Origin of the sequence: Pseudomonas sp. RL_105y_Pfl2_101, from assembly GCF_963970585.1 — a bacterium.
GTDB lineage: Bacteria > Pseudomonadota > Gammaproteobacteria > Pseudomonadales > Pseudomonadaceae > Aquipseudomonas.
Genome location: NZ_CAXAPG010000004.1, coordinates 172,061 through 229,246, shown reverse-complemented (window position 1 = coordinate 229,246; position 57,186 = coordinate 172,061). Strand labels below are relative to the sequence as shown.

Below are 57,186 nucleotides of genomic sequence, written 5' to 3'. Positions count from 1 at the left end.
AGGGCCTTGTGGAACCGATCCGGCGCTTCCATCTGCGGGGCATGCCCCAGATTGGGGAACTCCACCAAAGTCGAATGGGGAATCAGCCCGGCGGCCCGCTTGCCCAGTACCTCGTAGTGGCCCAGCGTGGCCTTGACCGCCGGCGGCGCAATGTCCCTGCCGATGGCGGTGGTGTCGCTGGTGCCGATCAACAGCAGGGTGGGTACCGTCAGATTCTTGAACTCGTAATAGACCGGTTGGGTGAAGATCATGTCGTAGATCAGCGCCGAGTTCCACGCCACTTGCGTATGACCCGGGCCCTTGTTCAAGCCGGCGAGCATCTCCACCCAGCGCTCGAACTCAGGTTTCCAGCGACCACCGTAATAGGTCGTGCGCTCGTAGCGGCGAATGCCCTCGGCGTTGACTTTCAGCTCCCGTGCGTACCATTGGTCAACGGTGCGATAGGGCACGCCCAAGGCTTTCCAGTCTTCCAGGCCAATGGGGTTGACCATCGCCAGGCGTTCGACCTGGTCGGGAAACTGCAAGGCGTAGCGGGTGGCGAGCATGCCGCCGGTGGAATGGCCGAGGACGATGGCTTTCTGTACGCCGAGGGCTTTGAGCAAGGCCTGGGTGTTACTCGCCAATTGCTGGAAACTGTACTGGTAATGCTCGGGTTTGCTGGAGGTGCAGAAGCCAACCTGATCCACCGCGACGACCCGGTATCCGGCTTCGCTGAGCACCTTGATCGAATCGCCCCAAGTGGCGGCGCAGAAATTCTTGCCGTGCATCAGCACCACGGTGCGGCCATTGACCTTGCCTTGGGCCGGTACGTCCATATAGCCCATCTGCAGCGACTGGTCCTGGGACTGTAAAGCGAAGTGCTTGAGGGTGTAGGGGTATTCGAAGCCCTCCAACTGCGCTCCGTAGGCCGGGCCCTCAGGTGAATTGGCGGCCTGGGCGAACAGGGGTAGGGCGGCGGTGAGGAACAGGCTGGGCAACCAGCGCACGGTGGTACGGGGCATGGTCAATCTCCTTGTGGCCGCCGCCGATCCTGGCGCGACGCGATTATGGCGACATTAACCACTGGCAACCGAACAGCTCGAACGTTCAATCCATCCAACCCTGTGTCGCCAACGCGAGAACGCCGTAGCGCAGGCCCTTGGCAAGGGTCACGATCAGCAGGAAACGCCGCCACGGTTCGCCCATCACCCCGGCCACCAGGGTCAACGGGTCACCGATGATTGGCAGCCAGCTGAGCAGCAGCGACCAGCGGCCGAAACGCTGGTAGTGCACGCGAGCCTTGTCCAGGTGGGCCGGGCTGACCGGAAACCAGCGCCGATCCTTGAAGTGCTCCAGGCGCGTGCCCAGCCACCAGTTCACCAGCGAACCCAGGACATTGCCAGTCGTGGCGACCCCCAGCAGCAACCAGACCTCATGGCGTTCGCTGAGCAACAAGCCGACCAACAATGCCTCGGATTGCAGCGGCAACAAGGTTGCCGCGCCAAAAGCCGCCAGGAACAAGCCGATATAGGCTTCACCCATCAGTGGGCCGGGTAATCCGCCACTACGGTTTGGGTCCCGTCTTTCTTCAGGCCGATGACTTGGTAGGCATCGCTCATGCCGTCCATTTCCATGCCAGGCGAGCCCATGGGCATGCCCGGCGCGGCGACACCGAGCAAGTCATCGCGCTTGCTCAGCGCCAGCACTTGGTCGGCCGGGACATGGCCTTCGACGAATTTGCCGTTGATCTCGGCGGTGTGGCAAGAACGCAGGTTCGGCGCCACACCCAGGCGCTGCTTGACCGAACTCATGTCGGCCTCGACATGGTCGTTGACCTTGAAACCGTTTTCTTGCAGGTGCGAGATCCACTTTTTGCAGCAGCCGCAATTGGCGTCGCGGTGTACATCGATACTGATCGGTTCGGCGGCCTGGGCCAGGGTGGTCATGAACAGGGCGCTCAAGGCGAGCAGGTGCAGGGGATGGGCCATGGAGGTGCTCTCGTTTCAACGGTTGGGCGGGAGGATAACAGAGTAGCGAGCGCGAGCTGACGGGGGGCTGAGGCGGGGATTACAGAACTGTCAGGTTGGAAGGGCGATGAACATTCAAGGACGAGGCGGATGCCAGCAAGATGTTGGCGCGGTGTGGAAACTTGCTCTCTCACCAGGGGCCGTTAGCGGGGCATGTCGAAGCCCGGGCCGCCACGGTGATCAGGTCAAAAGACTGATACGACGAAACATACATAATTGCTCATGATTAACCGCCGCAGTTGCGCGCATACGCGCCTTCGGCTGTACCATGGAATCCCGTTGGCAGCCCGTCAGTCCCGCAGTACGGTATGGGCTTGGCAAGTCTCGGATACAGAACGGATACATTCAGGAAAAATTGGTAATGACTCACTCACAACGTTTGAAATACTCGATTCTGATCGTCCTCGTCGTCCTGGCAATCATGCTTGGGCTGTCGTGGATGCAGGGCAAGGGGATGATCAGCGAGCAGCTGTTTCAATACATCGCCATCGCCGTGGCGGTCATCGTGGTGGTGATCAACGGCGTGATGCGGCGCAAGGTCAAGTCCTGAGCGCCGGTTTCAATCCTTGGCCTGGAGCACGGCCATCGCACTGGGGTGCAGGCTGTAGCTTTTATCGGGGTTGAGGGTGACGACGCCCTCGCTGCACAGGCGCTTCAACACCTCGCGCACACTGAGAAAGGACAATGGAATGTCCAGTCCCAATAACTGGCTGTGCACCCCGCGCACGCCCAGTCTGCGGTTTTCATGGGCGGCCTTGAGCAGCGCGTCGATGACTTTTAGGCGAATCAGGCTGGTCCTGAGCCCGAAGCTCTTGAGCAAGCGCCTGATGTGGTCATTGCCGCCTCGCTCTGCCGGCCTGTCGAATACTCGGTGGGGGGCGCTCAGCGAGACACCGGTCGCCCTTGGTTTGCCCTCCATGGGCAGTTGCGCGTTACGCATGCAAAAACTCCTTACCAGCCTGATCAGAAAAGGTCACGGATACTCTCCTGTAATAGGACGAACGAGGACGCACAATCATGAGGGGCATCATGTGAAAAAAATGCCCTTGCCGCGTAAAACCGCCGTGCTCAAGCGGCTGTCAGCCATTAATTTTTTTTCATCCGGTTCGTTTCAAGGTAGGCACATTCCGGTTCAGCACGCGGCATGTGATTTCCCAGGCGGACCAAGTGTTTGTCTACTGTCGCACCGGTAGCCGTCCTGGTTTCTGAAGGGTTTCATCAGGAGTGAACGTGAGAATGTCCGGGCAGTTATCGAGGGTTGGCCTCGCAGGCGCTTTTCTGGGGATCGCCCTCGGGCTCAGCCCGGTGGTCAATGCGCAAGACGATGGGCAGCAAGCCAGTGCCGAGATCCGTCGCACCCGTTTTGGTGTGCCGCATATCCGGGCGCAGGATGAACGTGGGTTGGGTTATGGCATCGGCTATGCCTACGCCCAGGACAACCTGTGCCTGCTGGCCAATGAGATTGTCACGGTGAACGCCCAGCGCTCGCGCTATTTCGGGCCGGAGCAGGTCACGGTCGAGGAGCGGGAGAACCGCGTCAGCGATCTGTTCTTCAGCTGGCTCAACACGCCGCAAGCGGTTTCCGCTTTCTGGCAGGCCCAGACACCTCAAGTGCAGCAACTGGTCGAAGGCTACGTGGCGGGTTACAACCGTGCGCTGGTCGAACGCCAGGCCAAAGGCCTGCCCGAACAATGTGCCAGCGAGTGGGTGCGGCCGATCACGGCGCTGGACCTGGTCAAGTTGGCCCGTCGGCTGTTGGTGGAAGGCGGCGTTGGCCAATTCGCCGAGGCTCTGGCCGGCGCGCAACCGCCCCAGGCGACCACGCTGACGGGCACCCCGGTCACCGGTTTCGCGGCCGCCGCAACCCGGCAGCAGCGTTTTGCCCTGGAGCGTGGCAGCAATGCGCTGGCCATCGGCAGCGAGCGCTCGTTCAACGGCCGCGGGATGTTGCTGGCGAACCCACATTTTCCGTGGGTGGGCGGCATGCGTTTCTACCAGATGCACCTGACCATTCCCGGCAAGCTGGACGTCATGGGCGCGGCGCTGCCAGGCCTGCCGATGATCAATATCGGTTTCAGCCAGCACCTGGCCTGGACCCACACCGTCGACAGCTCGAAACATTTCACCCTGTACCGCCTGCAACTCGACCCGAAGGACCCGACCCGCTATCTGCTCGACGGCAAGTCTGTGCCGATGAGTCAGCAGACGGTTGCGGTGGACGTCAAGCAACCTGACGGCCAGGTGCAGACGATTTCCCGAGTGGTCTATGGCTCGCAGTTCGGCCCGATCGTGCAATGGCCTGGCCGGCTGGATTGGGATAACCGGTTCGCCTACAGCCTGCGGGACGCGAACCTGGACAACGATCGCGTGCTGGCCCAGTGGTACGCCATGAACAAGGCCGTCACGCTTAAGGATCTACAGCAGGCCGTCCATAAGATTCAGGGCATTCCCTGGGTCAATACCCTGGCGGTGGACGACCAGGGGCAAAGCCTCTACATGAACGTGTCGGTGGTGCCGAACGTCGACGCCGAGAAACTGGCTCGGTGCAGCGATCCCCGGGCCGGGTTGCGACTGATCGTGCTGGATGGCTCTCGCAGCGAGTGTGCCTGGGATATCGATTCCAACGCCGTGCAAAAAGGCATCTATGCCGCCGACAGGCTTCCGCAGTTGCTGCGCCGCGATTATGTGCAGAACTCCAACGATTCGGCCTGGATGGCCAACCCTTCGCAGCCGCTGTCCGGTTACTCCCCGTTGATCAGTCAGCAAGGCCAACCCCTGGGACTGCGGGCGCGTTTTGCGCTGCAGCGGATGGGCCAGTTAGCCAAGGACGGGCCGGTGAAGGTGGAGAATTTGCAGCGCATGGTCATGGACGATCAGGTTTACCTGGCTGACCAGGTGATGCCGGACCTGCTCGGCGTTTGCGCCGCTGACCTGGGGGGCGATGCTTCGACATTGGGCCAGGCTTGTGCCAGCCTCAAGGCCTGGGATCGCAAGGCCGGCCTGAATAGCGGCCTGGGGTTCGTGCATTTCCAGCACATCATGAACCGGCTGCAAGCTGTGCCTGATTCATGGCGCGTCGCGTTCGATCCCAAAGACCCGCAACACACCCCGCGCGGCCTGGCGATCGAGCGGCCAACAGTGCTCAAGGCCGTGCGCGATGCCATGCTGGCTTCGGTGGAGGCGGTAAAGGTCGCCGGGGTGTCGAAGGACAGCCAATGGCAAGACGTCCAGGTGGCTAGCAGCGGCAGCCGACAGACACCGATTCACGGCGGCCCCGGGGAACTGGGCATCTACAACGCGATCCAGAGTGTGCCGGGGGCGAACGGCAAGCGGGAAGTGGTCAGCGGGACCAGCTATCTGCAAGTGGTGACGTTTGACGGCAAAGGTCCGCAGGCCCAGGGGTTGCTGGCATTCTCTCTCTCCAGCGACCCGGCGTCGCCTTATTCGGCCGATCAGACCCAGGCGTTTTCGCAAAAGCAGTGGAGTGTGCTGCCATTCACCGAACAGCAAATCAAGGCCGATCCGCATTATCAGGCGTTGATTATCCGGGAGCGTGATGAGACGGGCAGGGTGGCGACGCAATAGCCGCTGGTGTGCGGTCACATTCAAACTGGATGTAGACCGATCCACCGCTCGCGAGCAAGCTCGCTTCCACAGGGGATTTGTGTTGGCCGGGAAATCGCAGGCTGGCACCGATCCAAGCTGTGGGAGCAAAGCTTTCAGTGAGTGGCCGGTCGTTGTCCGATGGAGTTGAGGACCGGGTTACCGTGCTTGTTCTGGGTCAGGTAGACCGGCAGCACCTTTGGCAGCGAAGGCACCAGGTTCTGCACTTCGCTGATGTTGTAGATACCACCGATCCGTAGGCTTCCGGTGCTGTTGTCGGCCAGCATGACGGGCCGGTCGAGGTAGCGGTTGATCAGCGGCAGTGCATCGCTCAGGGCGAGGTTATCCAGCACCAGCTTGCCGTTGCGCCATGCCAGCGAGCTGTCATTAGGGGCTGTCTCACGGACTTGCGGTTGGTGGTCGCCCGCCTTGTAGCTGGCTTGCATACCCGGGGAAAGCGGTAGGCCGTCACGGGTGATCGCCTGGTTGCTGGTCACCCTCACCGAACCCTCCAGCAGCGTGACCCGTACCTGGTCCTGGTACATCCATACGTTGAAGCGAGTGCCGGTTACGCGCACCTGGCCTTGGCCGGCCCGAACGACAAACGGGTGCTGTTTGTCGTGGCTGACGTCAAAAAACGCCTCGCCCTTTTCCAGCGTCACCCGGCGCTCGTTTTTATAGTTTGCAAATACCAGCTCACTGCCCAGGTTGAGTTCTACCTCGCTGCCGTCGCCCAGGGTGACATGACGCACGCTGGCGCCGGCTTCGAAGCGCTGGTAGGAATTGGCAATCCAGCCCAGGTTCCAGCCGGTGTACGCGGCCAGGGGCAGACCGACTACGAACACCGCAGCGGCGACCGCCAATCGGCTCCAGCGCGACCGGCGGCGGGGCGCTGGAGCGGCCGGCGCCGACTCGACGCGCGGCAGATGATCGGCAACAGCCCAGATCTCCAGCATGGCTTCGTATTCCAAAGCATGCAGAGGATCGGCATCGTGCCACTGCTTGAACGCCTGTCGTTCGGCATCGGTGCAATCGACGGCATGCAAACGCATGCACCAATGGGCAGCGGCATCGGTAATGGCGTCGTATTCGGTTTCCGAGAGGGTATGTTCGCTCATTGACTCTTCCTGGTTTGCCGCATTCTAACCTTGGGCATGAGCTGCCGAGAACCGCCACCATGGCGTTTACGCATCAATGAGCCTGTTTTTTTACTCAAACACTCGTTGTCGCCTACCGTCGCATACAGGGCGTGAAAAAAGATCAACCACCCAAACCCTTCACTGCGCGGCAATTTGCCGTGATGGAGTGGGGTCGAGTTGGCGTCCCAATTCACAAATCAAGAGTGTGAGCGAGTCGGCGTTGCGAAGTATGACGTCGATGCGTTTGTCCGGCAAAATCGGATCGAGAAAATCATCGCGAGCTTTATCCATGGTTCTGGCGCCGGTTATCTTCAGGATTTCCCGGGTGGTTTGCCTGTATTCAGGCAACAGCTCCAGCTTCTTGTAGGTGTTATCCATGCTGTCCCATTGCGTGAACAGTTTTGACTTTGGTGTGGTCAATGAAAGCCCGTTGAGTTGCAGCTCCCTTTGCTTGTCGTATTGCAACTTTGCGGCGTAAGTCGCTGTTGAAATCAAATCGAGAAATGGTAGTGCGGCGTCCAGGTAGATGATGTCGAACGTATTGAACAGCTGATGGGAAATTTCGTGGATGAAGGTCGCTCCCTGGGCATGCGCATCGACATTGAAGATGTCGGGTACGACGGCCTTGTACCAATCCAGGCCCAGGTCGAAAAAAAACTGCGTGATATAGATTCGTCCCACGGCTGCCGGCTCGAGTACGAAGGCGGTTGCTCGATCTTCCAGGTGCTTGAGGTTGCCGATCACGATGCGGTCGGCATTCTGTAGCGCCCAGGATGGATCGGCCAATGCCTGGCATATGGGAGAAATCGCCGCCTCAATTTTGCTGATAAGACGGGCGTCGACGCTGTTGACCCCAAAAAACAATCTCAGGAAATGATCCAGCCGAGAGCCCACAAGTGGTTGTCGCTTGAATTGCTCGAAGTTGTGAAGGGCGTTGAATGAGTAGAACCTCGCGGTCTCCAGTGCCTGCACGATTGCATTGGCCCGGTGCGGATATTTCCTGCGTATCTCGGCCATGCCCCGTGCTTCAATGTTCAATGAACCTTTGGCCTTTAAGTCGCTATAGGTGATGGCCAGCTTCGACCCGGCCTTGCCGAATCGAATGGTTTGGCGTTGCGGGTCGATTTCCCATGTCCGGCCGTCCGGGGACTTTTTCAATAAAGGCCCTTCACCGTGTTCGTGAATGACTCGCCAGGTCTGGCCGGCTTTTGCCACTTGATAGACCTTGCCGGCGAGTGGGATAAAAGACTTGCCATTCGCCGCAACCTTATAGATCCCGTCGCTCAGGCTAAGTTGAAGATTCGAGAGGCTGACGTCCGAGGCTTCGAAGACCTGGAGGTCGGTGCGCATCGGAGCCGTGCAAGAGATGTCCTTCCAGTTTGTCGCGGGTGTAGCGTTTCCAGAAACCGGTTCGATAGGGTCGAGAAGACCGAATGTATCCTCGCGGTTCAAGAAGCCAAGCGAGACCATCTCCGCGGCGCCTGCGATAAAATTGTGCAGGCCTGTTTTCCAGTCATGCTGTTGCAAGGCTTCGGCTGACCCCTTGAAGTCCTGATAACTCTCCCAGAGCGTTTCCAGGAAAGTCAGTTTGGCCGGTAACTGTCTTCCCAACATCCTGACCCCGGAGCTGAACAGATGCAGCACCGTTGCCCAATCAGACTGACGATGGTCCTGGTTTTGCGCGGTCAACATATCTGCCAGCAATGTCGCGTTGTCGTCATACAGCGTATGCAGAATATTTGTATTGATGGGGCTGAAGCCCAGAGTCATTTCCGATTGTTTTCCGCGCGTGGCTGCGAAGAGATTTTTGAACGTGGCTTGCTGGTCCTGGGGAAGCCGACGAATCAACAAATCCTGGAGCGCGCCGGGTGTATTGAATGCCGCGACGATGCTCGCTTCATCCTTGAACTCCTGTAACAGCTCGCCGTCATGGTAGGGCGAATACAGGACGTGAGGGCTGGTTGCATCGGTAGCCGAACTGAACAGGTAAAGCCCCAATGCCTTGATCGCGGCACCGCCTTCGGTTTTGATCAGCTCCAAAGGGCGGAAGAATGCGCTGACGCCCTCGACCGCTTGACGAGCGATGGCGTCCGGCATGTCCATGACTTGCCGGAACAGGTCGAATGCCGGAGGGGAAAGGTGTTGCTGTAGATACCGTGCGTGAGCGTACTGCAACAATTGCCACGGCAACTGTTGCCGAAAGCGCCGTTTTCTTGGCTGGTCATCCACAATACTGTTGGAAAGTGCTTGGGTTACATGGTTTTTATAGGCGGTCGGGATATCCAGCGACGACAACATTTGCCGTACGGCGCTCTCGTTCAAACCATCGGGCAACGGCTGCGTGGATGTCGACGAAACCTTGAAACCCTTTTTGGTCACCTCAACGTGATTCAACGCAAAATCGGTCAGCGAGCTGGCCGGTCCCACGATCGCGAGGTTGGGCGTGATCTGGATCGTTTCGGGGTTCAGGTTTTTCCGAGGAAAGCGCGCGTCCAATAGCGTTTGCAGTTTTTTATGCACATAGGTGCGCAGGGGCTCGATACCGTCCAGGTAATCCTTGCCATCGGACACGCTGTTTTTATATTGCTCAAGCACTTCTATGTGCAGGCGTTTTTCTTCAAGGGACGCAGTGCCAAGCCAGGCAGGTAGTTTCTGTTGCCGTTCATTTGCCTGAGCGATAGCGGTAGCGCGTTTCAGATTGGTGGGCGCGCCTTTGTTCAGGAGCGCCTGAAGACTGTGGACCAATGCCGATCCGGTCAGTTGCCAATCACCGGCTTCTAATGTGCTCAGATAGCCATACTCGGCCTCAAAGTATTTGATAAACGAACTCATCCGGTTGATCAGTACGTTGTCTTCGATCAATTCATAGGCCTGGAGTTGGTAGCGCCTATGGGGCAGGCGTTGAGTGACCGTTAAATTTTCAAGCAATGCAAAGCGTCTTTGGGAATCGAGCAGATCTTGATTCAATTGCCGGGTGGCCACCTCGACGGAAGGAAAAGCCCGCAAGCCATCGGCAGGTGTCCAAAGGATTGCCATGCCTGAGTGGGGAGTATCCAGCCCTCCACGCTCGGTTAATAAAAAACAATTGGCGAGCGGCAGCAGGACCGTTCGGCCTTCTTCGCCACAGGCGAGCGTCAACGAATAGACATCCGGCCGAAAGCCCCTGACCGTTTTGCGTTGCGAGCGGTCCGGGTAGTCTGGGTCGTAGACTAAAACTGCTCTGATCAGGTTATTTGCAATCGACGACAGACTCGAACCAAGCTCCCTGAGTTCGGCCTCGGCGCGGATACCCAAAGAAAAAACATTGGTCAGCTCAGCCAGTAGCGGCCTCAGCCCATTGAGCAGCGAAACGTTGGAGGATGTTGGCAACTGACTAAAGAGACCGTCGAAAGCCTCTTCCACATCGGTATAGCTCTTGCCCCTTCTTTCCAGTTGATCGGCCATGAAATTGGATGGGCGCAGGTCCCCATGAAACGCGGGACGAGTTCCCCAATGTCCGGCGGTTGGCTGCGCCAAGAGTCGTTTGTTGATGAAAGCGCGTATATCCAACGCCTTGTCAATGAGCGAGTGGATGTCGACATCGGCCTGGCGAGACATCTCCAATGCGTAATGGAAGTTATTCTTCTGCTTTTCAATTATTGCGCTTGCCAGGGTTTCGGCGACCGGTAAGTCCAGTGACTTGCCCGAAAGCTGCGGCTCATCGAAGCGCTGGAAGCGGTTACGCTCTTCCAGGCTCAAGAGGCTATAGATTTTCTCTTTTTCTACAGTGCTTGCGGATTGACCGTACAACCTGTCCTTGAAGCCCGTATAGTTGGTTATCTTTTGAACGCCGTCGAGGGGCGTATAAAGATAATGCCCCTTGGCGCTGATCATCATGGAGCCGGCAAGCTCCACGTAGTTCGGTTCATACTCCCAGAGTCGAATCGTTTCGATGAACAGCAGTGTTTCGTCTCGGCGAGAGGGACGCAATAACCGAAACAGCTCACGACTCTGCTCATCCGTCAGTTGTCCTTTCTCCCGTTCGATCAGGATGGACGCCGATAACCCATCGTGAATGACGCGAGATAGAAGTTTGCGTCGTGATATATAGAAAGAGGCGGCTCTTCCCTCCCAAAAGGCATCGATGCAGCTGATCAGCGTTGGAATCAGTGTTGTGGCAATGTCTTTTATGATGTTTTCCCATTGCTGCTGACTGTAGGACGATGCGGGCGTACCCGGATGAGTCAGATCGAAGTCATGCCCGGCACGCCACCCCTGATGATGGAAGTAGTCCAGGACTGCATTGCTCAGTGGGATGCTTTCAGTCACCGGGATTGCCTTCGGATCTTGCGGGTGAGTCTCCTTGGAGAACGCCACGCGGATCTGTCGATGATCCAGATCCGGCAGCGCCTCGTTCAATAGCTGGTCAAGCATCGATCTTAACGAGGGCAATTTGATCAGTTCATTCACCATGGCCAAGGCATTGAGGCTCTGGGCGTGCTCGATGGATTCGAGCTGGGTCTTGAAAACATCCTCTTCGATGAGTCGCCGGGTCTGCCTGATGTCGGTGGTGCTGTTCAGTTCGCTGCGTTGGGCAATCGACAAGAGACGAAACAGGTCATCGCGTTGCGCAGTGTCCCGGCGCATCTGGTCAATCTGTGCTTCGAGGGATACCAGGTTGTCGAATTTTTTGATTCCACCACTTGGCGTGTAGAGGAACACCGGGTGGGTGCTGGTTTCGCTGCTGTTCGACGAGGTGCTGAGGACAAAGCAGCCGGCCAGTGCAATGGGCGGTTTTTCATCGGCTTGCAACAGAATGGTTTCGGCGAACATCGGGGGTGTCTGCGCTGCGCGCTGGGTGTGGTCGGGCAGGGCAATGTGCTGCAACCAGTCGAGGTCTGCCTGCGTCAAGTCGTGGGTGGCGATCAATTCGTCCAGGCGATGGGCGTGCAATACCTCGGGAAATAAAAGCGGCGTGGTTTCAGTGAGCATCGTTGCTTCTCGATCAAGGCGCCTCAAAACGACGCGAACGTGGAGGAGCCGCCAGACTAGGCAACGATGGCTGAGCAAAGGTGGTACATAGTTACCGCACGCTGGTTTCTGACCTGTCAGGCAGGGCAGGCGCCGTGGTAAGCATTGACAGTGCGCGCCTGAAACGGTGTTTAATCACCCGGCGGGTCCTTTTACGCTGTTGCTACCTCCAACAATCATTCTGGAGCTTCAGATGTCTGCGCCATCCGATCATGCCGCTTCTTGCACTTTGTCTTTCGATGCTCTGGTGAGCTTGCTGGAGAAAATTTTCCTGCGTCATGGCTCGTCGGCCGAAGTCGCTCGGTGCCTGGCTGAAAACTGCGCCGGGGCCGAGCGCGACGGTGCCCACAGCCATGGGGTGTTTCGCATTCCCGGCTATGTCTCGACACTCGACAGCGGTTGGGTCAACGGCAAGGCCGTGCCGGTGGTCGAGGACGTCGCTTCAGGGTTTGTCGCGGTGGACGCCGGTAACGGGTTTGCCCAGCCGGCCCTGGCCGCCGCGCGTCCATTGCTGGTGGCGAAGGCCCGCAGTGCCGGTATCGCCATCCTGGCCATTCGCAACTCCCATCACTTTGCCGCCCTCTGGCCGGATGTCGAGCCGTTTGCCTATGAAGGCCTGGTGGCGTTGAGCGTGGTCAACAGCATGACGTGCGTGGTGCCCCATGGCGCAGACCGGCCATTGTTCGGTACCAACCCCATTGCCTTCGCCGCGCCACGGGCTGGCGGTGAGCCGATTGTCTTCGACCTCGCCACCAGCGCCATTGCCCACGGCGACGTACAGATTGCTGCACGCAAGGGCGAGTTGTTGCCGCCGGGGATGGGCGTGGACAGCGTCGGCCAGCCGACCTGCGACCCCAAGGCGATTCTCGAAGGTGGAGCGCTCTTACCCTTTGGCGGGCACAAGGGCTCGGCCTTGTCGATGATGGTCGAGTTGCTGGCGGCGGCCCTGACTGGCGGTAATTTTTCCTTCGAATTCGACTGGCACAACCATCCGGGCGCCAAGACCCCGTGGACCGGTCAGTTGTTGATCGTGATCGACCCCACCAAGACAGCTGGGCAAAACTTCGCCGAGCGCAGCCAGGAACTGGTCAGACAGATGCATGGCGTTGGGTTGCGGCGCTTGCCGGGAGACCGTCGCCATCGCGAACGCAGCAAATCCGATGAGCATGGGATTAACCTGGACGAGCAGACCCTGGCGCAGTTGCGCGAGTTGGCAGGGACTTGAACAGCCCGCTGTGGCGGCCAGCCTGGCTGCCACTGCCTTGCCGTGACACGCTGCGCCAAGCCTTCTACTATGATGGCTTCTTTTCTGTGGAATCGCCTGGATGAGTAAGCCCGGCCAAACGGTGCTGGTTGCGCTGCGCAAAATGATCGCCTCGGGCGAGTTGACCGCTGGCGAGCGCTTGATGGAAGTACCCACGGCCGAGCTGTTCGGCGTTTCGCGCATGCCGGTGCGCATGGCGTTTCGTACCCTGGAGCAGGAAGGGTTGCTGGTGCGCTTCGGCGGACGAGGTTTCCAGGTGCGCTCGGTCAGTGCCGAGCAGATCGCCGGGGCCGTGGAGGTGCGAGGCGTGCTGGAAGGTCTGGCAGCACGGCAGACGGCCGAGTATGGCTTGTCTGAAGAGGCCCGCGCGATACTCGAGCAATGCCTGCTGCAGGGCGATGAACTGTTCGCCAAGGGCTATGTGACCGAGGAGGACCTGGAGGTCTACCACGACCTCAACATGCGTTTTCACCAGGTGATCGTCGAAGGCAGCCACAACCCGGCGATTGCCGATGCCCTGGCCCGCAACGACCATCTGCCATTCGCCTCAGTCACCGCCCTGGCGGTGGATCGCCAGAACATGGCCGGCGAATTTCGTCGTTTCAACTATGCCCATATGCAACACCATTCGGTGTTCGACGCCCTGATCAACCGCCAGAGCGGCCGCGCCGAGGCAATCATGCGCGAGCATGCTAACGCGACCCTGCGTTACGCCGAAGTCTTCGGCTCGACGCTGGCTGACGAGCGGATGACGGTGATTCTTCGTTCGGAGTGAACAGCCCCAGTTGTGGATGGATTTGTGAACCCAGCACAAATCCCCTTGTGGGAGCGAGCTTGCTCGCGATAGCGCCGGGTCAGCTTGCATCAATGCTGGATGTTCCGGCCTCTTCGCGAGCAGGCTCGCTCCCACAATGTTTTTCGGTGAATGCAGAATTTGTATTCAGCACAAATCCCCTGTGGGAGCGAGCCTGCTCGCGATAGCGGTGGGTCAGTCACTATCAATGCTGCTGAGCTGACGCCATCGCGAGCAGGCTCACTCCCACAAAAGGCCTGTGTTAGAGGTCCAGTACCAGCATCGGTGTCTTGGACCTGGAGCAACATGGCGTGAACTGGTCGTTGCAGGCCTGTTCAGCCTCGGTCAGAAACATGTCCCGATGCTCTGGTACACCTTCGAGCACACGCGTCAGGCAGGTGCCGCAGACACCTTGTTCGCACGAGATCGGAATCTCGATGCCATGGCGCTCCAGCGCCTGCACCACACTGCAGTCCGCCGGCACGTCGAACACTTGGCCGCTGCGGGCCAGCTTGACTGAAAAGCTGCCATCGGCACGGGTGTCGGTGGGGGCTGCGGCAAAGTATTCGCGGTGCAGGCGGTCTTCCTGCCAGCCCTGGCCCTTGGCGGTGTCGAGGACGTGTTGCATGAACCCGCCGGGGCCGCAGACGTAGAGGTGTACGTCGTCACTGGGCGCGGCCAGCACCCTGGCGGCGTCCAGCAGGGTTTCAGGTTCTTCATCGAAATGCAGGAAGACCCGGTCGGCATAAGGAGACTGGCGCAGACGCTCGACAAAGGCCGCGCGGTCCCGGGCGCGGGCGCAGTAATGCAACTCGAACGCCGCACCGCTCTGAGCCAGGTGCTCGGCCATGCACAGGATCGGCGTAATGCCGATCCCTCCGGCAAACAACAGGCTGCGCCGGGCTTGCGGGGCGAGCGCGAACAGGTTGCGCGGCTCGCTGATGTGCAAGCGCATGCCTGGCTGGATCAACTCATGCAGGCTGCGCGAACCGCCACGGGACGCGGGGTCCTTGAGTACGCCAATGAGGTAGCGATGCCGTTCTTCGGGATGGTTGCACAGCGAGTACTGACGAATCAGCCCTTCAGGCAAGTGCACATCGATATGGGCACCGGCGGTGAAGGCCGGCAACGGCTCGCCATCGACACGCGTCAACTCGTAGCTGCAGATATCGAGGGCTTCGTTGTGTCGCGCTGCGACCTGGACTTCGATCATGACCGTTGCTCCACCTGTTGCGGTTGATGGTTGCTGGCGATCAACCCGGCCTGTGCTTCCCGTTCCCGTGCGATCCAGCGCTCCAGCACCCGGCGAGACTGTACGCCGCCAGCGTCGATGTTGAGTTTGAGCAAATTGCGTTGCGGATGGTCCAGCAGGTTGCGCTGCTGGCGTTCGAGCATTTCCAGGTCTTCGCTGAAAATCTTGCCCTGGCCTTCGCGAATGGACGCGGTGAGGGCGTCATCCTGTGGTTGGAAGTGCCGGGCCATGCCCCAGAAGTACCAGATCGACGTCTCGGTTTCCGGCGTAATGAAATCCACCACGATGCTCGACGCCTTGAATTGCGGCGCAGCGTGATAACCGCCGTTGCCGGCATGGGCCACGCCGACTTCGATCAGCACATGGCTGGGCGGGGTGAAACGGCAGATTTGCCAGCGGTCCACCGGCACGTCGTCGGCCAGGTTGTTGCCGCGCAAAGCCATGCGCCAGAACGGCGGGGCCATGATGTTTTCCATGTGCCGGGCGGTGACCACTTCATCACCTTCGACCGTGGTCACCGGCGGCGCCTCGTCGATTTCCTTCTGGCCGATACTCGAGGCGTGGACGTAGGTTTCGTGGGTCAGGTCCATCAGGTTGTCGATCATCAGGCGATAGTCGCACTGGATATGGAACAGGCCGCCACCGTAGGCCCATTCATCGCTTTCGGCCCACTCCAGATGATGGATCAGCGCCGGGTCGGCCAGCGCCTGGTCACCGGGCCAGACCCAGATGAATCCATGCCGTTCCTGTACCGCAAAGGTCTTGTTGCAAGGGAAGCCTCGTACTCGTTGCCCAGGCATCTCGACGGTCTTGCCGTCGCAGCCCATCACCAGGCCGTGATAACCGCACACCAGGTTGCCATTTTCGACATAACCCAAGGAGAGCGGGGCGCCGCGATGGGGGCAGAAGTCTTCCACGGCCGCGACCTTGCCTTCATGCCCCCGGTAAAAAACCATCTTCTCACCACAGATCTGGCGACCCAGAGGCTTGTCGACGATTTCATCGGGGGTGCAGGCAACGTACCAGGCATTTTTGGGGTACATGAGGGATCTCCAGGCGGATGTTGTTCTTATCTATGGATCCATTAACTCTCTTAACTAATTTGCTTGTCAACGTTTTTGCGGGTCGTTCGGACAACTGGTTTTATCAATGGATCCATTGGTGCGGGCGTAGGTATTCGCCTCAAGAGCGGTAGATCACCGGTGCCAGGGCTTCAATGAACGCCTACATGTGCGCTATGGTCCGCACAACCTATATTTCGACCGGATGGGCGGGCGCCTGATTGTCTCCCGGGCTTGTTGTTGCACAGTAGGAGTGATCCATGAAAACCAAAGCGGTACTCACTGAGCAGGACGTCGCGCAATTGCTGGTGGCGGTCAAGGAGCTGGCTCACCAGCGCCAATGGGCGGTGTCGGTTTGCGTGGTGGACGACGGTGGTCATCCCCTGGGGCTGCTGCGCCTGGACGATGCCTCGCCATTGTCGGCCTATATCGCCACCGAAAAAGCGCGAACCGCCGCCATGGGGCGGCGCGACAGCAAGGTTTTCGAGGACATGATCAATGGGGGACGTTACGCGTTCCTCAGCGCTCCGCACTTGCAGGGGATGCTCGAGGGCGGCGTGACCATCCGTCATGACGGCCAGTGCATTGGTGCTATCGGGGTGTCTGGGGTCAAGGCTGAGCAGGATGCTGAACTGGCCCGTCTGGCGGTGGAGACGGTGTTGCCGGTGATTACTCCGGATGCCTGAGGTGGGAATGGCCGGTTTTGTTGATCGGGTACATATCCATTTTCGCGGTAACGGCTGCTTAGGGTTCCGCTCTTACAGCGGCTCACTTTTGAAGAGCGCAAAAGTAAGCAAAACGCTTTATGCCCCACCACTCGGCACCTCGCTTAGGCTCGGTGTGCCTGAGATCAACGTCCACCGCGAGGCGGCCTAGTAGCCGACCTGGTTCTTGGTGGGACCGCGTTTCTTCTGTGGGAGCGAGCGTGCTCGCGATAGCGGTGGGTCAGTCACAGATGCATCTACAGACCGAACACCATCGCGAGCAGACCCGAATTCCACAAGGTCTGCACAAATCTTCCAGACACTCTCCTCATCAGCAGTTAATCTGCCAAGAGCACATTCACCAAGCAGGATAGGGCATGACGGCGCGCAACTGGATCGATCTCAAGCAGGACACCACGTCCGGTATCGAGACCGTGCGTGCGCATTTCGAGGGGCATGCCTATGACCCCCACTGGCATGACGCCTATCTGGTGGGCGTGACCGAGCAGGGCGTGCAGCAGTTTCACTGCCGGCGCCAGCAGCACAACAGCACGCCGGGTAAAGTCTTCCTGCTCGAGCCCGGCGAGCTGCATGATGGCAACGCCCCCCACGACCACGGGTTTACCTATCGCACGTTGTACCTGGAGCCTCAATGGCTGGAGCGCGAATTGCGGTCCTTGTTCGACGTGGCGCCGGACAACGCCCAACTTGGCTTTGCCGCCACCCTGACGGACGATGTGCCGCTGGCGAGTGCCACGGCCATGGCCTTCCAGAGTCTGCACGAGCAGGAGATCCGCATCGTGCGCCAGACGGCCCTCGATACCCTGTTGGCTACCCTGACCCAACACCTGCACTGGCGGGCGCGGATTAACCCGGATCCGCGGCTGCCATTGGTGGCGCAGCAGGCCCGGGATTATCTGCACAGTCACCTGAGTGAAGACATTGGGCTGGATGACTTGGCGCAAGTCACCGGCGTGGATCGTTTCCGCCTAAGCCGTGCATTCAAGGCGGCTTTCGGCCTGGCGCCCCATGCCTATCTGATCCAGTTGCGCCTGGCCCGTGCCCGGCGCCTGCTGGCGCGTGGCGAGAGTGCCGTGGCAGTGGCGGCCATGCTCGGTTTTGCCGACCAAAGTCACTTGGGCCGCTGGTTCCAGCGCGCCTATCGCCTGAGCCCCGCGGGCTACCGCAAGCGCTGCTCAATTGTTCCAGACTGACCGCGGTTTCATGGGGATGATCAAGCGATCGATCATTCACCGAGATGTCGCTCCATGGACCAGTTACTACCGTTTGCCTTGTTCGCGTTTGTCGCCTCCATCACCCCGGGCCCGACCAATATCCTGGTGCTGAGCCATAGCTCGCGCTTCGGCCTGGCAACCACTGTGCCGATCATCCTCGGTGCCTGCGCGGCGGCGACTTTGCTGGTGCTTTTGGTCGGCACCGGGTTGGGCGACGTGTTGGCGCGCCATGCCACGGTTCAGACGCTGCTCTCATGGGCGGGCATCGCTTGGTTGAGTTGGATGGCCTGGCAGATTTTCAGCGCACCGGCCCAGGCCATCGACCCGAACCGTCCTGTCGAAGGCCCCCGGCTGGGCTTGGCGGGGGCCGCCGGGTTGCAGTTGGTGAACCCGAAAACCTGGATGATGGCGTTGGCGGTGGTCAGCGTCTTTGCAGGGGCCGAAGCCGACCGTACCGTGCGGGTCCTCTGGCTGTCCCTGGCGTTTTTCGCCATTTCGATCCCGTGCATGACCGTCTGGGCCTACCTGGGCCGCGGCGCCGCACGTTTCTGCCGCTCCGCCGTGGCGATGGGACGGTTCAATCGGGTGATGGCGGTGATGCTGCTGGTGTCGGCTTGGTTGACCTTGGTGGTCTGAGTCGAAGTCGAGGCACGCCTGCACAAACTTCATTGCTGGGCCGCGGTAGCGGCGCTACCGCTCAGTGGCCAGGCGTCGTCTTGAAGACCAAGGCCTTGAGGCCACACGCCAGATCGACGTCAGGAAATTCCGGCGGATTTTCCAGGCGTTTCTCGAAGATCAGCCCCGGCGCTTGCTCGGTAACGCCGTCGATGAGGAAATCCGCGCCGGTGGCTGGGTCGTTGCTGCAGGCCAGGACTGTGCCGTGGGCTGTCAGCAGTTCCGGCAGACGACGCAATACCCGCTGATAGTCCTTGGTCAGCAGGAAGCTGCCTTTCTGAAAGGTCGGCGGATCGATGATCACCAGGTCGTATGGGCCACTGTTGATCACCTTGCCCCAGGACTTGAACAAATCGTGGCCGAGGAAACTCACCTGACTCAGGTCGTGGCCGTTGAGTCGATGGTTGTCGCGGCCTCGGCTCAGGGCCGCACGGGACATGTCCAGATTGACCACATGCTGCGCGCCGCCGGCGATGGCCGCCACCGAAAAACCGCAGGTGTAGGCGAAAAGGTTCAGTACTCGTTTGCCATCGGCGTTGGCCCGGACCCAGTCGCGGCCATAACGCATGTCGAGGAACAGGCCATTGTTTTGCTTCTTGCCCAGATCGATCCGGTAACGCAGGCCACCTTCGGTCAGGGTCCATTCGTCGATGGGCTCGCCCGTCAGCCATTGGGTGAGGCTTTGCGGCAGGTAGCGGTGCTGCACCGCCAGCGTATGAGCCTTGCTCTGCTGCCAGGCCGGCGACGGAGTGAGCGCCAGCAATGTCGCGATCAAATCGTCCAGGTGCGTGGGTTCCGGTTCCTTGAACAGCGAGACCAGCACCACCCCTTGCAGCCAGTCGACAGTGATTTGCTCCAGGCCCGGCCAGCAGCGCCCGCGGCCATGGAACAGGCGCCGGGTTTCTTCTGACGCCGACTCCAGGGCTGTCAGCAAATGGGCGTGAAGGGTTTGAAGGGCTACGCAATTCATTCAGGCAACGCCAGGGATTCGAAAGGCCGGCATTTTAACCGCAGGCTACCCCAGCGCAATCCCTCACCACCTTAACTGCCGCTGCTGCCAAGAATGCTGGCAACCTGTTGCGGCTGGCAGTTGAGGTACGCCGAACGCTTGAGCCAACTGGGATCTGGGTACCAGGAAAACATGAATTGACCGCCCTTGAGCTTGTCGATCACCTGACGCGCCACCTGGGGGCGTACGGCAGGGCAGCCCAGGCTGCGCCCGATGCGTCCCTGGCGCACGCTCCACAGCGGGTTCACATAGTCAGCGGCATGGATCACGATCGCCCGATCTCGGGCCAGGTCATTGAAGCCTGGCTCCAGGCCGTCCATGCGCAGCGAATAACCGTGGGCGCCCTGGTAGCTTTCCTGGGTGCGAAACAGGCCCAGGCTGGATTGGTAACTGCCCAGGCGATTGGAAAATTGCGTCGCGAAGTTTTCCCCGGATTTTTGCCCGTGGGCCACCAGATCACGCAATACCAGCTTCTTCTGACGCAGGTCGAAGATCCACAGGCGACGGGCCGTAGAGGGTTGCGAGTAGTCGATGACCGCCAGGTGGCGGGCCTGGCTGGCACCATTGGCGACCGCGCATTGCATGGCGCCTAAGGCACTTTTGAGCGCCAGGGGATTGAGTTCTGGCGCGGTGTGGGCGAGGCTGTTGTAGAGTGTTTGCGAATTCGTCTTTTTTTCGGCCAGTGCCGGGCTGCAAATGACGCCCAGCCCCAGTATGACCAGGCAGAGTCGGCGCAAAATGCCCTGTACAGGCGAAGCGTTTGCAGCGTGGTATTCGTTCGCGGCATCCCATCCGATTTCGTTTGTCTGCATAATGGCGGGTCATACCTGTCGCAAAATTGACCGTCAACGAGACGGTCATGGAGTGGAGTAAAGCAGTTGTTCAAAAAGTCCGCATGTTACCTGAGCCTTTTATTGCTCACTGCACCATTGGTCGCGACAGCCGAAGACAGCGATCCGGCACTTGTGCAGACCACACTGGCGCAACTGGCGGTTGCATGCCCAACAATAGCGGCGGGTGTCGGCTTTCAGACGCTGCTCGACTTGCAGGCGTTTTATCAGCAAAACGCAGGCCAGGAAGCCTGGACGGACGACGAACGACGGATGGCGTTGCAGGCCCAGTTGCATCAACTGGCCGACGACGGTCTGGATCCAACGCGCTATAGCCTGCCGTCGCAGGAGGCAGACCAAGGCGTTCATTGTGTCGACATCGCCATCAGCCAGCGCTACCTGCAAGCCTTGCATGACCTGCGTTTTGGCTATTTGCCCCAAGACCGGCTGGAACCGGTATGGAAGGCCAACCCGCCGCCACAGGACCACCAGGCCGTGGTGCTGGCCATCGCCGGGCAGGGCCTGCAGAACATCGCCAGTGCCTTTGAACAGGCCCGACCGAAGCTGGACCTCTATCGCCACCTGCGCGACCTCTACGCCCGGCTGCGGCAACAGCCTTTATCCAGCTGGCAACCCGTACCGGGCGGGCCGCTGCTGCAACCGGACAAGCAGGACGCCCGCGTCCCCGCCCTGGCCCAGCGCCTGTTCAGCGAAGGTTACTTGACTACACCACCGCTGGTGACCGACGAGCACTACAGTCCCATGTTGGTGGATGCGCTGAAGAGCTTCCAGCTCCAGCATTCGCTACAGGCCGATGGGGTGGTGGGGCCGTGGACCGTTACTGAGCTGAACATCAGCCCGGCCATGCGCCGCGAGCAGTTGCGCATCAACCTGGAACGCATGCGCTGGCTGGCCCAGGACGTGGAGGCCGATAGCCTCCTGGTCAACGTGGCGGCGGCCCAACTGACGGTTTACCAAGGTGGCGCGCCGGTCTGGCAAACCCGCACCCAGGTGGGCCGTGCGCAACGGCAGACACCGTTGCTCAAGTCCCACGTCAACCGACTGACGCTCAACCCGAGCTGGACTATTCCCCCCACCATCATGCGCGAAGACAAACTACCCGAAATCCGCCGTGATCCGGAGTTTCTCAACCGCCACAACCTGCGGATCCTCGACAGTGATGGCCTGCCGTTACTGGCAGAGAATATCGACTGGGAGCACCCGGGCAACCTCATGCTGCGCCAGGATCCAGGTCCGAAAAACCCGTTGGGCAAAATGGCGATTCGCTTTCCCAATCCGTTCTCGGTGTACCTGCATGACACACCGAGCCAGGCGCTGTTCAGCAAAGGCCCGCGGGCCGTCAGTTCAGGCTGCGTGCGAGTCGAGCAAGTGATGCACTTGCGTGACCTGCTGGTAAGCCCGGCCGAACGTGCACGCACCGAAAAGCTGTTGGCCACTAAGATGACCCATGAGTTCAGGCTGGCCCGGCCCATGCCGATCATGCTGGGGTACTGGACCGTACAAGTGGACAGCCAGGGCCAGGCGATGTACATCCCGGACATCTATGGGCGTGATGCGAAACTGTCTGCTGCCCATGGCCGTGCCCTCTGAGGTCAGACGCAAGCCCTGGCGATTGGCGCGTGCGTGATCTCGTCGAGCGCTGCGAACACCCGCTGGCCGATGACGCCAGCGGCCTGCAAATGCTGGTGCGGATCGGCGCTTTCCGATTCGAGCAAACGTTGGGCGCTCACCACGCGGGCGCCGCAGTAATCGAAAATCCCATGGTCGATCTGCGTGGTCATCGCCTCACCGTAGCCGTGGCGCTGGAAGCTGTCGGCATCGGCGCCACCGACCGCCACCAGGTGGACCCGCATGTGTTGCAGTTGTTGGACAAACGGCTTGTCGAGGCTGAAATCGAACGCCCAGCCGTTGGAAAACACCCGATCGATCCAGCCCTTGAGCAGCGCCGGCATGGACCACCAATAGATCGGATAGACCAGCACCAACGCATCGGCACGGTCGATCCTGGCTTGCTCGGCCAACACATCCGCAGGCGGCGAGGCCTCTCGGTGATGGACAGCATGGTCGGCAAAACTGAAGCGCGGGTCGAAGCCTTCGGCAGCCAGGTCGGCGATCTCGAACGTATTGGCGGGGTTGGCGCGGGTGATGCCCTCGGCGATTTTTCCGGCCAGGCTGTGGGTGAGGGAACGAGGGTCGTGGTGAGCCACAACGATCAGTGCACGCATGGCGAAACTCCTTCTGGTCACGCAGTCAGGAAGACAGGTATGCTGGGTTAAGTTACGGTTAGTAAGTTACGGTTGGTAAAGTTAGCATGTCAAGCACTGACGAACATTCGCAGTCTTCACCTCGTCGTCGTTTATCCCGGCCTGACCGGCAGCGACAATTGCTGGACGTCGCCTGGCGACTGGTGCGGGAGGAGGGCAGCGACGCCCTGACATTGGCCCGGCTGGCAGACCAGGCGGGGGTGACCAAGCCCATCGTCTACGACCACTTCATTACCCGATCCGGGTTGCTGGCGGCGCTGTACCAGGATTTCGACGCTCGCCAGACTGTGTTGATGGACGCGGCCCTGGACGCCAGCGACGCGACCCTGCTAAGCCGGGCGGCGGTGATTGCTTGTTCCTACGTCGAGTGCGTGCTACTGCAAGGCCGAGAGATCCCCGGGGTGATTGCGGCGTTGACCAGCTCGCCAGAACTGGAACGCATCAAGCGCGAATACGAAGGGATTTTCCTCGACAAGTGCCGCGCCGTGCTGGAACCGTTCGCTGGCAGCAAGGGCATCACCCAGGCCGGTTTGCGGGCGATGCTCGGGGCGGCTGAAGCCCTGTCCAATGCCGCTGCCACCGGGGAGATCAGCGCTCACGAGGCGAAGCAAGAGCTTCTTGTCAGTATCGTTGCGATGGTGGATAGGACCGCCAACATCCCTTCAAACTGAGCCACCGCTATCGCGAGCAAGCCCGCTCCCACAGGAAGTCTGTGCTGAACCCCAGCCCCGCAGCCACCACTTACCCCTGTGGGAGCGGGCTGCTCGCGATGACGGCGGCACATTCAGCATCTTTGTCAACTGACCAACTGATATCGAGCGCAAGTCTCTCCTGAGGGCTGGCTGCACTTTTATGAAGCCGCAGGTGGGGTGATCGCACCATCGCAAGGCAGTTGGCGATGCTTGCTCAGGGGAGGTGGGCGGCGGTTGGCTTGCAGTGCCTGAGCTGGCGTCTTCGCGGGCAGGCCCGCTCCCACAAGGGGATTAGCGGTGAATGCGCGACCGTGAATAGGGCTGGACGAGGTTTGGCACGCTCGCTGCAAGAGACTATCCAGGCCCACCGCGAACACCGTCGAGTGGGCAGCCCCGTCGGTCAACGAAGATCGAGTGCCAGCAAGCCGGGGGACAACGGTAGGTCAGGGCGCAGTCGCCGGACCGATACCGCACAGAACAGGCAAAGACGCCTGAAACCGCAAGGTTTCAGGCGTCTTTTTTTTGCTTTCAAAATCGTAATGGGCTTTTGTCAGGTGCTTTTTATGAATTCCAACGTTGCTTCTCTGAACAAGCTGCAAACGCTGATCGTGATCGGCAATGGCATGGTTGGCCACCACTGCGTCGAGCAACTGATCGAACGCGGTGCCCTCAATCATTACCGTGTTCATGTGTTCAGCGAAGAGCCGATGCGTGCCTACGACCGTGTGCACCTGTCCGAGTATTTCTCCGGGCGCGATGCCGAGTCCCTGGCCCTTGGCGAAGCCTCGTTGTACCAGACCCCCGGCGTCACGTTGCACCTGGGCGTACCGGTGCTGGAAATCGACCGTGACGCACATCAGGTGCTGATCGCACATGATCACCTTCACTACGACAAACTGGTGCTCGCCACCGGTTCCTACCCGTTCGTGCCATCGATTGAAGGCGCCGAAGGCGATTCGTGCCTGGTCTATCGCACCTTGGAGGACTTGGATGCGATCCGGGCCGCCGCCGGCAATGCCCGTCGTGGCGTGGTGGTCGGTGGCGGCCTGCTGGGCCTGGAAGCGGCCAACGCGCTCAAGACCCTGGGCCTGGAGGCCCACGTGGTGGAATTCGCCCCCCGGCTGATGCCGGTGCAATTGGACACCCAGGGCGGCTTGGCCCTCAAGGCACGTATCGAGAAGCTGGGCGTCGGCGTGCACCTGTCCAAGGGCACCCAGTCCATCAGCGCGGGTGAGCAGTACCGTTATCGGATGAACTTCGGCGACGACGACTTTCTGGAAACCGACCTCATCGTGTTTTCCGCCGGCATCCGTGCCCAGGATGCCTTGGCTCGCCAGAGCGACCTGCAGATCGGCCCGCGTGGTGGCGTGGTGATTGACGACCATTGCCAGAGCAGCGATCCGGACATCTACGCCATCGGTGAATGTGCGGCCTGGAACGGCAGCATTTTTGGCCTGGTCGCCCCGGGCTACCAGATGGCCCGCAACGTCGCGGCCCGGCTGTGCGGCGAAAGCTCGGAGGCCTTCACTGGCGCCGACATGTCCACCAAGCTCAAGTTGCTCGGTGTGGACGTCGGCTCCATCGGCGATGCCCATGGCAATACTCCAGGTTCGCGCAGCTTCCAATTCATCGACGAAACCAGCGCCAGCTACCGGCGACTGGTGGTCGATGCCGACGGCAAGCGTGTAATCGGTGCCGTTCTGGTGGGCGACAACAGCTACTACGACACCTTGCTGCAATACAAGCAGAACGGCATCGCCTTGCCCAAGGACGCTGCCAGCCTCATCCTGCCATCGTCCGAAGGCGCCCCAACCCTGGGCCCTGCGGCGTTGCCCGAAACCGCCACCCTCTGCTCGTGCCACAACGTCACCAAGGGCTCGATCTGCTCGGCCATCGACGGTGGCTGCACCGATCTGGGCCAGCTCAAGTGCGACACCAAGGCCGGTACCGGGTGTGGTGGTTGCGCCGCCCTGGTCAAGCAAGTGTTCGAGCATGAGTTGACTGCCCGCGGCGTCAGCGTCGACAAGAGCCTGTGCGAACATTTCGCCTACACCCGTCAGGAGCTGTACGCACTGGTACGGGTGGAAGGGATTATCAGTTTCGACGAACTGCTGGCCAAGCACGGTCGTGGCCACACCGGTTGCGACCTGTGCAAGCCGGCGGTGGGTTCGATCCTGGCGTCATGCTGGAACCAGCCGATCATGGACCCGTCCCTGGTGCCGTTGCAGGACACCAACGACACCTTCATGGCGAACATGCAGAAAAACGGCACCTACTCGGTGGTGCCACGCATCGCCGGTGGGGAAATCACTGCCGACAAACTGATCGCCATCGGCGTGGTCGCGAAGAAATACGACCTCTACACCAAGATCACCGGCGGCCAGCGCATCGACCTGTTCGGCGCCCAGTTGCACCAGTTGCCGGACATCTGGGCCGAGCTGATCGAAGCCGGATTCGAAACCGGGCATGCCTACGGCAAATCCACACGCACGGTGAAATCTTGCGTGGGCAGCACCTGGTGCCGCTACGGCGTGCAGGACAGCGTGCAGATGGCGTTGAACCTCGAGGATCGCTACAAAGGCCTGCGCTCGCCGCACAAGCTCAAGTTCGCGGTCTCCGGTTGCACCCGCGAGTGCGCCGAGGCCCAGAGCAAGGACGTCGGCGTGATCGCCACCGAGAAGGGCTGGAACCTCTACGTGGCCGGCAACGGCGGCATGCGCCCGCGGCACGCCGAGCTGTTCGCCACCGACCTGGATGACGCCACGCTGATCCGCTACATCGACCGCTTCCTGATGTTCTATATCCGTACCGCCGACAAGCTGCAACGGACTTCGGTCTGGCGCGAAAGCCTGGAAGGCGGCCTGGACTACCTCAAGGACGTGATCATCAACGACAGCCTGGGCCTGGGCGCCGAGCTCGAAGCGCAGATGCAACGAGTGGTCGATCGCTACGAATGCGAATGGGCCAATGCCCTCAAGGACCCGGACAAACTCAAGCGTTTCCGCACCTTCGTCAACGACGGGCGCGGCGATCCGGACGTTCATTTCGTCAGGGAGCGCGGCCAGCGCCGGCCGGTTCACGCCCATGAACTCCACCTGATTCCCGTTACCGAGGAGGTGCTCTGATGAGCCAGTCAAACGTCGTTCGTATTCCTGTTCGCGATCTCCAACAACCGCTGCAATGGCGCGCCCTGTGCCGCCGAGACGACCTGGTGGCCAACTCTGGCGTGGTCGCCTGGCACAACGGCAGCCAAGTGGCATTGCTGTACCTGCCCGAGCATCAGGACAAGCCGCTGTACGCCATCGACAACCGCGACCCCAAGTCTGGAGCGAACGTCATCGGCCGAGGTTTGTTGGGCAGCATCAAGGGTGACCTGGTGATTGCCTCGCCGATGTACAAGCAGCATTTCCGCCTGGAAGACGGCCACTGCCTGGAATACCCGGAACAGCGCCTGCGGGTATGGCCAGTGCGACTCAATGGCGACGTGGTGGAGATTGGCGAAGACTGACAAGCACACTGGCTGTACTTATGCAGCATGGCGAGGGCGCTTGCTACCACCGAGCACTGCGCAGGAGCTGCATAGGAGCTGTCGAGTGCAACGAGGCTGCGATCTTTCCCAATACACTTGAGTCTCAAGCGAAAGATCAAAAGATCAAAAGATCGCAGCCTCGTTGCCCTCGGCAGCTCCTACAGGGCCTACCGACAGCGTGTTGTCCTTACTTGCGGTCATGACTCGGCGCCACGCCCCCGGGTCAAGCGGGGCCGACGGCGGGGCGGTGCTGGCGCAACAGTTCGATCTGCTGGGACGGAATCAACTCGCGCAACGCTTTATAGAGCGCCCGGGTTTCCAGCAGGTTCCAGATGCGCAGCATGGTCTCCAGGGCGTCCAGGGGTTTGCTGATGAAATCCCGGGCGCCGAGGGCCAGGGCCCGCAGGCGGGTGTCACGGGTCGCGTCGGCGGTCAGTACCAGGATCGGCAGGTAATCGTTGGCCGGAATGCGCCGGTTGAGTTGCTCCAGCACGGCAAAGCCGTCGAACGCCGGCATGTGCAGATCGAGGATAACCAAATCCGGTTCGAAGCTGTTGAACAGATCGAGCGTGCGCAACGGTTCGGTGCTGCTCAGCACGTTGTGCAACCCTTCGCGGGCCAGCAGTTGTTCCATCAGGTCCAGGTTGGGGCGCTGATCGTCGACGATCAGAATGCGCAAGTCGCGATTCATGCGGGCTCCGGTAGATAGTGCTCGAGGTGGCCCAGGAAGGCCTGGATATGAATAGGTTTGGTCAGGATCGCCGTGGCACCGGCGTTGTGCAGGGCGCGGTGGGTCAGGTCGCTGGCGTCGGCGGTGATCATCAGCACAGGCGTGGTCGCGGTGGTCGGGGACTGACGCAGACGCCGCAAGACCTCCAGGCCTTCGAGGTCCGGCAGGCTGACGTCCAGCAGGATCAGTTGCGGGGTGTGCTGGCGAGCGAGGTCCAGGCCCATCTGGCCTTGCATGCTCGACAACAACTGGATGCCAGGACGGCGTTGCATCAGGGTTTCGATCAGCGCCAGGCTCGACAGGTTGTCTTCGATGCACAGGACTTTGCCGTGATACTCCACAGGCGAACGTGTCACCGCCAGGGCGGCGATGGGCGGCAAATGAGCCCCCACCACCTGGGTGCCAGGCAGCTGCAGGGTGAAACAGCAGCCGTGTCCCGGCTCACTGTGGACCTGCAGGTTACCTTGCATCATTTCCAGCAGGCTCTTGCTCAAGGACAACCCCAGGCCGGTGCCTTCGACCTGGGGATCGGCACCCAGGCGTTCGAAGGGCTTGAACAGTTGGTCCAGCTGTTCCGGGGCGATGCCATGGCCGGTGTCGTTGACGGCGATGCTCACCTGATGGGCCTGGATGCTGACTTCGATGCGCACCTCACCGCCGGGGCGGTTGTACTTGATGGCGTTGGACAGCAGGTTGAGCAGCACCTGAACCAGGCGCTGGCGGTCCGCGAGCACGCCACTGTCGTCGGGCAGCGCAGGCAGTTCGGCCAAGTGGATCCCGGCGTCGGCGGCCATCGGTGAAACCAAGGTCAGGGCTTCGTGCAGCACCGTCGACAGGGCGATCGGTTCGATGTTCAGCGGCAGGCGCCCGGCCTCGATCCGGGCAATGTCCAGCACCTCGTTGATCAATGCCAGCAAGTGCTGGCCGGCCCGCAGGATATGGCTGACCTGGGGGCGTTGGCCGGCGGTGGAGTCCATGTCCAGCAATTGAGCGAAACCGAGGATCGCGTTCAATGGGGTGCGCAGTTCGTGGCTCATGCGCGAAAGAAACTCGCTCTTGGCCCGGCTGGCACTTTCGGCTTCTTCGCGGGCAGTGCGCAGGGCGATCTCGGCAGCGCGGCGGTCGGTGATGTCGCGGGTGATCTTGGAAAAGCCGCGCAGCGCACCGGTGCCATCGTATTGCGCAGTGATCACCACGCTGGCCCAGAAACGGCTGCCGTCCTTTCGGCAACGCCAGCCTTCCTCCATGTAATGACCGTCGCGGGTGGCTTCGCGCAGGGCCATGTCCGGGTGCGCCGGGCACTCCTCGGCCAGGTAGAACAGGGAAAAATGGTGGCCGAGGATTTCCTGCTCGGTGTAGCCCTTGATCCGTTCCGCGCCGGCGTTCCAGGTGGTGACGTAGCCTCGGGCATCTAGCGCGAAGATCCCGTAGTCCTTCACGCCATCAATGATCAGCCGCAGGCGCTCCTCGTTATCGCGCAGGGCCCGCTCGCGTTCGGCGAGCAACTGTCCGGCCTCCACCAGGCGTGTGCCGAGCTGGCCAATTTCGTCCTGCTCCGGCGGTTGCGGCAGCAAGGGTTGACCCAATGCCAGGCGCTGGGCGTTGCCTTGCACCTGCTGGACCCGGGCGACGATGCCCTTCGACAGGAACAGCACCGCGACAATGGCGCCCAGCAGCCCGCACACCGCCGCCAGCAAGGTGGCGAACAACAGGCGCATGCGCGTGGCTGAGGCGGCGGCGCTACGGTCGGCGAGCAGAGCATCTTCGCGTATACGCATGGCGCTGATCTGCTCGCGCAGTACGTCCAGCACCTGTTTGTTCTCGATCAGGATCGCGGTGATGGCCTCGGGGTCGTCGCCCTTGCCGTTGCGCAGCGCGAGCAAGCCGTCGAGTTTGTCGGCGATCAGCGGGGTGATGGTCTTGAGGTGCTCGCGCATCCTGGTGTCGCGAATGTTGTGGTCCAGGCGCCGCAACGCGGCCTGGATCAGCGGCGTGGCCTGTTCGTAGCTGGGCAGGAAATCTTCGCGACGGGTCAGCAGGTAACCGCGCACGCTGGCCGCCGCCTCGGCCAACAGGGTATGAACTGTCTGAATATCACCCTGGACCAGCAGCACCCGGCGCACATCCTCTTCGGCCCGCGCGGTCTGGCGTTCGGTGATATAGATCAGCACCAGCGACAGTAGGAGGACCACCAGGGGCAGGGAGATCACCACCAGAGCCTTGCCACGCAATGGCAAGTCGGCCCAGCGGCGGGCGGCGAGAAACCTCATGGCCATTGCCCGACGGGTTGCGCCACCAGGCCCAGGGCAATGCCGCGCACGGCGGCCTGGGTCCGGTCGGCGGCCCCCAGTTTGCCGATGACACGCTCCACGTGGGCCTTGGCCGTGCCGGGCGCGATGCCCAGTTTTTCGCCGATTTCACGGTTGCTGAAACCGCCCGCCACCAGCCCCAGCACCTGGCGCTCTCGGGCGGTCAGGGCCTGGACCTGGGGAGCGCCATTCGCTCCGCGCTCGGCCATGCGGCGCAGCAGGCGCGCACTGACCGAACTGTTCAGCGCCTCTTCGCCCTGGGCGACCCGTTTGAGGGCGTCGAGCATTTCATCGCGGCTGGCGTCCTTGAGCAGATAGCCGACCGCGCCCGCACCGATGGCGGCTTCGAGGTGGTCGGGGCTGTCATCCATGGTGAAGATCACGACTTTGATTCCGGGCTGGCGCTGCTGCAGGATCCGCGCCGCGCCCAAACCGTTGAGGACGGGCATGCGGATGTCGAGAATCGCGATGTCCGGTTGTAGCCGCTCACACAGGTCGAGGGCTTCCTGGCCGTCGCGGGCCTGGCCGACGACCTCGAATCCCGGGTTGCCAGCGAGCATGCTGATAAACCCGGTACGGGTGACTTCGTGGTCATCGGCCAGCAGCAGGCGCAAAGGTGGCTTCATGGGTGTTCTCCGTGGGCCAGTAGCGGCACGCTGGCCAGTAGTCGGGTGCCGTCGCCGGGCTGGCTGCAACAGCTCAAGTGGCCGTCCAGCAAGTTGGCGCGCTCCTGCATGGCGGCCAGCCCCAGATGGCGGCAGCCGTTGGTTTCTATGGGTTGTTCCAGGGCAAAGCCACGGCCATCGTCCTCCACTCGCAGGCAAGCTTGGCCGTCTTCCACCGTCAACCCCAAGTGCACGTGGCTGGCCTGGGCGTGCTTGAGAATGTTGTTGATGCCTTCCTGAGCAATGCGAAACAGGGCGGTCTCGGTATTGCCCGGCAGGCGCGCGGTGCTGTGTTCGACCCAGTTCACCGTCAGACCCGCCTCGCGCAGGCGATCGGCTTCCTTGTCGACGGCTTTGTACAGGCCGAAATCATCCAGTACGTGGGGGCGCAGGCCACCGATCAGTTGCCGACCTTCGCCGACGCAGCCTTGGGCCAGGTCGAGGATGCTTTGCAACTCGTTCGCCAGTGCAAGCGGCAGCGACGGACAGCGACCGGCGAAGCCCTGCAAGCGCTGATGCAAACCGGCGAGATTCTGCGCCAGGCCGTCGTGCAGGTCATAGGCGACGCGCTTGCGTTCGTCTTCCTGGGCGCTGAACAAGCGGTGGACCAGCTCGGACATGGTCCGCTCGCGGGCCTGGATTGCTTCGAGCAATCGGCTGTTCTCCAGGTGTGCCGCCAACAGCGTCGCGAGCAATTGCAGTGATTCGATGTCTTCGTTGTCAGGCGCTCCGAGGGTCACGCTGTTGCCCAGCAACAAAGCCCCGAATTCTACGCCGTCGGAGGCACGCAACGGCACCCGCAAGACCTGGGGCAGGGCGCTGCCGGGCGATTCCAGCCACTGTGGGCCGGGCGTTTGTGGCTGGGCCAGGTTGGCGAGCAGGTCGAGTCGTTCCGCGCTGCCGTGGCTGGCGAGGGTGCGCAACGGGTGGTCCGGCGCCCACTCCAGCAACAGGCCATGGTCCATGGCCATGAACGCGCACGCCCGTTGCAGCGCGCGCTGGCGCATGGCCGACAGGGGCAACTGCGTCAGTTCATGGCCGGTGCCCAGCAGCAGGCCCAAGCGTGCGGCACGACTTTGCGACTGGCGATATTGGCTGCGGATGGCCAGGGCACTGCCGGGGTCATGGGGTGGGCTTTGCATGGGGAACTCCAGCGTGGAAGAGGACCGGTCCGGTTCGCGGTGGCGCCATTAGAACGTGTCACCGGCACCGGGCCTATCTGCCGAACGGCATAGGCTATTGGCACCGGTTGGCCGATGGCGAAGGCAGGGAGGGCCGGCAAAGTGGGGTCATTGAAACCCAAAGGAACGCTTTGATGAAAATGAAAACCTGCGCCATTGCTGCTTTATTCCTGCTGGCCGCGCCGCTTGTCCAGGCGCTTGAGGCTACGCCCTACGTGTACCGCACGGTGGCCGAGCAGCCCAAGAATGTGAATGATCGCGAGATCGCGGCGCTGTTCGACCGCTGGAACGCCGCGCTGCAAACCGGTAGCGCCACCGCCGTGACTGGCCTCTACGCCCCGGATGCGATTTTGCAACCGACTGTTTCCAACAAGGTGCGCAACACACCGGCGCAGATCCAGGATTACTTCGAGCACTTCCTGGCCGCTCAACCAGTCGGGCAAATCAACTACCGGGAGATCCGCCATCTGGGCCCCGATGCGGCGATGGACAGTGGTGTCTATACCTTCACGCTCACCCAGGCCGACGGTTCCAAGCGCGAGGTCCAGGCGCGCTACACCTTCCTCTATGAGCGCCTCGATGGCCAGTGGAAGATCATCAACCATCACTCATCGGCCATGCCTGAGGCGGCGAAAACCTTGCACGCCAGTCACTGATAGCACTGGTCGCAAAAGACCTGCCTGTGGGAGCTTGCTCGCGATAGCGAAGTATCCGTCAGCATCCATGTTTCTGACGCACCGCCATCGCGAACAAGCTCGCTCCCACAGAGGCCTCTATCAATTCCATCCCCGTGTTTAGACACACTTTGCATAAAGAGCTTGGATTAACGCGCGAACATTAATTAGAATCAGTCTCATTTAAGACTTTGCGCAGGCTCTGGACATGTGTGATGCAGCGACACCGACGGAGCATTCCCTCCATGCGTTATACCGTGACCACGGTAGCTGGCTGGAAGGCTGGCTGCGGCGGCGCATGGGCAATGCCTGGGATGCGGCGGACCTGCGCCAGGATACCTTCCTGCGGGTGCTTTCCAGTTCCCAGACCTTGGCTGACCTGCAAGAACCCCGGGCTTATCTGCTGACCGTTGGCAAACGCCTGCTGAGCAATTTCTACACCCGGCGCAATCTGGAGCAAGCGTATCTCGACGCCCTGGCGAGCCTGCCTGAAGCCTGCGCGCCGTCGCCAGAACAACGCTGGCTGCTGCTGGAAACCTTGCAAGCCTTGGACGAATTGCTCGATGGCCTGGCGCCCCTGGTGCGGCGGGTTTTTCTCTGGAGTCAGCTTGAGGGCTTGGGTTATCGCGAGATCGCCGAGCGCTTGCACGTGTCCGAACGCACTGTAAAACGCTACATGGCCCAGGCCTATGAGCATTGCCTGTTGGTGGACTTCTGATGCGCTCGGCCCCTTCACCCGAAGCCCGCGAAGCGGCGCGGGCAGCGGCTCGCTGGTTGACCCTGATGGAGTTCGACGGGGATGCATTCGACTCGGCGGCCCTGCAACGCTGGCGCGACAGCAGCGCCCATCACGAGGCGGCCTGGCAGAAGGCCCAGCGATTGCGCCAGCGTTTTGCCGGGGTGCCCGCGGCCTTGGGCATGGCAACCCTTGACCGTCCAATGCTGGCTCGGCGCGCGGTGCTCAAGCGCGCATTGGGCGTCGCCGCATTGGTCCCGACCGCTTGGCTGCTGGGGCGAGAGCTGCCGCTGGAGGCCTGGCGCGCTGACTTGCACACCGCCACGGGCGAGCAACGGCGCTGGTCGCTGGTCGATGGCAGTGCGCTGCAACTGAACACCGACAGCGCCGTCGACCTGGACCTCAAGGCGCGGCGCCTGGTGCTGGTACGCGGCGAGATGGCTCTCAAGCTCGCCGGAAACGCGCCGCTGTCCGTTCAATCACCCTATGGGCTCATCACCATCACTCGTGGCGAGGTCTGCCTGCACCTGGGCGAGGGCGATTGCCGGGTGTCGGTGGTCAGCGGCTCGGCGCAACTGCAACCTCTGCGGGGGCCATTGCTGAGCTTGGAAGCGGGCCAGCAGGTCAATATCCAGGAATCAGGCGCGGGGCCAGTGAAGGCGTTCGACGTGGCGCAGCTGGGTTGGCGTGACGGCGTATTGGTTGCGCAGGACCAGCCGCTGGGGCATTTCCTGCGGGAACTTCGCCGCTATCGCCCTGGCGTGTTGCGCTGGGACGAAACCCTGGAACCCCTGCGAATCACCGGCAGCTTCCGCCTGGACAACACCGACCGAATTCTCACGCTGCTTGCAGCCAGCCTGCCGCTGGACGTGCACATGCGCACTCGCTATTGGGTCACGTTGACGCTTCGCAAAAATATGGCCTGAGGCCTGTCCCCTTTTTTTGTCTCGCTTGTCATTCAAGGCAACTGAACAAAAATGAGAGTGCTTTCCAATGTCCGCAGTTGCACCTTTGCGTTTGCGTCCGGCCTTTGTTGGCTGGCGTCCGCTGTTGAACCTGAGCCTCATGTTGAGCCTGAGCGCCAGCCCCTTCTTTATCTCATCGAGCCTGGCCGAAGAACCCACCCGGCGCAGCTATCAGGTGCCGGCGGGCGACCTCAGCGCGGCGTTGACCCGGTTTGCCGGGCTGGCGGGTGTCAACTTGTCGGTGGATCCGACCCTGGTGAATGGTCGCAACAGCGCCGGGCTTTCGGGTGAGTTTGGGGTCGAGGAGGGTTTTGCCCGGCTGTTGCGCGGTTCTGGCCTGCAGTTACAGCCTGTGGGTGAGCAGGCCTACATCCTGATGCCGGCGCCAGAAGGCGGCAGCCTGCAACTGGCACCCACCTCGATTGTCGGCGCCACGGCTTCGACGGACAGCCCGGCGTATGCCGGTGGCCAGGTTGCTCGTCGTGGTTCGCAAGGTTTGCTGGGCACGCGGGACTTCATGGAAACGCCGTTCAGCGTGACCACCTACACCAGCGCGGCGGTCAAGAACCAGCAGGCTCGCACCCTGGCTGACCTGATCGCCAGCGACCCCTCGGTCCGCGCCACCAACCCGGCGGGCGGACGCTTTGAGCAGTTCACCATTCGGGGTTTCAGCCTGTTCAACAGCGATGTCGCCTACAACGGCCTCTACGGCATTTTGCCGACGTACACGATCGACATGGAGATGGCCGAGCGCATCGATATCGTTAAGGGGCCGAGCCAGCTCATCAACGGTATCTCGCCGCGGGGCAGCGTAGGCGGCGGGATCAACATGGTGCCCAAGCGTGCCACCGACAAGCCCATCACCTCGTTCACCGGCAGCTATGCCTCCAACAACCAGCTTGGCGGTGCCGTGGATGTCGGGCGGCGCTTTGGTGAAGAGGACAAGTTTGGTATTCGCTTCAATGGTGTGAAGCAGGCGGGGGACACCGAATGGGATCACCAGAGCGTGGACCGCGAGATGGCGGTCCTGGGCCTGGATTTTCGCGGTGAACGCCTGCGGCTCTCGACGGACATTGGCCGTACCGAGCGTAACACCGACGCGCCCCAGGAACGCGTGCTGGTGGGCGCCAATGCACAGGTTCCTCACGCCGGTGATGTGCGTGACAACTACGCCCAGTCCTGGAGCAAGGCGCGCACCAAGGACACCTTCGGCACCGTGAACGCTGAATTCGACGTCAACGATTCCGTCATGCTGTATGGCGGTGTAGGCGCGCGCAAAAGCGACCATGACTTCCTTCGGCACAACGTTTCGGTCACCAACGACGCCGGTGACTTCACCGTCCAGCCCCGTGACTTTACCCGCGACGAAAATGTCCGGACGGCCACGGCCGGGGTGCGCAACTGGTTCCATACCGGCCCGGTGAGCCATGAGGTCAACCTGGCCGCCAGCTACTTCTACATGGACTTCGAAAATGGCGGCGCCCGTTACGCCAACGGTCGCAGCAACCTGTATGACCCGGTGCAGACCCCGACGCCGAACAACCCGACACGACAGGACAACAAGGTCTACACCGAGAACCGCTTCAGTGGCGTGGCGTTGTCCGACACCCTGGGGCTGTTCGATGATCGCTTGCTGCTGACCCTCGGCGCCCGCTGGCAGCGGGTGAAGGTTGACGACTGGACGAATAACGTCAAGGGCGACACCGCCTACGATGAGGAAAAGGTTTCGCCATCGGGCGGCATTCTGTTCAAGGCCACGGACAAGCTGTCGCTGTATGCCAACTACATGGAAGGCCTGAGCCAGGGCAAGATCGCGCCGTCGACGTCGGCGAACGAGGATGAGATTTTCCCGCCGTTCATCAGCCGGCAGGTCGAGGTGGGGGGCAAGTATGATGCTGGTCCGTTCGCCGTCACCGCTGCGCTGTTCCGGATCAAGCAGCCGGCCTATGCGACCAACGCGACGACACGTGTCTTCGGCCCGAACGGCAAGCGAGAAAACACCGGCGTGGAGTTGAGTGTGTTTGGCGAACCGCTGAAGGGAACCCGTTTGCTCGGCGGCGTGATGTACATCGACAGCGAACTGACCCAAACCACCAACGGCGCCTTTGACGGCAACCGCGCACCGGCCACGCCGAAGTACAACGTCAACCTCGGCGCCGAATGGGACGTGCCGACGGTACAGGGCCTGACCCTGACCAGCCGTGGCATCTACTCCAGCTCGCAGTACCTGGACCAGTCCAACACCAAGCAAATCGATTCCTGGGAACGTTTCGACGTGGGCGCCCGCTACGCGTTCAAGGTCGACGAAAAGCACATTACCCTGCGGGCCAACATCGAAAACGTGGCAGACAAGCGCTACTGGAGTTCGGCCGGGGCGTCGGATGACAGTGGGGCCGGATTGACGCTGTCGACCCCGCGCACCTACCTGATTTCCGCGACGGTGGATTTCTAGGCCAATGCGCCGCTCCAGGGAAGGAGCCGTCTGGGTTCAGATGTCGCGAAACAGATCGTGGGCATCGAGCAGCCGCCAGGCAATCTCGGGGCGTTTTTCCAGACCACGGCGGATGGCGGCGGGAATCGACTGGCGAATCTTGCGGCACAGGCCGGGCTGATCCTGGAATTCAATGGCGATGCCGCGCATGGTCCGCACTTCGTTGTAGCCAGGTTCGACGCTCAGGCGGATCCCCAGGTTTTCGTACAGGCGTTGCTGCAGGCGCTGGAGTTCGTCGAGGCTCTGGATGTTCTCCAGGCGTTCAAGCAGACGCTTTTCTTCCTGGCGATTCAGGCCAAGGATGCGCAGGTCGCTACCAGGCGCTTGCAGCAAGGCATCACGGCCACAATCGCAGACGCCGGGCGGGCAGGGGGGACGGATCGGGATCGACGCGGTCATGGGCTCCACAAAAATCTGCTGCACAACGAAACAGCGAGCTTATCGCCGGCCCAGGCAATGTGATGCCTGGCGGCATGTGGGTCAAGCCTGTTGGAGGGGCCGCTTGTCTGGCGCTGCTGTGGGCGCTTGCTCGCGACAGTGGTGAGTCAGCTTGCACCTTTGTCGGATTTGCCACCGCCATCGCGAGCAAGCGCCCGCCGGCCTGTTAGAGCGTTACAACCCCAACTCAGACAACCCCGGATGATCGTCCGGCCGGCGGCCCAGCGGCCAGCGGAACTTGCGCTCGCTTTCCTTGATCGGCATGTCGTTGATGCAGGCATAGCGTTTGTACATCAGGCCTTGCTCGTCGAACTCCCAGTTTTCGTTGCCGTAGGAGCGGAACCAGTTGCCCGAGTCGTCGTGCCATTCGTAGGCGTAGCGCACGGCGATGCGGTTATCGGTGAAGGCCCAGAGCTCCTTGATCAGCCGATAATCCAGCTCCTTGGCCCATTTGCGGGTCAGGAACGCCTTGGCTTCCTCACGGTTATGGGCGAATTCGGCGCGGTTACGCCATTGAGTATCCTGCGTGTAGGCCAGGGATACTTTTTGTGGGTCACGAGTGTTCCAGCCGTCTTCGGCCTGGCGAACTTTCTCGATCGCCGAGTCCCGAGTGAACGGTGGCAACGGCGGACGAACTTCGGAAGAGGCAGACATGGCAGATCTCCAGTGAGTTGACAGGTGGCACAAGGGTTCAACGGGTCAGGCGTGTAGCAGTTTTTTCAGCAGGTCCCGGGCGTGGTCAGCCGCGCTGTGGTCGCCCATGACCAGCGCCACGGTAATGGCGCCGTCAATCAGAATCAGGAGCTGGCGGGCCAGTGCGTCCGGGTTCTGGACACCTTGTTCGACGCACAGCCGGGTCAGGTAATCGAGCAGCTTCTGCTTGTGCAGCTTCGCCACCTGGCGGACCGGATCCTGTGGATCGCCGGTTTCGCCACTGGTATTGATGAACGCGCAGCCGCGGAAACCTTCGCTGTCGAACCAGTCCTTGAGCACGGTGAACAGGTTGAGCAGCCTTGCAGTCGGGGTCGGCGCCTTGTCCACTTCAGTGCTGAACCAGTGCATCCAGCGTTCGTCCCGTCGCCTGAGGGCGGCCACGATCAGGTCGTCCTTGTTGGCGAAGTAGCGATAGACACTTTTCCTGGAAACACCGGCGGTTTTCACCAGAAGGTCCATGCCGGTGGCGGCGATGCCACTTTTATAGATCAACTTTTCGGCGACATCGAGGATGATATCTCGTGTTTCATTTCCTGTAATTTCGTTCATGGAATGAAAGTAGAATGATCGTTCTCCTTGGTCAAGTCTTTTTTCTTGAGGACGGGAAGACCCAAACCCATCCATGGTGTAAGCTCATCCGTTCTTCGGAATCGACCTTTTTGCGAGCCCTATGCCGTCGCTTTTCAAACGCTCCCTGCTGCCCAAGCTGCGCAGCTTTGCACTGACCGCCGACGCGGTGACCATCCTCGATGGCGCTGCCCAATTCCACCGTTGCCTGCTGGAGAAAATCGCCCAGGCCACCCAGCGCATCTACATCGTCGCGCTGTACCTGCAACAGGACGAGGCCGGCCAGGAAATCCTCGATGCCCTGCATGCCGCCAAGGCCGCGCGTCCGGAACTGGATGTGGTCGTGGTGGTGGACTGGCTGCGGGCCCAACGCGGGCTGATCGGCGCCAAGAAGCAGCCGGGCAACTCGGCGTGGTACCAGGAGCAGACTCGCACCCATGTCAGCGAAGTGCCGATCTACGGCGTGCCGGTGCAAACCCGCGAGCTGTTTGGCGTGCTGCACTTGAAAGGCTTCGTGATTGACGACTGTGTGCTCTACAGCGGCGCCAGCCTGAATAACGTCTACCTGCACAAGTTCGACAAATACCGCTACGACCGCTATCACCTGCTGCAGAACACGGCACTGGCCGATTCGATGCACCATCTGGTGCAGCACGGCCTGGTCACCTCCAGGGCCGTGCATCGCCTGGACCTGCCGAACCTGCCCAGCACCCGCAGTTTGCGCAAGGACATCGGCGACTTGCGCAGTCGCCTCAAGTACGCGACCTATGACACCAGCGTTGGCAGCCTCGACAAGAGCGGCCTGTCGGTAAGCCCGTTGCTGGGCGTTGGCAAGAAGAATCCGCTGAGCCGGGTGATCGGTGAACTGATCGCCAGCAGTCGCCAGCAACTGACCATTTGCACACCGTATTTCAACCTGCCCCTGACGGTGACCCGGGAGCTCAATCGCGCCCTGGCCCGCGGGGTCAAGATCGACATCATCGTCGGCGACAAAACCGCCAACGACTTCTACATTCCGCCAAGCGAGCCGTTCAAGATCATCGCGGCGCTGCCATACCTCTACGAAATCAGTCTGCGGCGCTTCGCCAAACGCCATCAGCGTGCTATCGACAGCGGCCAATTGAACCTGCACCTGTGGCGTGACGGGGACAACACCTATCACCTCAAGGGCATGTGGATCGACGAGCGCTACACCTTGCTGACCGGCAACAACCTCAACCCGCGGGCCTTTCGCCTGGACCTGGAAAACGCGCTGCTGCTGGACGACCCCAAGGGCGAGTTGCTGGCGCCGCGCCAGGCCGAGCTTGAACAGATCTACCGCCACACCCGCCGGATCGAACGGTACCTGGACCTGGAAACCCTGGCGGATTACCCCGAGGCGGTGGCCAGGTTCCTGAAACGGGTCAGCCGGGTGCGGATAGAACGGCTGCTTTACCGGATCCTGTGAACAACCGCGCCATGTCGAAAAAAGACACCATCTCCATTCAGTTGGTACGTGAGGCGCTGCTGCAAAGCTGCGCCCCCGGAGCGGCTACCGATGAGGTCCTGAGCAAGGTCGGCATAGACCCAGCGTTGCTCGACGACGCCCAGGCGCGGGTCCCGGCCCATGCCTATGCGCGGCTTTGGCGTTTGCTCGCCCGACGCCTGGATGACGAGTTTTTTGGCATGGACCCGCGTAAGCTCAAATCCGGCAGCTTGGCGTTTCTCTGCCAGTGCGCCATGGCCCAGCCCACGCTGGCGAGCGGCTTGACGGCGGGGCTGGGGTTTCTGTCGCTGATGCTCGAACACCTGCCGGCACAGTGGGTGCGCCAGCAAAGCTTGGCGGAGATCGTGCTGCTGGAAGACGATCAGCACCCGCGTCGGGCCTTTACCTATTTCACCTACTGGATGATCGTGCATGGCGTGGCCTGCTGGCTGGTCGGACGGCGCATTCCCATTCTTTCCGTCGAACTGCGCTGCCCGGCGCCGGATTTCTGCGACGACTATCGGGTGATGTTCTCCCAGAACCTGCGCTTTGACCGGCCGCGCACCCGAATGATTTTCGCAGCTGAATGCCTCGACCTGCCGATCAGGCGCAACGCTGATGAGCTCAAGCGCTTCCTGGCCCAGGCCCCGGCCAACATCCTGGTCAAATACCGCAATCGGCAAAGCCTGGCCAGCCGTATCCGGCACGACCTGCGACAGCTGCCTGCCGAACAGTGGCCGGAAACCGAGACCCTGGCCCAGCAGTTGTGCGTGTCCGCGTCCACCTTGCGCCGACGCCTGGCGGAGGAGGGCCAGACCTACCAAGGCCTCAAGGACAGCGTGCGCAAGGATCTGGCAATCACTTGGCTGGCCGAGCCCTCCATCAGTTTCGTCGAAATCGCCTCGCGCCTGGGCTTTGCCGATGCCAGCTCCTTCTACAAGGCGTTTCGCAAATGGTCCGGGTCCAACCCGGGGCATTATCGCAGCCTGATTCTCAACGACATCAACTGACCGGTTGCCGGGCAGCGCCGAACAGGGATTTCGCTTAGCTGACTGGCACGCTCATAAAACCGTCATTTTTCTTTGATACAAGCCTGTGCAGGCCCCGGAAAAACCGGGCCATCCATCAGGGAAATGTATGCACGTGACCGTTTTGGGCAGCGTATGAGCGTATTGGTCACCGGCGCCGCAGGGTTTATCGGTTTTCATACGGCCAGGCGGCTGTGCCGCGAGGGCCATCAGGTCATCGGCATCGACAACCTCAACAGCTACTACAGCGTCGAGCTGAAGCAGGCGCGACTGGCGTTGCTGGCCGAATACCGCAACTTCCGCTTTCTGCGGCTGGACGTGGCCGACAAGCAGGCGCTGCTGGACCTGTTTGCACAAAACCCATTCGAGCAAGTCGTCCACCTGGCGGCCCAAGCCGGCGTGCGCTATTCCATCGATAATCCCGACCTGTATGCGCAAAGCAACCTGATGGGCTTTCTCAACGTGTTGGAAGCGTGCCGTGCCCACCGGCCGGCGCACCTGGTGTTCGCCTCGAGCAGCTCGGTGTATGGCTTGAACGACCAGTTGCCATACGCCACGACCGACCCGGTGGATCAGCCGGTGTCCCTTTATGCGGCGACCAAGCGCGCCAATGAACTGATGGCCCACGCTTACTCGCATCTCTACGGTATTCCCACCACCGGCCTGCGTTTTTTTACTGTCTATGGACCTTGGGGACGGCCCGACATGGCGCCGTTCAAATTCACCGACGCCATCCTCAACGGTCGCGCCATCGACCTCTACAACGATGGTGCGATGTCGCGGGACTTCACCTATATCGACGACATCGTCGAAGGGCTGATGCGGTTATTACCACTGCCGCCTGCCAATGAGTCGGGCGTGCGCAACAAGGTCTACAACATCGGATTCGGCGCCCCGGTGAAGCTCCTGCAGTTTGTCGAATGCCTTGAAGAGTCACTGGGCATCCCCGCAATAAAGCATTTCTTGCCGTTGCAACCGGGCGACGTGGTCGACACGTGGGCGGACACGCGCGAGCTCGAAGCCCACGTAGGGTTTCGCCCGCAGGTTGCGGTGCCCGTCGGGGTGCAGTCGTTTGTCGATTGGTACCGCGACTATTACCGCGCTTAACCCCTCAGTCCTCAGCTTTTTACTGGAGCGTCATGCACGAACCCCCTTATGTGTCGGTCCTGATTCCGGCAAAGAACGAAGCAGGCAACCTCATTCCACTGCTCGAAGAGGTGCGTGCGGCACTGGTCGACGAGGCTTTTGAGGTCATCGTGGTCGACGATGGCAGCACCGATGCCACCGCCGCTGAATTACGAACGCTGCAAGTCAGCGGCTATCGTCAGTTGCGGTTGCTCAGCCACACCCGTTCCCTCGGACAGAGCACCTCGATCTACCACGCCGCTGAAGTGGCACGCGGGCATTGGTTGGCAACCCTGGATGGTGACGGTCAGAACGACCCGGCCGACCTGCCGAAAATGCTCGACCTGGTGCGTGGCTCCGAAGGCACACCCGCGGGCGTCAAGCTGGTGGCGGGGCATCGGGTCAATCGCCGGGACACGGCGAGCAAGCGTTGGGCCTCGCGATTTGCCAATAAACTGCGCGCCAGCCTGCTCAAGGACCAGACCCCCGATACCGGTTGCGGCATCAAATTGATCGAGCGTGAGGCGTTTCTGCGGCTGCCGTATTTCGATCATATGCACCGTTTTATTCCGGCACTAATCCGCCGTCAAAACGGCCGGATGCTGGTTCAGCCGGTGAATCACCGTGAGCGCGGGGCCGGGGTGTCCAACTACGGCAACTTGGACCGGGCGCTGGTGGGCATTGTCGATCTGTTTGGGGTGTGGTGGCTGATCAAACGCACCCGCCTGGACGTCAACGCACAAGAAACCGAGGCTTGAAATGGGCAGAGAATCGTTGTGGTTGGCCGTTGGCTTCGCGGGTCAATTGGCATTCACCGGGCGTTTTGCCCTGCAATGGCTGTACAGCGAATACAAGAAGCGCAGCATGATTCCCGTTGGTTTCTGGTACCTGAGCATCATCGGTAGCGCGCTGTTGTTGGCCTATGCCATTTACCGCGAGGACCCGGTGTTCATTGTCGGCCAGTCCTTCGGGCTTATCGTTTACCTGCGCAATTTGCAGTTGATCGCCAAGCATCATGAGCAGGAAAACCCCGAACTGGCCAAAAAGGGCTGAGACGGTGCGGATACGACTATCTTCCTCGCGACTCGAGCTCCTGGCGTTTGTGGTATTGGCCTTGATCATGGTGGGTGCCGGCCTGGGCTGGCGCGAACCGATGAACGTCGATGAGGAGCGCTTCCTTGGCGTTGCCCTGGAGATGCTGCAGAACGGCTCATGGTTCATTCCCCATCGTGCAGGTGAAATCTACGCCGACAAACCGCCGCTGTTCATGTGGACAGTGGCGTTGTTCGTGCAACTGACCCACCTGCCCAAAGTCGCTCTGTACTTGCCCGCGCTGCTGGCAGGCGGCGTAACCACTGCGTGCCTGTATGACCTGGGCCGGCGCTTGTGGGGACGGCGCGTGGGGGTGATCGCGGTGCTCTTGTTTCTCGCTACCTACCAGACCTACAGCATCCTGCGCACCGGGCAGATCGACGGTTTTCTTGCGCTCTGGACCATCTTGGGAATCTATGGCCTGTGCCGGCATGTGTTGCTCGGCCCGGCCTGGCGTTGGTACTACCTGGCTTGTGCGGCGATGGGATTTGGGGTCATCAGCAAAGGCGTGGGGTTTCTGCCGGTGTTGCTGCTGGTTCCCTACGCCTATGCGCTGCGCAAAGGTTGGAAAGGGGTGGTGGCCATGCCTGGCCAGGCAGGACGCTGGTGGCTGGGGCTGTTCGTAGCATTGGCCGCCATCGCGTTATGGCTGGGGCCTTTGCTGATGATTGTCTGGCAGGGCAGTGCCGACAGCCTGACGTACGCCCAGCAAATCCTGTTCAAGCAGACCGCTGGGCGTTATGCCAACGCATGGGAACACCGCGAACCCTTCTGGTATTTCTTCGTCCAGGTGATTCCGAAGTACTGGCTGCCGATAGTGTTCATGCTCCCCTGGCTGGTGCCGGCCTGGCGTAAACAACTGCTCAAGCACGACGCTCGGGTGTTGGTGCTGCTCGGTTGGGTACTGCTGGTGTTGCTGTTCTTTAGCCTGAGCAGTGGTAAGCGCAAGCTGTATGTCTTTCCTGCGTTACCCGCGTTGATTCTAGTGGTGGCGCCGCTTGTGCCGTGGATGCTGCGCCGCTGGTTTGGCGCGCGGCCGAGGGGTAGGGTGCTCTTCAATGTATTGGCTGCACTGTGGTTGTGTGCCTGGTGTGTACGCGGCTTCGTCGAGCCCCACAAGGAAGGCATCAACCCCCACGAAACCCTTATGCACGATGTCGCGAGGCTGACCTCAAATGCCGAGCTGGTGCTTGTGGGGTGGCGTGAGGGCCACTGGTTGTTTGCGCAGCAACCCATCGTGCATTTCGGCTTTTATAACGGCAACGCCCTGGAACAATCCGTCACTTGGCTGCGCAGCCATCCGCAGGCCTTCGCCCTGGTGCCCGCTCAGGACCTGGGCCGTTGTTATGACCCGCAAAAAGCGCGTCGGGTAGGCAATACCTCAAGGGCCGAGTGGTTCCTGGTGGGGGCTGATGCGGACAACCAGCGTTGCCAGTCGCCGGCACCGGAGAAGGTGTATTCGTTTGCCTGGCAGCAGCCCTTGTAGCGGCGAGCACGTTCGCGCCCACAGAGGCTTGGACGATCACCCAATCGCAGTCCACCACAAATCCCTTGCTCGCGATGAGGGCCGAAAGAACACCACATTCCTAAACCATGGCCAAACCAGTCAAGCAACTTGAAAGCTTTGACCATTGCCGCCACCGCCCTTCGGCGCGAGTATTTGCCTGCTATTCACGGTTCCCCCCAACCAATAAAAAACACCGAGGGATGCTGGTCATGCGCGATTATTCGTCCGCCACGTCGCAGTTCGATTACCTGCACACTGTCAACGCCGCACTGCATGGCTCACTCGAGGCGCTCAATGCCTGTGTCGAGTGTTGTGACCGGCATGCGTTGCCGGGGCGTATCGCCTTGTTCTGGGAGGGTCGTGACGGCAGCGAAGCTACCTGGACTTACCGTGACCTGCAGGACAACGCCGCGCGGTTCGCCAATTTTCTGCGCGCCCAAGGCATCGGCAAGGGCGACAAAGTGGCCGGCCTGCTGCCGCGCACCGCTGAACTGCTGATTGTGGTACTCGCCACCTGGCGCATCGGGGCGGTGTATCAACCGCTGTTCACCGCATTCGGGCCCAAGGCCATCGAGCACCGCCTCGGCAGCTCGGGGGCGCGCTTGGTCGTCACCGATGCGGTCAACCGTCACAAGCTCGACGAAGTCGCCGCTTGCCCCACCATCGTCACGGTCGGCGGCGAAAAGGGCCAGGGCATCGTGCGCGGCGACTACAGTTTCTGGGCCGAGGTGGCGAACCACTCCAGCCAGTGCGAACCGCTGATGCTCAGCGGCGAAGACCCGTTCCTGCTGATGTTCACCTCCGGCACCACGGGGCCTGCCAAGGCGCTGTCGGTGCCGCTCAAGGCCATTGTTGCGTTCCAGAGCTACACCCGTGACGCGGTAGACCTGCGCCCTGAAGACGCCTTCTGGAACGTCGCCGACCCGGGCTGGGCCTACGGCATCTATTTTGGCGTGACCGGGCCGCTGGCGATGGGGCATCCGATTACCTTCTACGATGGCCCGTTCACCCTGGAAAGCACCTGCCGGGTCATCAACAAATATGGCATCACCAACCTGACCGGCTCACCCACGGCCTATCGCCTGTTGATTGCCGGTGGCGAGCCCTTTGCCCGGTCGATCAAGGGCAAGCTGCGCATCGTCAGCAGCGCCGGTGAGCCGTTGAACCCGGAGGTGATCCGTTGGTTCGCCGACAACCTGAACGTGGTGATCCACGACCATTATGGCCAGACCGAACTGGGCATGGTGCTGTGCAACCACCATGGGCTGGAACATCCGGTCCACCTGGGCGCGGCCGGTTTTGCCTCGCCGGGCCATCGGATTGTGGTGCTGGATGAAAATCAGCGCGAGTTGGGCGTAGGCCAGCCGGGCATTCTCGCGCTGGACCGCAGCCAGTCGCCCATGTGTTGGTTCGCCGGTTACGAGGGCGGGCCGACCAAGGCTTTCGTCGGTGACTACTACTTGAGCGGCGACACCGTGGAACTGAACCCGGACGGCAGCATCAGTTTCGTGGGCCGTAGCGACGACGTGATCACCACCTCCGGCTACCGGGTCGGTCCGTTCGACGTGGAAAGCGCGTTGATCGAACACCCGGCCGTGGTGGAAGCGGCGGTGATCGGCAAGCCCGATCCGGAACGCACCGAGTTGGTGAAGGCCTTCGTGGTACTCAGCGCGCAGTTCCGTGCCTCGTCGCAGTTGGCCGAAGAATTGCGCCTGCACGTGCGCAAGCGCCTGGCAGCCCATGCGTATCCCCGTGAAATCGAATTTGTCAGCGACTTGCCGAAAACTCCGAGCGGCAAATTGCAGCGCTTTATCTTGCGCAACCAGGAGATCGCCAAAGCCCAAGAGGCGGCGGCGCAGAACGTTTCAGCTTGAATCCAAGGAAACCATGATGCAGATCGACAACAAGATTTTCCTCGTCAGCGGCGGCGCTTCCGGCCTCGGCGCGGCCACCGGCGAAATGCTGGTCAAGGCCGGTGCCAAGGTGATGCTGGTGGACCTCAACGCCGACGCCGTGGCCGCCCAGGCGCAAAAACTGGGCTGCCAGAGCGTGGTGGCCGACATCAGCAACGAAACAGCGGCTGAAGCGGCGGTGAGGGCCACGGTCGATGCGTTCGGTGGCCTCAATGGCCTGGTGAACTGCGCCGGTATCGTGCGCGGCGAGAAGATCCTCGGCAAGAACGGTCCCCACGCCCTGGCCAGCTTCAGTCAGGTGATCAACGTCAACCTGATCGGCAGCTTTAACCTGCTGCGCCTGGCGGCTGCTGCCATTGCCGAAACGGAGGCCAACGCCGACGGCGAGCGCGGGGTGATCATCAATACGGCGTCGGTGGCGGCCTTCGATGGACAGATCGGCCAAGCGGCTTACGCAGCCTCCAAAGGCGCCATCGCCAGCCTGACGTTGCCGGCCGCCCGTGAGCTGGCGCGTTTCGGCATCCGGGTGATGACCATTGCGCCAGGGATTTTCGAGACCCCGATGATGGCCGGCATGACCCCGCAAGTACGCGATTCCCTGGCCACCGGCGTGCCGTTTCCGCCACGCCTTGGGAAACCTTCCGAGTACGCGGCGCTGGTCAGGCATATCATTGAGAACAGCATGCTCAACGGTGAGGTGATCCGTCTCGACGGTGCCTTGCGTATGGCAGCCAAATAATCAGGAGGATTCATGATGTCCGACGACCCGATTGTCATCGTCAGCGCCGTCCGCACCCCCATGGGTGGTTTCCAGGGTGAACTGAAAAGCCTCAGTGCCCCGCAGCTGGGTGCTGCCGCCATCAAGGCCGCCGTGGAGCGTGCCGGCATCGCACCCGGCGCGGTTGAAGAAGTGTTGTTCGGTTGCGTACTCGCCGCCGGCCTGGGCCAGGCACCGGCGCGTCAAGCCGCGCTGGGCGCCGGCCTCGACAAGTCGACCCGCTGCACCACGCTCAACAAGATGTGTGGCTCGGGCATGGAAGCGGCGATCCTCGCCCATGACATGCTCATCGCCGGCAGCGCCGACGTGGTGGTGGCCGGCGGCATGGAAAGCATGTCCAACGCACCGTACCTGCTCGATCGTGCCCGCAGCGGTTACCGAATGGGCCATGGCCGGGTGCTTGACCACATGTTCCTCGACGGCCTGGAAGACGCCTACGACAGCGGTCGGCTGATGGGCACTTTCGCCGAAGATTGCGCCGAGGCCAATGGCTTGAGTCGCGAGGCCCAGGATGCATTCGCCATTGCGTCCACCACCCGCGCCCAGCAGGCGATCAAGGATGGCAGTTTCGACGCCGAGATCGTGCCGTTGCAGGTCATGGTCGGCAAAGAGCCAGTGACGGTGTCCCACGACGAGCAGCCACCCAAGGCCCGGATCGACAAAATCGCTTCGCTCAAACCGGCGTTCCGCGCGGGCGGCACGGTAACGGCAGCCAACGCCAGCTCCATTTCCGATGGCGCCGCGGCGCTGGTGCTGATGCGCCAGAGCCAGGCTACCCAGCGTGCCCTCAAGCCTCTGGCGGTGATCCATGGTCACGCGGCGTTTGCCGATACCCCGAACCTGTTTCCCACCGCCCCGATTGGCGCCGTGAGGAAACTGATGCAAAAAACTGGTTGGTCGCTGGATCAAGTCGACCTGTTCGAAGTCAACGAAGCCTTTGCCGTGGTGGGACTGGTGACCATGGGCAAGTTGGAAATCGCCCATGACAAGGTCAATGTCCACGGCGGGGCCTGCGCGCTGGGCCACCCGATTGGCGCATCTGGCGCGCGGATTCTGGTGACCCTGCTCTCGGCCCTGCGCCAGAAAGGCTTGAAGCGCGGCGTTGCGGCGATCTGCATCGGCGGCGGCGAAGCCACGGCCATGGCTGTCGAATGCCTGTATTAAGGAATCACCATGCTTGCGACTGAAGAACAGACCCAAATCCGCGACATGGCCCGGCAGTTCGCCGAGGAACGCTTGAAACCGTTCGCCGCCGAATGGGACCGCGAACACCGATTCCCCCGGGAAGCCATCGATGAAATGGCCGAGCTGGGCTTCTTCGGCATGCTGGTGCCGGAGCAGTGGGGCGGTTGTGAAACCGGTTACCTGGCCTATGCGATGACTCTGGAGGAAGTCGCCGCCGGTGACGGTGCGTGCTCGACCATCATGAGCGTGCACAACTCGGTGGGCTGCGTGCCGATCCTCAAGTTCGGCAGCGATGAGCAGAAGGCAAAATTCCTCACACCCCTGGCCAGTGGTGCGATGCTCGGCGCGTTCGCCCTGACCGAACCCCAGGCCGGTTCAGACGCCAGCAGCCTGAAGACGCGGGCGCGGCTGGCAGGTGATCATTACGTACTCAACGGCTGCAAGCAGTTCATCACGTCCGGGCAGAACGCCGGGGTGGTGATTGTGTTCGCGGTGACCGATCCGAGCGCCGGCAAGCGTGGCATCAGTGCGTTCATCGTGCCGACCGATTCGCCGGGCTACAGCGTGGCCCGGGTCGAAGACAAACTCGGCCAGCACGCCTCCGACACCTGCCAGATCCTCTTCGAGGATGTGAAGGTGCCGGTGGGCAATCGCCTGGGCGAGGAGGGCGAGGGCTACAAAATCGCCCTGGCGAACCTGGAAGGCGGGCGGGTGGGCATCGCGGCGCAGGCGGTGGGCATGGCCCGCGCGGCGTTCGAGGCGGCCCGGGACTATGCCCGGGAACGCTCCAGTTTCGGTAAGCCGATCATCGAGCACCAGGCCGTGGCGTTCCGCCTGGCCGACATGGCGACCCAGATCGCCGTGGCCCGGCAAATGGTGCACTACGCCGCCGCCCTGCGAGACAGTGGCCAACCGGCGCTGGTAGAGGCCTCCATGGCCAAGCTGTTTGCCTCGGAAATGGCTGAAAAAGTCTGCTCCATGGCGTTGCAAACCCTGGGCGGGTACGGTTACCTCAACGACTTCCCGCTGGAACGCATCTACCGCGACGTGCGAGTCTGCCAGATCTACGAAGGCACCAGCGACATTCAGCGCATGGTCATTTCGCGCAATCTTTGAGTAGGAGCTGCCGCAGGCTGCGATCTTTTGATTTTGCTCTTTCGTACAAGACTCAACTGGCAGGAAAAGATCGCAGCCTTCGGCAGCTCCTACAGGGCATCGAGCCAAATACAGCGCTTAACAGGAGTTATACATGAGCTACGAAACGATTTTATTGGAGATCAAGGACCGCGTCGGCCTGATCACCCTCAACCGTCCCCAGGCATTGAACGCCTTGAATGCGCAGATCGTCAGCGAGCTGAACCAGGCGTTGGACAGCCTGGAGGCTGATCCGAAGATTGGCTGCATCGTGCTGACCGGCTCGAAAAAAGCCTTTGCCGCCGGTGCTGACATCAAGGAAATGGCCGAGCTGACCTACCCACAGATCTACCTGGACGACCTGTTCAGCGACAGCGACCGCGTGGCCAACCGCCGCAAGCCGATCATCGCGGCGGTGAACGGTTTTGCCTTGGGCGGTGGCTGCGAGCTGGCGTTGATGTGCGACTTCATTCTGGCCGGTGACAACGCCAAGTTCGGCCAGCCGGAGATTAATCTCGGCGTGCTGCCAGGCATGGGCGGTACCCAGCGCCTGACCCGGGCGGTGGGCAAGGCCAAGGCCATGGAAATGTGCCTGACCGGGCGCTTCATCGATGCGGTGGAAGCCGAGCGTTGCGGCATCGTTGCGCGGATCGTACCGGCCGATGAGCTGCTGGACGAGGCGCTGAAAACCGCCGCGCTGATCGCCGCCAAGTCGTTGCCCATCAGCATGATGGTCAAGGAAAGCGTCAACCGCGCCTTTGAGGTCAGCCTGTCTGAAGGTGTGCGTTTTGAGCGCCGGGTATTCCATGCGGCGTTTGCGACGCAGGATCAGAAAGAAGGCATGGCGGCGTTCGTGGCCAAGCGGGCGGCGGAGTTCCAGGACAAGTAAGGCAGCGTGCTCACTGGCGCCATTGCGAGCAGGCTCGCTCCCACAGGGGATTCGGGGTGTATGCAGCCTTTGAGTACGCCATCGGATCCTGTGGGAGCTGGGCTTGCCCGCGATGCATTGCTTTGACAGATGTACCGCCATCGCGAGCCTGCTCGCGATGGTTTTCCAGCCATCACACCAGGTAGTGTTTCAACTCCCGGGCAATCACCATTCGCTGTATCTCACTTGACCCTTCGTAGATCTGAGTAATCCGCGCATCGCGGTAGTAGCGCTCTACCGGATAATCCTCGAGATACCCGTATCCACCATGAATCTGTATGGCCGAGGAGCAGACTTTCTCGGCCATTTCCGAGGCGAACAGCTTGGCCTGGGAGGCTTCTGACAGGCACGGCTTGCCGGCGCTGCGCAGGCGTGCGGCGTGGAGGATAAGCAGACGGGTGGCGTTGATGCGGGTGTGCATGTCGGCCAGCAGGTTGGCGATGCTCTGGTGCTCGATGATCGGCTTGTCGAACTGAACGCGATCGCGCGCGTAAGCCAGCGCCGCGTCAAAGGCGGCACGGGCGATGCCCAAGGCTTGCGCCGCGATGCCAATGCGGCCGCCTTCCAGGTTGGAGAGGGCGATCGCCAGGCCTTTACCGCGAGCCCCCAACAGGTTGGCCTCCGGGATGGTGCAATTGCTCAAGGTGACCGCGCAGGTGTCCGAGGCGCGGATGCCCATTTTGTGTTCGGTGCGATCAACGATGAAACCCGGCGTATCGGTGGGCACCAGGAACGCCGAAATGCCTTTCTTGCCCAGTTCCGGGTCCGTTACGGCAAACACGATCGCCAGTTTCGCTCGCTTGCCATTGCTGACGAACTGCTTGGCGCCGTTGATGACCCACTGGCCACCGCGCAATTCGGCCCGGGTGCGCAGGTTGTGGGCTTCGGACCCGGCCTGAGGTTCGGTGAGGCAAAAGCAGCCAATGGCCTGGCCACTGGCGAGGTCGGCCAGCCACGTCTGCTTTTGTTCATCGGTGCCGAAATTCAGGACCGGCCCGCACCCCACCGAGTTGTGGATGCTCATCAGCGCCCCGGTGGCACCGTCGCCGGCGGAGATTTCCTCTACCGCCAGGGCATAGGCGACGTAATCGACGTAGGTGCCGCCCCATTCTTCCGGCACTACCATTCCCAACAGGCCCAGTTCGCCCATTTTTGCCACCAGGCCGTCGTCAATCCAGCCGGCTTTTTCCCAGGCTTGGGCGTGGGGGGCGATTTCACCACGGGCGAAGTCCCGGGCCATGTCGCGGATCATCACTTGTTCTTCGGTCAGTTCGAGGTCATGCATGGCTCAGTTCCCGTGGTCATCGAAGCCGTCGAAGAAACTCGCCACATGGTCGGCGTCCAGCGCCTCCAGGGTCGGAGGGTTCCAACGCGGGTTCTTGTCTTTGTCGATCAGCAAGGCGCGCACGCCTTCGATCAGGTCACCGCGTTCGAACCATTGCCGGTCCAGATGCAGTTCCAGGGCAAAACAGTCTTCCAGGCTCAAATGCCGACCGCGCCGCAACATTTCCAGGGTCACGGCCATGGCCAGGGGAGAGCGGCTGTCCAGCAGTTCGGCGGTCTTTATCGCCCATTCGTGACTGTTGGCGACGGTGACCTGGCGCAACTGCTCGACCATGCTCGGCACGTCGGGCAGGCCAAAGAAATGGTCGATGGCTGGCCGAAAGTCAGCCAGGGGCGGGGCAGGCAGCTGTTGCACACCGAGTTTGGCCAGCAGGCTTTGCAGGTCCTTGAGCGGCGTGTCATGCCATTCCAGCCGATTGAGGCGCTCGTCGAGCTGCTTGAGTTTGCGGCTGTCGATATACCAGTCGGCCAACCCGCAATACAACGCGTCGGCAGCACGGATCTGTACGCCACTGACCCCCAGGTAGATGCCCAGCTCACCGGGAATGCGTGGCAGGAAATAGCTGCCGCCCACGTCCGGAAAATAACCGATACCGACTTCCGGCATGCCCAGGCGGCTGCGTTCGGTCACGACCCGCAGGTCGGCGCCTTGTACCAGGCCCATACCGCCACCCAGCACGAAGCCATCCATCAAGGCGAGGATCGGTTTGCGGTAGTGGTGAATTGTCAGGTCGAGGGCGTATTCCTCGACGAAGAAATCTTCGTGCAGGGTGTCGCCCTGCTTGTGGCTGTCGTACAGCGAGCGGATATCACCGCCGGCGCAAAACGCCTTGTCGCCCGCGCCACGCAGTACCACGGCGCGGATCTGTGGGTCGAGGGCCCAGGTATCGAGTTGTTGCTGCAAGCTGCGCACCATGCCCAGGGTGAGGGCATTGAGGCCGGCGGGGCGGTTCAGGGTCAAGTGGCCAATCTGATTACGAACCTCGACCAGCACCTCATAGGCTGCGGTTTCGATGGTTTGCGCGGCTTGTGATGAAACCTGAGCTGTCATCGCTAACTCCCTGCTTTTATTCTTCTTTATGAATTGTGTCGCGCGTACCCATTCAAGATCGTACCAGTGCAAATTTGCATTGCACAACCGGGATACGTGCAGGTCCTTTCTGCATATTTATAGCAGCCACAGGCTCAACCGCGACCAGAGAGAACCTCCGCGATGCTGCGGCGCTTGGCATTTCGCTCGCTGGCGTGGATCAATTGCTCAAGATCTTCCGGCGTGACGTCAAAGAATGCTTCCATTTCCGCCAGGGCCAGTTTCAGGTCTTCGGCCGTGATCGCCTGCCGGTCGACGGGAGAGTGATCAGCCGGGATGACCACCCCCGGTTCGCTGGCACGCTTGGGATAGCGCACTCGCGTCAGGTTGTTGTAGGCCAGCGCAAAGACGAGCAGCCCGGAGCCGGCCAGCATGGCCGCACCGACGGCCTGCCAGCCCAAGGCAATGATCGACGGAGCGGCCAGCACCAACGTCGCCGCCAGGGCACCCGCCGGCGGGTGCAGGCAACGCAGCCAGCACATCAACACCAGCGCCATGCCCGCCGCCAGGCAGGCGCTACCCAGCGTGCGGCCCAATACATGGGCCACCAGCAACGCGACGACCGACGCACACAGGTAACCGCCGACAATCGACCAGGGCTGGGCGAGGGCACCTGATGACACCGCAAACAACAGCACCGCCGAGGCGCCGAGGGGACCGATCAGGTGTTGCGCCACTTCAAGGCCAAATACCTGCGCACAAAGCCAGACACTGAACATCGTCCCCAGCGCCATGCCGATGGCGGCGCGGCTCCATTCGGTGGGACGGGTGTTGATAGCGGCGGGGAACCAGCGAGAAAGCATTAAGCGACAATCCAAAAAACGAACAAAAAAAGGGGCTTACTGAAAAAACCCAGAAAGCCCTTTAAGTGTTCCAACAGTTGGGGGAGGAACGGCGCACAGTGTGCCGTTCACAACCCTTGCTTACAAATTCATAATAATGCTGGTTGAGTGCATTAATTTTGAGGTAACGCTACAGCTTATGCGCTTCTCGAAGCAGGGAACCACGTTTGCTGGGCAATGGGCAGGTTGCGCGACTGCCCGCGCCCCATCGGGAAATAGGTGAAACCCTTGTCCGCCATGCGCTCCGGTTCGAACAGGTTGCGGCCGTCGAAAATCACCGGGGCCTTGAGCCGTTGCCGGATCAGCTCGAAGTCCGGAGCCTTGAAGGGCTGCCATTCGGTGCAGATGACCAGCGCGTCGGCCCCCGGCAACACCGATTCCGGCGTGCCCATCAGCATCAATCGGGTTTCGTCGGGGTAGAGCAATTGCGTCTGCTGCATCGCCTCCGGGTCGAACGCGCGGACGCTGGCACCCGCGGCCCAAAGCGCTTCGAGCAAGGTGCGGCTCGGTGCGTCGCGCATGTCGTCAGTGTTGGGCTTGAAGGCCAGGCCCCACAGGGCGAAGGTCTTGCCGCGCAACTCGCCCTGGTAGAACGCATTGATCCGCTCGAACAGCTTGTGTTTCTGCCGCCCGTTGATGGCTTCCACCGCTTGCAGCAGGTCGCTGGAACAGTGGGCCTGCTCGGCGGTGTGGATCAGGGCGCGCATGTCCTTTGGAAAACATGAGCCGCCGTAGCCGCATCCCGGGTAGATGAAGTGGTAGCCGATGCGCGAGTCGGCGCCGATGCCCAGGCGTACGGACTCGATGTCGGCCCCCAGGTGTTCGGCCAGTTCGGCGATCTGATTGATAAAACTGATCTTGGTCGCCAGCATGCCGTTGGCGGCGTATTTGGTCAGCTCGGCACTGCGCAGGTCCATGAACAGGACACGGTCGTGGTTGCGGTTGAATGGGGCGTACAGGTCGCGCATGGTTTCACGTACTTCATCGCGCTCGCAGCCGATCACGATACGATCTGGACGACGGCAATCGGTAACCGCCGAGCCTTCCTTGAGGAACTCGGGGTTGGAGACAATATCGAACTGCAGCAGACGACTGGCCTTGAGCAGGCATTTGTCGATGTGCGTCCGCAGAACGTCGCCGGTGCCCACTGGCACGGTGGACTTCTCCACCACAATGAGCGGTTGCTCGCGGTAGCGGGCGACAGCCTCGCCGACGGCCAGGACCTGACTCAGATCGGCACTGCCATCGTCCCGGGAAGGCGTACCCACGGCGATAAACAGGACCTGGCCGTGTTGCACGGCAAGCTGTTCGTCACTGGTAAAGTGCAAGCGCCCGGCCTCCAGCCCTTCACGCACCAGCGTGGCCAGGCCCGGCTCGAAAATACTCACCTGGCCTTGGCGCAGGCTGTCGACCTTGCGCTCGTCTATGTCCATGCACACCACGTCATGGCCCACTTCAGCCAACACGGCGGCTTGCACCAAGCCTACGTAGCCACTTCCGAATACGCTGATTTTCATGGTGAGTTCCCTGGATCATTCCGAGCGAGCGACATGCACAACCCGCGTTCGCCGCAGTGCGCTTGGCTCAGAATAAGTCGGGGATGTTGCAGTTCACTTACAGCGCGCTGAAGTCTTGCGCCGCCAATCTATACGCTGCTGGCAGTTGTGCGACGAACTCGCCCACCACTTCCCGGGTCAGGGCGACGATATCTTCCACCCGTTCCATTCCCGCGCCGGTCCGCCAACTGGCCATGATGTCCATGACCGATGGCAGCGGCACACCGTCCACCAACGTCAATGTGCCCTGGGCCAATTCGCCGGCGACCAGCGCGGCCGGCATGGCACCAATGCCAAAACCGTCGCGAACCAGGCGGGTGATGGCCGATGCCGAGTTCACACAGTTGATGCGTGGCGAGACGATGTTGGCCGAGTGCAGCAGGTTGAGAATGTCCTGGTGGGGGCGTGAGTTGCGCGAAAACGTCACGATGCGTTCCTGGGACAAGTCCTCTAGCGAGGCATAGGACCGGTCATAGGCGGAGCCGGTGCGCACCACCCAGTGCATCGGGTACCGCGCTAGCAGTGCGTTGCGCACGCTGTCCAGGCGCAGGATGTCAGTCTGGAAAATGATGTCCTGGTAGCCTTTCTCCAACTGCGAACACAGGTTGCTCGCGGTGTCGGCCGACAGTTCGATTTCCAGGGCTGGGTAACATGCCATCAGGCGTGTCACCAAGGGGCTGAGCCAGGTGTGGATCACCGTATCCATTGCACCAATGCGGATCCGGCCGCGCACCTGGCGCGGATCCTTGATCACGGCTTTCATGCTTTGCATGGTGTCCATGATGCGCTCTGCGTACTCCAGCACGTGCTGGCCTTCGGAGGTCAGCGATACACCTTTGGAATCGCGCAGGAACAGGCGCACGCCCATCTCGTCCTCCAGGGCGGCGATCCGACTGGAAATGGACGCCTGGGTGGTGAACAGCTTTTCCGCGGTGAGGCGAAAGCTCTTCAGGCGGGCGACCCAGACGAAGGTTTCGAGAAACTTGATGTTCACGTGGGCGTCTCCTTGGCGCAGTCAAGGGGGCATAGAAACCGTGGCAAGGGGAGTATCCCCACCCTATGAGAGCAAGACTTGCCCGCGATGAGGCCAACGCGGTCTTCCCGAGAACCGAGGCGTCCGCATCGCGAGCAAGCTTTGCTCTCACAGGTAAATCCCGTCGCCACAAGGATCAGCGTTTGGCTCTATTTTGTTCACTGATCGGGTTAATCATGAACTGGATCACGTCCTGAAGCGCGCCTGAATCCGGCACGTTATCGATCGCCGCTTCAGGCCAGCACCATGGGTACTCCAGCCGTGACGCCCAGGCCATGATCATCGGTAGATCGCTCGCCGGCAGGGTTTTCATGTGTTCGATGGTGATGGTCAGTCGCTCGGCCAGGCTCGACGCTGGTTCGAACTGCCAGTCATACAGGCCACAACCGACACGTGCCTCGCCACTGTTCTTGTCGGACATCGCCACCAACCATTTGCACTGGAACGCCTCGGCATTTGCCGGTGGTGGCGCGGCCAGGCAGAACGTGTAGACGTTTTCGAAGGTCTGGCCAAAGCGACTGACCAGCACGTCGCCGATGGCGGCACGGCCTTCGACATGGTCGGGAAACGCGATGGAACCGGTGCGCACGACCATGTGCAGAATAGCCG

General features: G+C 61.3%; 50 protein-coding genes (2 of these 50 only partly in view). 26 read left to right on the top strand and 24 right to left on the bottom strand.

The features are described from left to right. From AACY31_RS07400 to AACY31_RS07390, 3 genes are all read right to left on the bottom strand, one after another. Window positions 1–1,001 carry the 5' portion of an alpha/beta fold hydrolase gene (locus AACY31_RS07400; RefSeq protein ID WP_339491873.1) on the bottom strand. Its footprint begins 31 nt before the window's first position, so 1,001 of the gene's 1,032 nt are visible here — the first part of the coding sequence; the start codon lies at window positions 999–1,001; its stop codon lies beyond the left edge, outside the window. Between the two features lie 85 nt (window positions 1,002–1,086). Further along, on the bottom strand, window positions 1,087–1,521 hold the full coding sequence (locus tag AACY31_RS07395; protein WP_339482954.1) for a YqaA family protein: 435 nt from the start codon (window positions 1,519–1,521) through the stop codon (window positions 1,087–1,089). Further along, on the bottom strand, window positions 1,521–1,967 hold the full coding sequence (locus AACY31_RS07390; RefSeq protein ID WP_339482955.1) for a DUF411 domain-containing protein: 447 nt from the start codon (window positions 1,965–1,967) through the stop codon (window positions 1,521–1,523). Before AACY31_RS07390 ends, AACY31_RS07395 begins: the two co-directional genes overlap by 1 nt. 400 nt (window positions 1,968–2,367) lie before the next feature. Here AACY31_RS07390 and AACY31_RS07385 point away from each other — a divergent pair, with 400 nt between their 5' ends. Further along, window positions 2,368–2,556, top strand: coding sequence for a hypothetical protein (locus AACY31_RS07385; RefSeq protein WP_003202135.1), 189 nt, complete (start codon window positions 2,368–2,370; stop codon window positions 2,554–2,556). A 9-nt stretch (window positions 2,557–2,565) separates the two neighbouring features. Here the strand turns inward: AACY31_RS07385 and AACY31_RS07380 are convergent, their stop codons facing one another. Further along, complete coding sequence (locus AACY31_RS07380) at window positions 2,566–2,946, bottom strand: fe2+ zn2+ uptake regulation protein (protein ID WP_339482957.1); 381 nt, start codon at window positions 2,944–2,946, stop codon at window positions 2,566–2,568. A 296-nt stretch (window positions 2,947–3,242) separates the two neighbouring features. On the opposite strand from AACY31_RS07380, the gene pvdQ reads away from it, so the two are divergent. Beyond that, a complete protein-coding gene (gene pvdQ, locus AACY31_RS07375) occupies window positions 3,243–5,591 on the top strand; it encodes a bifunctional acylase PvdQ (RefSeq protein ID WP_339504246.1) in 2,349 nt (782 codons plus the stop codon). 134 nt (window positions 5,592–5,725) lie between these two features. On the opposite strand, the gene AACY31_RS07370 is transcribed toward pvdQ, so the two are convergent. Together AACY31_RS07370 and AACY31_RS07365 are read right to left on the bottom strand one after the other, a co-directional pair. After that, the gene (locus AACY31_RS07370; RefSeq protein WP_339491870.1) at window positions 5,726–6,727 is read right to left on the bottom strand and encodes a FecR family protein; all 1,002 of its coding nucleotides are present in this window, start codon (window positions 6,725–6,727) and stop codon (window positions 5,726–5,728) included. A 159-nt stretch (window positions 6,728–6,886) separates the two neighbouring features. Next, window positions 6,887–11,719, bottom strand: a complete 4,833-nt coding sequence (locus tag AACY31_RS07365) for a dermonecrotic toxin domain-containing protein (RefSeq protein WP_339504244.1) — start codon at window positions 11,717–11,719, stop codon at window positions 6,887–6,889. A gap of 232 nt (window positions 11,720–11,951) precedes the next feature. Between AACY31_RS07365 and AACY31_RS07360 the strand changes: the two genes are divergently transcribed. Both AACY31_RS07360 and AACY31_RS07355 read left to right on the top strand, forming a co-directional pair. Further along, window positions 11,952–12,983, top strand: a complete 1,032-nt coding sequence (locus tag AACY31_RS07360; protein WP_339482962.1) for an Ldh family oxidoreductase — start codon at window positions 11,952–11,954, stop codon at window positions 12,981–12,983. Window positions 12,984–13,083: 100 nt separating this feature from the next. Further along, window positions 13,084–13,797: a GntR family transcriptional regulator gene (locus tag AACY31_RS07355; protein WP_339482963.1), complete on the top strand. Its 714-nt coding sequence runs from the start codon at window positions 13,084–13,086 to the stop codon at window positions 13,795–13,797. A 280-nt stretch (window positions 13,798–14,077) separates the two neighbouring features. Here the strand turns inward: AACY31_RS07355 and AACY31_RS07350 are convergent, their stop codons facing one another. Beyond that, complete coding sequence (locus tag AACY31_RS07350) at window positions 14,078–15,028, bottom strand: PDR/VanB family oxidoreductase (protein WP_339482964.1); 951 nt, start codon at window positions 15,026–15,028, stop codon at window positions 14,078–14,080. Beyond that, window positions 15,025–16,110 carry an aromatic ring-hydroxylating dioxygenase subunit alpha gene (locus AACY31_RS07345; RefSeq protein WP_339491864.1) on the bottom strand — a complete coding sequence of 362 codons (1,086 nt, stop codon included), beginning with the start codon at window positions 16,108–16,110 and terminating at the stop codon, window positions 15,025–15,027. Before AACY31_RS07345 ends, AACY31_RS07350 begins: the two co-directional genes overlap by 4 nt. Before the next feature lie 278 nt (window positions 16,111–16,388). On the opposite strand from AACY31_RS07345, the gene AACY31_RS07340 reads away from it, so the two are divergent. The 3 genes from AACY31_RS07340 to AACY31_RS07330 all read left to right on the top strand — a co-directional run bounded on the left by AACY31_RS07340 (window position 16,389) and on the right by AACY31_RS07330 (window position 18,703). Next, window positions 16,389–16,814 carry a GlcG/HbpS family heme-binding protein gene (locus AACY31_RS07340; protein ID WP_339482967.1) on the top strand — a complete coding sequence of 142 codons (426 nt, stop codon included), beginning with the start codon at window positions 16,389–16,391 and terminating at the stop codon, window positions 16,812–16,814. Window positions 16,815–17,209: 395 nt separating this feature from the next. Then, window positions 17,210–18,046 (top strand): AraC family transcriptional regulator, encoded by an 837-nt coding sequence (locus AACY31_RS07335; protein WP_339479442.1) that lies wholly within the window; start codon window positions 17,210–17,212, stop codon window positions 18,044–18,046. A gap of 54 nt (window positions 18,047–18,100) precedes the next feature. Next, window positions 18,101–18,703, top strand: coding sequence for a LysE family translocator (locus AACY31_RS07330; protein WP_339479440.1), 603 nt, complete (start codon window positions 18,101–18,103; stop codon window positions 18,701–18,703). 61 nt (window positions 18,704–18,764) lie between these two features. On the opposite strand, the gene AACY31_RS07325 is transcribed toward AACY31_RS07330, so the two are convergent. Both AACY31_RS07325 and AACY31_RS07320 read right to left on the bottom strand, forming a co-directional pair. Next, on the bottom strand, window positions 18,765–19,712 hold the full coding sequence (locus tag AACY31_RS07325; RefSeq protein WP_339479438.1) for a class I SAM-dependent methyltransferase: 948 nt from the start codon (window positions 19,710–19,712) through the stop codon (window positions 18,765–18,767). A gap of 71 nt (window positions 19,713–19,783) precedes the next feature. Next, entirely contained in the window at window positions 19,784–20,467 is a 684-nt protein-coding gene (locus AACY31_RS07320) for a murein L,D-transpeptidase catalytic domain family protein (RefSeq protein ID WP_339479456.1), read from the bottom strand. A 162-nt stretch (window positions 20,468–20,629) separates the two neighbouring features. Here AACY31_RS07320 and AACY31_RS07315 point away from each other — a divergent pair, with 162 nt between their 5' ends. Then, window positions 20,630–22,192 (top strand): L,D-transpeptidase family protein, encoded by a 1,563-nt coding sequence (locus AACY31_RS07315; protein ID WP_339479436.1) that lies wholly within the window; start codon window positions 20,630–20,632, stop codon window positions 22,190–22,192. A 2-nt stretch (window positions 22,193–22,194) separates the two neighbouring features. Here the strand turns inward: AACY31_RS07315 and AACY31_RS07310 are convergent, their stop codons facing one another. Then, window positions 22,195–22,827, bottom strand: a complete 633-nt coding sequence (locus AACY31_RS07310; RefSeq protein WP_339479434.1) for an NAD(P)H-dependent oxidoreductase — start codon at window positions 22,825–22,827, stop codon at window positions 22,195–22,197. Between the two features lie 86 nt (window positions 22,828–22,913). Here AACY31_RS07310 and AACY31_RS07305 point away from each other — a divergent pair, with 86 nt between their 5' ends. From AACY31_RS07305 to nirD, 3 genes are all read left to right on the top strand, one after another. Beyond that, the gene (locus AACY31_RS07305; protein ID WP_339479432.1) at window positions 22,914–23,537 is read left to right on the top strand and encodes a TetR/AcrR family transcriptional regulator; all 624 of its coding nucleotides are present in this window, start codon (window positions 22,914–22,916) and stop codon (window positions 23,535–23,537) included. A gap of 584 nt (window positions 23,538–24,121) precedes the next feature. Continuing rightward, window positions 24,122–26,683 carry a nitrite reductase large subunit NirB gene (gene nirB / locus AACY31_RS07300; RefSeq protein WP_339479431.1) on the top strand — a complete coding sequence of 854 codons (2,562 nt, stop codon included), beginning with the start codon at window positions 24,122–24,124 and terminating at the stop codon, window positions 26,681–26,683. After that, complete coding sequence (nirD, locus tag AACY31_RS07295; RefSeq protein ID WP_339479430.1) at window positions 26,683–27,066, top strand: nitrite reductase small subunit NirD; 384 nt, start codon at window positions 26,683–26,685, stop codon at window positions 27,064–27,066. The genes nirB and nirD overlap by 1 nt, the downstream gene beginning before the upstream one ends. A gap of 244 nt (window positions 27,067–27,310) precedes the next feature. Here nirD and AACY31_RS07290 read toward each other — a convergent pair whose 3' ends face one another. From AACY31_RS07290 to AACY31_RS07275, 4 genes are read right to left on the bottom strand one after another with little or no spacing between them, the layout of a single operon-like run. Continuing rightward, window positions 27,311–27,778 carry a response regulator gene (locus AACY31_RS07290; protein WP_339479428.1) on the bottom strand — a complete coding sequence of 156 codons (468 nt, stop codon included), beginning with the start codon at window positions 27,776–27,778 and terminating at the stop codon, window positions 27,311–27,313. Beyond that, the gene (locus AACY31_RS07285; protein ID WP_339504241.1) at window positions 27,775–30,087 is read right to left on the bottom strand and encodes an ATP-binding protein; all 2,313 of its coding nucleotides are present in this window, start codon (window positions 30,085–30,087) and stop codon (window positions 27,775–27,777) included. The genes AACY31_RS07290 and AACY31_RS07285 overlap by 4 nt, the downstream gene beginning before the upstream one ends. Then, window positions 30,084–30,752, bottom strand: a complete 669-nt coding sequence (locus tag AACY31_RS07280) for a response regulator transcription factor (protein ID WP_339479425.1) — start codon at window positions 30,750–30,752, stop codon at window positions 30,084–30,086. Before AACY31_RS07280 ends, AACY31_RS07285 begins: the two co-directional genes overlap by 4 nt. Further along, complete coding sequence (locus AACY31_RS07275; protein WP_339504239.1) at window positions 30,749–31,933, bottom strand: sensor histidine kinase; 1,185 nt, start codon at window positions 31,931–31,933, stop codon at window positions 30,749–30,751. The genes AACY31_RS07280 and AACY31_RS07275 overlap by 4 nt, the downstream gene beginning before the upstream one ends. Window positions 31,934–32,106: 173 nt before the next feature. On the opposite strand from AACY31_RS07275, the gene AACY31_RS07270 reads away from it, so the two are divergent. The 4 genes from AACY31_RS07270 (at window position 32,107) to AACY31_RS07255 (ending at window position 36,799) form a co-directional block, all read left to right on the top strand. After that, window positions 32,107–32,628: an SgcJ/EcaC family oxidoreductase gene (locus AACY31_RS07270; RefSeq protein ID WP_339491856.1), complete on the top strand. Its 522-nt coding sequence runs from the start codon at window positions 32,107–32,109 to the stop codon at window positions 32,626–32,628. A 226-nt stretch (window positions 32,629–32,854) separates the two neighbouring features. Further along, on the top strand, window positions 32,855–33,364 hold the full coding sequence (locus AACY31_RS07265) for a sigma-70 family RNA polymerase sigma factor (protein WP_339479422.1): 510 nt from the start codon (window positions 32,855–32,857) through the stop codon (window positions 33,362–33,364). Continuing rightward, window positions 33,364–34,308 (top strand): FecR domain-containing protein, encoded by a 945-nt coding sequence (locus AACY31_RS07260; RefSeq protein ID WP_339491854.1) that lies wholly within the window; start codon window positions 33,364–33,366, stop codon window positions 34,306–34,308. Before AACY31_RS07265 ends, AACY31_RS07260 begins: the two co-directional genes overlap by 1 nt. Before the next feature lie 67 nt (window positions 34,309–34,375). Further along, window positions 34,376–36,799 carry a TonB-dependent receptor gene (locus tag AACY31_RS07255; protein ID WP_339504237.1) on the top strand — a complete coding sequence of 808 codons (2,424 nt, stop codon included), beginning with the start codon at window positions 34,376–34,378 and terminating at the stop codon, window positions 36,797–36,799. Window positions 36,800–36,835: 36 nt separating this feature from the next. On the opposite strand, the gene AACY31_RS07250 is transcribed toward AACY31_RS07255, so the two are convergent. From AACY31_RS07250 to AACY31_RS07240, 3 genes are all read right to left on the bottom strand, one after another. Continuing rightward, window positions 36,836–37,237, bottom strand: coding sequence for a hypothetical protein (locus AACY31_RS07250; RefSeq protein WP_339479419.1), 402 nt, complete (start codon window positions 37,235–37,237; stop codon window positions 36,836–36,838). 213 nt (window positions 37,238–37,450) lie between these two features. Next, window positions 37,451–37,930, bottom strand: coding sequence for a nuclear transport factor 2 family protein (locus AACY31_RS07245; RefSeq protein WP_339479418.1), 480 nt, complete (start codon window positions 37,928–37,930; stop codon window positions 37,451–37,453). 45 nt (window positions 37,931–37,975) lie between these two features. Beyond that, window positions 37,976–38,539 (bottom strand): TetR/AcrR family transcriptional regulator, encoded by a 564-nt coding sequence (locus AACY31_RS07240; RefSeq protein ID WP_339479417.1) that lies wholly within the window; start codon window positions 38,537–38,539, stop codon window positions 37,976–37,978. Between the two features lie 121 nt (window positions 38,540–38,660). On the opposite strand from AACY31_RS07240, the gene pssA reads away from it, so the two are divergent. From pssA to AACY31_RS07185, 11 genes are all read left to right on the top strand, one after another. Continuing rightward, window positions 38,661–40,004, top strand: a complete 1,344-nt coding sequence (gene pssA, locus AACY31_RS07235) for a CDP-diacylglycerol--serine O-phosphatidyltransferase (RefSeq protein WP_339504235.1) — start codon at window positions 38,661–38,663, stop codon at window positions 40,002–40,004. A gap of 11 nt (window positions 40,005–40,015) precedes the next feature. Then, a complete protein-coding gene (locus tag AACY31_RS07230) occupies window positions 40,016–41,032 on the top strand; it encodes an AraC family transcriptional regulator (protein WP_339504233.1) in 1,017 nt (338 codons plus the stop codon). Window positions 41,033–41,185: 153 nt separating this feature from the next. Then, a complete protein-coding gene (locus AACY31_RS07225; protein WP_339479414.1) occupies window positions 41,186–42,157 on the top strand; it encodes an NAD-dependent epimerase in 972 nt (323 codons plus the stop codon). 32 nt (window positions 42,158–42,189) lie between these two features. Then, entirely contained in the window at window positions 42,190–42,933 is a 744-nt protein-coding gene (locus AACY31_RS07220) for a glycosyltransferase family 2 protein (RefSeq protein WP_339479413.1), read from the top strand. Window position 42,934: 1 nt separating this feature from the next. Then, entirely contained in the window at window positions 42,935–43,228 is a 294-nt protein-coding gene (locus tag AACY31_RS07215; protein ID WP_339479412.1) for a lipid-A-disaccharide synthase N-terminal domain-containing protein, read from the top strand. Between the two features lie 67 nt (window positions 43,229–43,295). Continuing rightward, entirely contained in the window at window positions 43,296–44,753 is a 1,458-nt protein-coding gene (locus AACY31_RS07210) for an ArnT family glycosyltransferase (protein WP_339504286.1), read from the top strand. Between the two features lie 230 nt (window positions 44,754–44,983). After that, window positions 44,984–46,648 carry an AMP-binding protein gene (locus tag AACY31_RS07205; protein ID WP_339479411.1) on the top strand — a complete coding sequence of 555 codons (1,665 nt, stop codon included), beginning with the start codon at window positions 44,984–44,986 and terminating at the stop codon, window positions 46,646–46,648. A 16-nt stretch (window positions 46,649–46,664) separates the two neighbouring features. Next, the gene (locus AACY31_RS07200) at window positions 46,665–47,426 is read left to right on the top strand and encodes an SDR family NAD(P)-dependent oxidoreductase (protein ID WP_339491847.1); all 762 of its coding nucleotides are present in this window, start codon (window positions 46,665–46,667) and stop codon (window positions 47,424–47,426) included. Window positions 47,427–47,441: 15 nt separating this feature from the next. Next, window positions 47,442–48,629 carry an acetyl-CoA C-acyltransferase gene (locus AACY31_RS07195; RefSeq protein ID WP_339504231.1) on the top strand — a complete coding sequence of 396 codons (1,188 nt, stop codon included), beginning with the start codon at window positions 47,442–47,444 and terminating at the stop codon, window positions 48,627–48,629. A 9-nt stretch (window positions 48,630–48,638) separates the two neighbouring features. Further along, window positions 48,639–49,766 (top strand): acyl-CoA dehydrogenase, encoded by a 1,128-nt coding sequence (locus AACY31_RS07190; protein WP_339479408.1) that lies wholly within the window; start codon window positions 48,639–48,641, stop codon window positions 49,764–49,766. Window positions 49,767–49,899: 133 nt separating this feature from the next. Next, window positions 49,900–50,673 (top strand): enoyl-CoA hydratase, encoded by a 774-nt coding sequence (locus AACY31_RS07185; protein ID WP_339479407.1) that lies wholly within the window; start codon window positions 49,900–49,902, stop codon window positions 50,671–50,673. A 172-nt stretch (window positions 50,674–50,845) separates the two neighbouring features. Here AACY31_RS07185 and AACY31_RS07180 read toward each other — a convergent pair whose 3' ends face one another. The 6 genes from AACY31_RS07180 to AACY31_RS07155 all read right to left on the bottom strand — a co-directional run. Next, on the bottom strand, window positions 50,846–51,997 hold the full coding sequence (locus AACY31_RS07180) for an acyl-CoA dehydrogenase family protein (RefSeq protein ID WP_339479406.1): 1,152 nt from the start codon (window positions 51,995–51,997) through the stop codon (window positions 50,846–50,848). 3 nt (window positions 51,998–52,000) lie between these two features. After that, the gene (locus AACY31_RS07175; RefSeq protein ID WP_339479405.1) at window positions 52,001–53,107 is read right to left on the bottom strand and encodes an enoyl-CoA hydratase/isomerase family protein; all 1,107 of its coding nucleotides are present in this window, start codon (window positions 53,105–53,107) and stop codon (window positions 52,001–52,003) included. 134 nt (window positions 53,108–53,241) lie between these two features. Further along, window positions 53,242–53,949, bottom strand: a complete 708-nt coding sequence (locus tag AACY31_RS07170; protein WP_339504229.1) for an HPP family protein — start codon at window positions 53,947–53,949, stop codon at window positions 53,242–53,244. Between the two features lie 176 nt (window positions 53,950–54,125). Then, window positions 54,126–55,505, bottom strand: a complete 1,380-nt coding sequence (locus AACY31_RS07165) for a UDP-glucose dehydrogenase family protein (RefSeq protein WP_339479403.1) — start codon at window positions 55,503–55,505, stop codon at window positions 54,126–54,128. A 97-nt stretch (window positions 55,506–55,602) separates the two neighbouring features. Beyond that, the gene (locus tag AACY31_RS07160) at window positions 55,603–56,538 is read right to left on the bottom strand and encodes a LysR family transcriptional regulator (RefSeq protein WP_339479402.1); all 936 of its coding nucleotides are present in this window, start codon (window positions 56,536–56,538) and stop codon (window positions 55,603–55,605) included. Window positions 56,539–56,713: 175 nt separating this feature from the next. Further along, window positions 56,714–57,186: the 3' portion of a hypothetical protein gene (locus AACY31_RS07155; protein WP_339479401.1), read on the bottom strand. 88 nt of this gene lie beyond the right edge of the window; only the last 473 of its 561 coding nucleotides appear in the window; its start codon lies off the right edge, out of view — the gene reads right to left on this strand; it ends in the stop codon at window positions 56,714–56,716.

Coding starts and splice junctions, on each gene's coding strand:
- AACY31_RS07395 (WP_339482954.1), bottom strand. CDS start 1,521: ATGGGTGAAGCCTATATCGGCTTGTTCCTGGCGGCTTTTGGCGCGGCA.
- AACY31_RS07390 (WP_339482955.1), bottom strand. CDS start 1,967: ATGGCCCATCCCCTGCACCTGCTCGCCTTGAGCGCCCTGTTCATGACC.
- AACY31_RS07385 (WP_003202135.1), top strand. CDS start 2,368: ATGACTCACTCACAACGTTTGAAATACTCGATTCTGATCGTCCTCGTC.
- AACY31_RS07380 (WP_339482957.1), bottom strand. CDS start 2,946: ATGCGTAACGCGCAACTGCCCATGGAGGGCAAACCAAGGGCGACCGGT.
- pvdQ (WP_339504246.1), top strand. CDS start 3,243: ATGTCCGGGCAGTTATCGAGGGTTGGCCTCGCAGGCGCTTTTCTGGGG.
- AACY31_RS07370 (WP_339491870.1), bottom strand. CDS start 6,727: ATGAGCGAACATACCCTCTCGGAAACCGAATACGACGCCATTACCGAT.
- AACY31_RS07365 (WP_339504244.1), bottom strand. CDS start 11,719: ATGCTCACTGAAACCACGCCGCTTTTATTTCCCGAGGTATTGCACGCC.
- AACY31_RS07360 (WP_339482962.1), top strand. CDS start 11,952: ATGTCTGCGCCATCCGATCATGCCGCTTCTTGCACTTTGTCTTTCGAT.
- AACY31_RS07355 (WP_339482963.1), top strand. CDS start 13,084: ATGAGTAAGCCCGGCCAAACGGTGCTGGTTGCGCTGCGCAAAATGATC.
- AACY31_RS07350 (WP_339482964.1), bottom strand. CDS start 15,028: ATGATCGAAGTCCAGGTCGCAGCGCGACACAACGAAGCCCTCGATATC.
- AACY31_RS07345 (WP_339491864.1), bottom strand. CDS start 16,110: ATGTACCCCAAAAATGCCTGGTACGTTGCCTGCACCCCCGATGAAATC.
- AACY31_RS07340 (WP_339482967.1), top strand. CDS start 16,389: ATGAAAACCAAAGCGGTACTCACTGAGCAGGACGTCGCGCAATTGCTG.
- AACY31_RS07335 (WP_339479442.1), top strand. CDS start 17,210: ATGACGGCGCGCAACTGGATCGATCTCAAGCAGGACACCACGTCCGGT.
- AACY31_RS07330 (WP_339479440.1), top strand. CDS start 18,101: ATGGACCAGTTACTACCGTTTGCCTTGTTCGCGTTTGTCGCCTCCATC.
- AACY31_RS07325 (WP_339479438.1), bottom strand. CDS start 19,712: ATGAATTGCGTAGCCCTTCAAACCCTTCACGCCCATTTGCTGACAGCC.
- AACY31_RS07310 (WP_339479434.1), bottom strand. CDS start 22,827: ATGCGTGCACTGATCGTTGTGGCTCACCACGACCCTCGTTCCCTCACC.
- AACY31_RS07305 (WP_339479432.1), top strand. CDS start 22,914: ATGTCAAGCACTGACGAACATTCGCAGTCTTCACCTCGTCGTCGTTTA.
- nirB (WP_339479431.1), top strand. CDS start 24,122: ATGAATTCCAACGTTGCTTCTCTGAACAAGCTGCAAACGCTGATCGTG.
- nirD (WP_339479430.1), top strand. CDS start 26,683: ATGAGCCAGTCAAACGTCGTTCGTATTCCTGTTCGCGATCTCCAACAA.
- AACY31_RS07290 (WP_339479428.1), bottom strand. CDS start 27,778: ATGAATCGCGACTTGCGCATTCTGATCGTCGACGATCAGCGCCCCAAC.
- AACY31_RS07285 (WP_339504241.1), bottom strand. CDS start 30,087: ATGAGGTTTCTCGCCGCCCGCCGCTGGGCCGACTTGCCATTGCGTGGC.
- AACY31_RS07280 (WP_339479425.1), bottom strand. CDS start 30,752: ATGAAGCCACCTTTGCGCCTGCTGCTGGCCGATGACCACGAAGTCACC.
- AACY31_RS07275 (WP_339504239.1), bottom strand. CDS start 31,933: ATGCAAAGCCCACCCCATGACCCCGGCAGTGCCCTGGCCATCCGCAGC.
- AACY31_RS07270 (WP_339491856.1), top strand. CDS start 32,107: ATGAAAATGAAAACCTGCGCCATTGCTGCTTTATTCCTGCTGGCCGCG.
- AACY31_RS07265 (WP_339479422.1), top strand. CDS start 32,855: ATGTGTGATGCAGCGACACCGACGGAGCATTCCCTCCATGCGTTATAC.
- AACY31_RS07260 (WP_339491854.1), top strand. CDS start 33,364: ATGCGCTCGGCCCCTTCACCCGAAGCCCGCGAAGCGGCGCGGGCAGCG.
- AACY31_RS07255 (WP_339504237.1), top strand. CDS start 34,376: ATGTCCGCAGTTGCACCTTTGCGTTTGCGTCCGGCCTTTGTTGGCTGG.
- AACY31_RS07250 (WP_339479419.1), bottom strand. CDS start 37,237: ATGACCGCGTCGATCCCGATCCGTCCCCCCTGCCCGCCCGGCGTCTGC.
- AACY31_RS07245 (WP_339479418.1), bottom strand. CDS start 37,930: ATGTCTGCCTCTTCCGAAGTTCGTCCGCCGTTGCCACCGTTCACTCGG.
- AACY31_RS07240 (WP_339479417.1), bottom strand. CDS start 38,539: ATGAACGAAATTACAGGAAATGAAACACGAGATATCATCCTCGATGTC.
- pssA (WP_339504235.1), top strand. CDS start 38,661: ATGCCGTCGCTTTTCAAACGCTCCCTGCTGCCCAAGCTGCGCAGCTTT.
- AACY31_RS07230 (WP_339504233.1), top strand. CDS start 40,016: ATGTCGAAAAAAGACACCATCTCCATTCAGTTGGTACGTGAGGCGCTG.
- AACY31_RS07225 (WP_339479414.1), top strand. CDS start 41,186: ATGAGCGTATTGGTCACCGGCGCCGCAGGGTTTATCGGTTTTCATACG.
- AACY31_RS07220 (WP_339479413.1), top strand. CDS start 42,190: ATGCACGAACCCCCTTATGTGTCGGTCCTGATTCCGGCAAAGAACGAA.
- AACY31_RS07215 (WP_339479412.1), top strand. CDS start 42,935: ATGGGCAGAGAATCGTTGTGGTTGGCCGTTGGCTTCGCGGGTCAATTG.
- AACY31_RS07210 (WP_339504286.1), top strand. CDS start 43,296: ATGGTGGGTGCCGGCCTGGGCTGGCGCGAACCGATGAACGTCGATGAG.
- AACY31_RS07205 (WP_339479411.1), top strand. CDS start 44,984: ATGCGCGATTATTCGTCCGCCACGTCGCAGTTCGATTACCTGCACACT.
- AACY31_RS07200 (WP_339491847.1), top strand. CDS start 46,665: ATGCAGATCGACAACAAGATTTTCCTCGTCAGCGGCGGCGCTTCCGGC.
- AACY31_RS07195 (WP_339504231.1), top strand. CDS start 47,442: ATGTCCGACGACCCGATTGTCATCGTCAGCGCCGTCCGCACCCCCATG.
- AACY31_RS07190 (WP_339479408.1), top strand. CDS start 48,639: ATGCTTGCGACTGAAGAACAGACCCAAATCCGCGACATGGCCCGGCAG.
- AACY31_RS07185 (WP_339479407.1), top strand. CDS start 49,900: ATGAGCTACGAAACGATTTTATTGGAGATCAAGGACCGCGTCGGCCTG.
- AACY31_RS07180 (WP_339479406.1), bottom strand. CDS start 51,997: ATGCATGACCTCGAACTGACCGAAGAACAAGTGATGATCCGCGACATG.
- AACY31_RS07175 (WP_339479405.1), bottom strand. CDS start 53,107: ATGACAGCTCAGGTTTCATCACAAGCCGCGCAAACCATCGAAACCGCA.
- AACY31_RS07170 (WP_339504229.1), bottom strand. CDS start 53,949: ATGCTTTCTCGCTGGTTCCCCGCCGCTATCAACACCCGTCCCACCGAA.
- AACY31_RS07165 (WP_339479403.1), bottom strand. CDS start 55,505: ATGAAAATCAGCGTATTCGGAAGTGGCTACGTAGGCTTGGTGCAAGCC.